This window comes from Mesorhizobium sp. M6A.T.Ce.TU.016.01.1.1 (assembly GCF_003997065.1).
Taxonomy (GTDB): domain Bacteria; phylum Pseudomonadota; class Alphaproteobacteria; order Rhizobiales; family Rhizobiaceae; genus Mesorhizobium; species Mesorhizobium mediterraneum.
Genome location: NZ_RZTJ01000031.1, coordinates 1 through 42,693 on the forward strand (window position 1 = coordinate 1; position 42,693 = coordinate 42,693).

The window sequence follows — 42,693 nt, forward strand, 5'->3', positions numbered from 1 at the left end:
CAAGCACCCCCGCCGCGATCTGCAGCCGGTCGAGCCGTTCGCCGAGCAGCAGCGCGCCGACAACAACGCTGACAAGCGGGTTGATGTAGTAGCCTAGCGCGGTCTCGATGGTACGGTCGACCGCGATAGCCCAGACATAGATGCCCCAGTTGACTGAAATCAGCGCTGCCGTCAGCGCCGCCATCGAAATGATGCGCGGCGAACGGATTGCGGCCTTGAAGTCCGCCGTGCGGCCGGCCCAGATCAAAACGGCCGCAGCGATCGGCACAGACCAGACGATGCGGTGCGCGATGACTTCGGCCAGCGGCAGATGCGCGACCGCCTTCATGTAGAAAGGCAGCAACCCCCACAGGAGATAGGCGCCCAGCGCCAGCAGAAAGCCACGCCGGGCCTTTGAGTCTGCTTCGAGCTGAATTGCTTGCGTGGCCATGGCCCAACGCTATGCGCCAGCCGCCGTGCCAAGACCATCGCAAAGTTCTGATGGATCAATGGACTTTCGCTGATGGTTCAATCTTACTCCGCCGCTACCAGCCCGGCCATCTCGCGGTTCTTCATCAGCTTGTAGACGATCGAATCCATCAGCGCCTGGAACGAGGCGTCGATGATGTTTTCGGAGACGCCGACCGTCCACCAGCGGGCGCCGGTGCCGTCATGCGATTCAACCAGCACGCGGGTGATCGCCTCAGTGCCGCCATTGAGGATACGCACCTTGAAGTCCGCAAGCTCGAGGTCGGCGATCTCGTCCTGGAATTTTCCGAGATCCTTGCGCAGCGCGATATCGAGCGCGTTGACCGGGCCGTGCCCTTCCGCCACCGACATTTTTTCCTCGCCGTCGACCAGCACCTTGACGATCGCCTCGGAGACCGTCTTCAGCTGGCCGTTGGCGTCGAAGCGGCGCTCGACCATGCAGCGGAACGAGGTGACGCTGAAGAATTCCGGCAGGCCGTGCAGCATCTTGCGCGCCAGAAGCTCGAAGCTGGCATCGGCGCCTTCATAGGCATAGCCCTCGGCCTCGCGCTCCTTGACCACTGATATCAGCGCGTCGAGCCGGTGGTCGTCCCGGGGCATGTCGATGCCGCGCCGCTTCAGCTCGGCGAGGAAATTGGCCCTGCCGCCCTGGTCCGAGACCATGACGCGGCGGCGGTTGCCGACCGCTTCCGGAGGCACATGCTCGTAGGTGGCCGGCTCCTTGGCCAGCGCCGAGGCATGGATGCCGGCCTTGGTGGCGAAGGCGGAAGCGCCGACATAGGGCGCCTGCGCTTCCGGCGCGCGGTTCAGCAATTCATCGAAGGCGCGGGAAAGGCGCGATATCCCAGCCAATGCTTCGGCCGAAATGCCTGTCTCGAAGCGGCTGGAAAAGGCTGGCTTCAGCGCCAGGGTCGGCACAATCGAGATCAGATTGGCGTTGCCGCAGCGCTCGCCGATGCCGTTCAGCGTGCCCTGGATCTGGCGCACACCAGCCTCGACGGCAGCCAGCGAATTCGCCACCGCCTGGCCAGTGTCGTCATGGGCATGGATGCCGAGATGATCTCCGGGAATGCCTGAGGCGATGGCCTTCTCGACGATGGCGCGCACTTCCGAGGGCTGCGTGCCGCCATTGGTGTCACACAGCACCACCCAGCGCGCGCCGGCGTCGTAAGCGGTCCTGGCGCAGGCCAGCGCATAATCGGGATTGGCCTTGAAGCCGTCGAAGAAATGCTCGCAGTCGACCAGTGCTTCCTTCCCGGCAGCAACCGCCGCCTCGACCGAGGCCTTGATCGCCTCGAGGTTTTGCTCGTTGGTGCAGCCCAGCGCGACGCGGACATGGTAGTCCCAGCTCTTGGCGACAAAGCAGATTGCGTCCGATTTCGACTGAACAACTGCGGCAAGCCCGGGATCGTTCGAAGCCGACACCCCTGCCCGCTTGGTCATGCCGAAGGCGACGAATTTGGCGCTAGTCGTGCGGTGCTCGGCAAAGAAGGCGGTGTCGGTCGGGTTGGCGCCGGGATAGCCGCCCTCGACATAGTCGATGCCGAACTCGTCGAGCAGCTTGGCGATGGCGATCTTGTCCTCGACGGAAAAGTCGATGCCCGGCGTCTGCTGGCCATCGCGCAGTGTCGTGTCGAAGAGATAGAGGCGTTGTTTTTTCATGGCGATGGCCCGAAAGGCCGCGATCCGTCGCGCCCCCCTCTGTCCTGCCGGACATCTCCCCCACGGGTGGGGAGATTGGCTGTCCCGCCTGCTTTCGCAAACCTTCGAGGTTGCAGGACAAGCGGCAAGGCCGAAGCTGCCGATCTCCCCCCAAGTGGGGGAGATGCCCGGCAGGGCAGAGGGGGGCGCCGTAGCGCACGAATAGCCATCATCATTTCCCCACAAACTTGTCCGTCGCCCGGATCAGCCGGTCGAGGATGCCCGGCTCCGAATATGCATGGCCGGCGCCCTCGATCAGGTGGAAATCCGCCTTCGGCCACGCCTTGTGCAGCGCCCACGCGTAGCGCGCCGGGCACGGCATGTCATAGCGGCCGTGGATGATGGTGCCGGGGATGTCCTTCAGCTTGAACGCATCGCGCAGCAGCTGCCCTTCCTCCAGCCAGCCGGCATGGACGAAATAGTGGTTCTCGATGCGGGCAAAGGCGACTGCGTAGTCGTCTTCGCCAAACGGGGCGCTGGTTTCAGGCTCGGGCAATAGCGTGATCGTCTCGCCTTCCCACAGGCTCCAGGCGCGGGCCGCCTCGACCTGTGCCTTGCGGTCGCTGCCGACCAGCCGCTTGCGATAGGCGGCCATCATGTCGCCGCGCTCGGCCTCGGGGATCGGCGCCAGGAAGCGTTCCCATTTGTCGGGGAACATTTCCGAGACGCCGAACTGGTAATACCATTCGAGCTCCGCGCGTGTCAGCGTGTAAATGCCGCGCACAACCAATTCGCTGACCCGCTCGGGATGTGTCTCGGCATAGGCCAGCGCCAGCGTCGAGCCCCACGAGCCACCGAACACCAGCCATTTGTCGAAGCCGCACATGTCGCGCAGGCGCTCGATGTCGGCGACCAGATGCCAGGTGGTGTTGGCCTCGAGCGAGGCGTTCGGCGTCGATTTTCCGCAGCCGCGCTGGTCGAACAGGATGACGTCGTAAAGCTTAGGATCGAACAGCCGCCGATGCTTCGGCGAAATGGTGCCGCCCGGTCCGCCATGCAGGAACACAGCCGGCTTGGCGCCTCTGGTGCCGGAACGCTCCCAATAGACCTGATGGCCGTCGCCCACATCGAGCATGCCGGACTCGAAGGCCTCGATCTCGGGATAGAGGTTGCGGAGTTCACTGCTCATAATTTCAGGCCCTGCTGCGGCCAGTTGGCCGTCTCGTGATCCGGATGCTGGAAGGAGATGATCGATTCCTGCCGGGTGTAATAGTCAGGATCCTCGTGGACCGGCGCGTCGAAGATCTTCTCCACCCAGGGCAGCCGCGCGGCGTAATTGACCTGGATCTGCGGTGCGAGGTCGGAACGGTCGTCGAAAGCGCCGATAGCGATCTCGAGCCCGCCGGGCTGCCTGTAGGTCAGCGGCGTGCCGCATCGGGCGCAGAAGCCGCGATCGATGTTGACAGACGACTGGAAATAACTCGGCTCCTCACGGACCCATTCGACGCCGTCCTTCGGCACCGTCACCAGCGCGCCGAAGAAGGAACCGAACTGTTTCTGGCACATGCGGCAATGGCAGATGGACGGGCGCCCGAGTGCCCCACGGATACGGAAACGGACGGCGCCGCACTGGCAGCCGCCGGTTCGAACGGTTTCGGTCATGATCTTTCCTCCGGCGGCCATTGTTCGGTGTCGTGGTCGGGATGCTGGTAAGAGACGAGATCGGCAAGATAGGAGGCCGACGAGACGTCGGCCATCGTGTCCTCGCCGGGCAATTCGTGGATGTGATCCACATAGGGGAGTTTTGCTTCGATGCCCCATTGGATGGTCGGCGCGATCTCCTCCGGGTCGTCGAAGGCGGCGATGGCGAGCGCGATGCCGTCGGGCGCCTCGAAGGTCAGCGGCGTGCCGCAATCGGCACAAAAACCGCGCAATGCGGCATTGGACGAGCGGAAGCGTTTGGGCTCACCGCGCGTCCAGTCGAGTTTTGCGTCACGCACGGACACCAGCGGCAGGTAGAAATTGCCGCTCGCCTTCTGGCACATGCGGCAATGGCACACGGAGGCGTCACCCAGAGCGCCTTCGATACGGAAGCGCACGGCGCCGCACTGGCAACCGCCTGTGTAGACCGGTCTGTTGTCGAGGCTCATCATCGATCACTCCGGAACATGGCAGACGGCTTCGACATTGTTGCCGTCGGGATCGAAGACAAAGGCGCCATAATAGTTCGCATGATAGTGCGGACGCAGGCCCGGCGCGCCGTTGTCCTTGCCGCCGGCGGCGATGGCGGCTGAGTGGAAGGCATCGACCTCGGCGCGGCTGCGCGCGGTGAAAGCGACGTGCTGGCGGTCCTTCGGCTTGTCCTTGCCGGCATGCAGCCAGAACACCGGCCGGTCGCGGCCATAGCCCCCGACCTTGGCGCCGCCGGTATATTCCTGCGGCACCATGTAGAGGAGTGACGCACCGAGCGGCGCCATCGCCTTGTCGTAAAAGGCCTTGGAGGTGTCAAAATCGGAAACGGTGATGCCGAGATGATCGATCATGGAACTGCCTCCCTCCTATGTTCGTCGGCCGGCATTTCGGCACGGGCCAGACCGGCCTCGATCACGATGTGCTGGCAGACATTGTCGATATCGCGGATGACGTCGTCGTTCCAGAAGCGCAGGATGGTCCAGCCCAGCGCCTCAAGCTTAGCTGTTCTCGCAGCGTCGGATGCCGAAGCTTCGGCCCGAGCGTGCTGAGAGCCGTCGAGTTCGACGATCAACCTTTTGGTGGGGCAGGCGAAATCGACGATGTAGCCGGCGATAGGCATCTGGCGCCTGAAGTCTAGTCCCATCAGCCTGTGCGCTCTAATCTCATTCCAAAGCTTCAGCTCGGCGTCGGTCATAGCCCTGCGCATCTTGCGCGCATTGCTGCGGTTGTTGGCGGGTACCGGGAAATGCGTCATCGCAGTGCGCCCCCCTCTGGCCTGCCGGCCATCTCCCCCTCAAGGGGGGAGATCGGCGGCTTCGCCGACAGCGCCCAATCATCAACGTAGGCGATTGGCGAAAGCCGAAGTAACGTCCAATCTCCCCCCTTGAGGGGGAGATGGCCGGCAGGCCAGAGGGGGGCGCTTGGCACCATCCTCATCGCTTGACCTCCCACGTCGTTACGCGTTCGCCCGTGGCGGGGTCCTTGCCGTCCTTCAACTGGATGCCTTGCACCAGCAATTCTTCGCGGATGGGGTCGGCCTCGGCCCAGTTTCCGGCGGCGATCAGTGCCAGGCGTTTGGTGATCGCGTTGGCGATGGCGTCTTCATCAACTTTGGCCGGCGCGACGTCGAAGCCGAGGAACGACAGCGCCGCCTTCAGCGAAGCGGCAGCATCGTTGCCCGCTGCGCCAGCGTTGCCGCCAGCAGCAGCATTGAAATCCACAGCCTCGCCGGCCAACTGCGTCAGCACCTGGAACGCAGAATAGGTTGCTAGATCGTCCGACAGGGCTTCCACCACGTCCACCGGCAATTGCTTTGCCGCCGCCGGCGCAAGGTCCGCTGCCCGCTTCCATTTGCGCAGCGTGTTTTCCGCCTCCTCCAGCTTGCGCACGGAAAAGTCGATCGGCTCGCGATAATGCGTCATCAGCATCGCCAGCCGCAGCACCTCGCCCGGCCATTTGCGGCCACCAAAGGTCTCCGTCTCCAGCAACTCGTTGATCGAGTAGAAGTTGCCCAGGCTCTTGGACATCTTCTGCCCTTCGACCTGCAGGAAGCCGTTGTGCATCCACACCTTGGCCATCGTTTCGGTGCCGTGGGCGCAGCGCGACTGGGCGATCTCGTTCTCGTGGTGCGGGAAGATCAGGTCGAGCCCGCCGCCATGGATGTCGAAGACCTCGCCGAGATAGGCGGCCGACATCGCCGAGCACTCGATGTGCCAGCCCGGCCGGCCCCTGCCCCACGGGCTGTCCCAACCCGGTTCTTCCGGCGAGGACAGCTTCCACAGCACGAAATCGCCAGGGTTCTTCTTGTGCGCATCGACGGCGACGCGGGCGCCGGCCTGCTGCTCGTCGAGATTGCGCTTCGACAATTGGCCGTAGTCCGGCATCGAGGCGGTGTCGAACAGAACTTCGCCTGCCGCGACATAGGCATGGCCGCGTTCGATCAAGCGTTGAATCAAGGAGATCATGTCGGCCTTGCCGTCGGCGCGCGGCTCGACGAATTCGGTGGCGCGCGGCTCGACCGTCGGCTCCAGGCAGCCGAGCGTCGCCACATCCTTGTGGAACTGGTCGGCGGTCTTTTCGGTGACCCGACGGATCGCCTCGTTCAGCGACAGCTTTCCCGAGGCAATCTCACCGCCGAAATCACGCAAGGCGCGGGCGTTGATCTTGTCGTCGACATCCGTGATGTTACGCACATAGGTGACATGCGCTTGCCCGTAGAGATGGCGCAGCAGGCGGAACAGCACGTCGAACACGATCACTGGCCGCGCATTGCCGATATGGGCAAAATCGTAGACCGTCGGGCCGCAGACATACATGCGCACATTGCGCGGATCGATCGGAAAGAAATCCTCCTTGGTCCGCGTCAGCGTGTTGTAGAGGCGCAGGCCCTTCGATGCGTCAGACATTCCGTGCCTTCCCGGTCCGATATTCTTGTTCGAGCTGGAGTCTTCCTTGCGCCGAGACGCAAATCAGGCGCCAGCCTGCTGGCCGGGGCGTTTGTCCACTCTAGAAGGAAGATAGGCGAAAACGTCCGGACCAGCGCGAGGCTAGCCAATAATGCAAATGCCACAAATGGCGAAAGACGTTCTCATGAGCGGCTTTATCGCCTCAGCCAGTGTTGCCGTCAAGTCGCAACTTTCGGCAAAAGAGTCGTTGATTCACAGATTATGACGCAGTGAAACATTTTATTAAACATGTCGGCACAGTCATGAAACATTCGCCGGCTAGATCACCAGATGTCACGATTTGGTCGGATTCGACCAGCAAACGCGGACACGAAGACGTTACCAGGGAAGAGAAAAATGCCCCGAACCAAGCAGGACTCCAGCAGCGCCAAGCAACCGGCGCTCGCCAGCCAATACCGGGCGATCGGCCCGGCCGCGATCGTCGCGGCCCTTCTCCATACCGCGAAGAAGAAAAAGCCCGCGCAGAAGATCACATCGCCGCGCGCTGCCTGATGTGACGTCCGCCGGCGCCATGCGCCGGCAAGGCGCCGAAAGGATGCCGGGAAAATAGCAGCTAGAACAAGGTCATCTGACTGTCGTCCGCGCCGGGCTTCTGGTGCCTGGCCTTCTCGGGCTCCGGCCCCACGACGCCCCTTTCCTGAATCTCCGGTCCGGTGTTGGCGACCTTGTTGACGAGGTCGGAAACCGGGACAGCCTCGAAGAAATCGAGCTGTGCCGGTCTGAGCAGCTCGGCGACGTCGCGCGGCTCCAGCGTGCGGCAATCCAGCCAGCGGGCGAAATCCTGCGGATTTATCACCACCGGCATCCGGTCATGGATATTGGCGATGTCGGCGTTGGCGTTGACCGTCAGGATGGCGCCGGTGTCCATTTCCGAACCACCCGGCTCGGCATAGGTCTCGATCAGCCCTGCGAACGCGACAAGCCCGCCATGCTTCGGCCGCACCCAATAGGGCTGTCCCCTCTTGCCGCATGATTGACGCCATTCATAGAAGCCGGAAGCTGGCACCAAAGCGCGGCGATGGCGCATAGCGGTGCGAAACGAGGCCTTTTCCGTTGCTCCCTCCGAGCGGGCGTTGAACAGCAGCGGAAACTCACGCGTGTCCTTCACCCAGGCCGGGATCAGCCCCCAACGCACCAGCATCGGCTGCCGGTCGGGCAGGTTCGAGCCTGGCGCCTGCGGCAAGCCTGCAATCGCCATCAGCACCGGCTGCGTAGGCGCGATGTTGTAGCGGGCCGGAAAATCCTCCAGCTCCGCCAAACCGAGAAAAGCGGCGGTCTGGTCCGGCGTGGCGGTCAAGGCAAAGCGTCCGCACATAAGCTAAAACTCGTCGAGTTGGTCGGATGCGAAGGGTGGCGATGGAACCGGCGTTGCGCAACCGCTAATGCTTCTTCACGCTGACCGGTCCACAACGGACTCGGCAAATGACGATCGGAGATCCATGGACGAGATGCGTAAGATACTCCCGGCTGTCTCGGTCGCCATCGTCCGCGGCGACACGGTGCTGCTGGTCAAGCGGGCGCGGCAGCCTTCGCAGGGGTTTTACGCGTTTCCGGGCGGGAAGGTCGAGGCCGGCGAAACGCTGGAGGAAGCCGCACAACGCGAACTGCTGGAAGAAACCGGATTGCAGGCGCACAACTACCGCCCCCTTCGGGAAATCCATATCGACGGCAACAGCGACGGGCACCCGGTCGACTATCTGCTGACGGTGTTCGGCGCCACCTATGTCGGCGGCGAGCCTGTGGCCAGCGACGACGCCGAGACCGCCGCCTTCTATACGCTCAGCGAAATGACGGCGCTGCCGCTTGCCGGCTCGGTGTTTGCCGTTGCCGATGAATTGCTCAGGAACCGAGGGGCGTAACATCCAAAATCGCCTTGCGAGCGACAAATTATTTGGCCACAAGGACTTATGATCCGTGCCTCGTTTTTCCTTGCAGCTTGCCTCGCCGCCAGCACGGCGATCGGGCCGCAGCCGGCTCTGGCCGCCGAGTCGCCGTTCGAGCCGGGGCTGATGCGGCTGGCGGAGGTTTTGGGGTCGCTGCATTTCCTGCGTAATCTATGCGGTGAGAAGGGCGACCAGTGGCGGGTCGAGATGGAGAAGCTGATTGCTTCGGAAAACCCGGACCCGGAGCGGCGCGCCCGCTTCATTGCCAGCTTCAACCGCGGCTACCGCTCCTTCGGCGGCACCTACACGCAGTGCACCGCCTCAGCGACCGAAGCCATCAGTCGCTACATGAAGGAAGGCGAGACGCTGTCGCGCGACATCGCCTCGCGCTACGGCAACTGACCTTGATGCCTTCCCTGCTTGTGTCTGGTGGCGTATTAGTGCAATCCTTGTGTTGCACTTCTGCAACGGTATTAACGAAACGTTACAGCACGGATGTGGAATTAACTCAAACTGAAGGTTTTCGTCCCGCTCGCCGGCCTAATCGGCTAAGTTTTGAATCGGATCGAACGCAGGTTTGCCGAACGCTATAGACCTTGTCGAAGACGACCCCAGAAATGTCGTATTTACAAGTACTTACTTAACCTGCGTGTAAAAAGGGACAGCCCAAGCCTGATCCGCATCTGTCGGATCGCCGCTTGAAAAGGGTGGACATCGCAATGGAACATGGCGTCAACGATATCGACGCGCTCGTCAGGGAAGAAAAGCGCCTGACCGCCGTGGAAAGCCACAGCGAGGCCTGGGCGGAAGGACTTTCGGCCGGAATCGAGCCGGAAATCATCGCCGAGGCCGCCCTCGAAACCGCGTTCGGCGAAATGCTGCGCGCCAATGGCGAGACCTCGGCCCTTGCCCTGCTCGACCGCATGCGTGAAAAGGTGATAGCCGGGGCCTTCGAACCAGGACGGCTGCGGCACTGAACCGGCATCAGGCTCTTTGACGAGGACGTGCCGCTTGGGCATCATGCCCAGGGGCACCTGCAAGGGCTCGAGCATCTGTAAGAGCCTGGGCGTCTGGACGGGCCTGGCCTGGACGGACCTATTAGGGCCCGGAAATCATGGAGAGGCAGGCGGTGAATTTTTCGATGTCAGGCCAGCCGCGTGGCTTGGCCCTCAGCATCCGGCTCGCTGCTTTTTGCGCCGCGGTTCCGCTCTCGCTTTGCCTCGCAAGCAGCCCCGCCTATACGCTGAGTGAAATTAAGCGCGAGGAGCTTCCTTCGCCGGTCGCGCCGCCTGCCGACGACGACATGTCGCCGCCCGGAACGACGGTGCCGATGCCCGACCCGCTCGGCACGACGCCGCCCGCGGCCAGCCAGCCGCCGACGCCCGACGAGCCGGAACAGGTCGAACCAGAGGGACCAACGAACGATGGTGGCATGGCCAATCCACATGCCGATCCGGATGAACCCTTGCCCGAGGTCGTCTATGATCTCGGCAAGCTGCCGGAGCCGGTCAGGCGCATGCACGATCTGATCGTCGAGGCCTGCAAGAGCGGCGACATCGAAAGGCTCCGGCCACTGATCGGCAAGGGCGACACGATGACTCAATTGTCGCTGAGCGAGATCGAAGGCGACCCGATCACCTTCCTGAAAGGTCTTTCGGGCGACGCGGAAGGCCAAGAGATCCTCGCCATCCTGGAAGAGGTGCTCAATGCCGGCTATGTCCATGTCGATGCCGGCACGCCGCAGGAGCTCTATGTCTGGCCATATTTCTTCGCGCTGCCGCTGGACAAGCTCGACGCCAGGCAGCGGGTCGAGCTTTTCAAGATCGTCACCGCTGGCGACTATGACAGCATGAAGCAGTTCGGCGCCTACATTTTCTACCGCGTCGGCATCACGCCCGCCGGACAGTGGACGTTCTTCGTCGCAGGGGATTGAGCGGCATCACCCTCCCTGCCCACAAGCCCGCCTAGACCGCCAGCGCCTCCGAAAACTCCACCGCTCTGCCCTGGCTGGGGGTGACGATCTCGCCTTCCCACATCACGCGCCGGCCGCGCACGACTGTGCCGACCGGCCAGCCAGTCACTTTCCTTCCGTCATAAGGCGTCCAGCCGGCCTTGGAGCCGGCCTGGGCATTGGTGATGGTTTCGCGGCGCTTCAGATCGACAATCGTGAAATCGGCGTCATAGCCGGCGGCGATGCGGCCTTTCCTGGCCATGCCGAAGATGCGCTGCGGACCGTGGCTGGAGAGGTCGACGAAACGTTGCAACGTCAGCCGGCCGGCATTGACGTGATCCAGCATGATCGGCACTAGTGTCTGCACGCCAGTCATGCCCGACGGCGAGGCCGGATAGGGTTTTGCCTTCTCGGCCAGCGTGTGCGGGGCGTGGTCGGAACCCAGCACATCGACGATACCTTGCGCAACGCCGTGCCAGATGCCGTCGCGGTGGCGCACTGCCCGTACCGGTGGGTTCATCTGGATCAGCGTGCCAAGCCGAGCGTAATCATCCGCGCTCAGCGTCAGATGATGCGGCGTCGCCTCGCAGGTCGCGACATCCTTATGCTGTTCGAGGAAGGCAATCTCCTCCGTGGTCGAGATATGCAGCACATGGATGCGGGCGCGGGCCTGTCGCGCGATGCGCACCAGGCGCTCGGTGCAGCGCAGAGCCGCGATCTCGTCGCGCCACACCGGATGCGAGGACGGATCGCCCTCGATGCGCTCGCCAAGCCGCTCGCGCAGCCGGAATTCGTCCTCGGAATGGAAAGCGGCGCGACGGCGCGTGTTCCTCAGGATCGAGGCGACGCCCTCATCGTCCTCGACCAAGAGGTCGCCCGTGGACGAGCCCATGAAAACTTTTATCCCGGCCGCGCCCGGCAGCCGCTCGAGCTCGCCGGCATCCCTCGCATTCTCGCGGGTGCCGCCGACCCAGAAGGCAAAGTCGCAATGCATGCGGCCGGTGGCGCGCCGCACCTTGTCGGCAAGGGCTGCCTCGCTGGTGGTCAGCGGGTTGGTGTTGGGCATCTCGAACACAGCAGTGACGCCGCCGAGCACCGCCGCGCGCGAGCCGCTCTCCAGGTCCTCCTTGTGCTCCAGCCCCGGTTCGCGAAAATGTACCTGGCTGTCGATGACGCCCGGCAGGACGTGCAGGCCGCGGCAGTCGATGGTCTCGCCTGCCGACGCCTGGCCGAGATTGCCCATTGCCGCGATGCGCCCGCCGTTGATGCCGATGTCGCGCCGACCCTCGCCATCGTGGTTGACCACGATACCGCCTGTCAGGATGAGGTCGTAGGTCGTGGCCATGCCGATCCGGTCTCTTGCGGGGGGAGTGTCGCCGGCTTACGTAAAGGCCGACCGTTTTGCAAGATCAGGTTTTTTCCAGCCCATGCCCTTTGCCCAGTTGAAAGACCGCGCACTCGTTTCCGTGTCAGGCCCGGATGCCGAGCATTTCCTGCAGAACATCCTCACCACTGACCTCGACACACTGGCTGCTGGCGAGGCAAGGCCGGGGGCACTTCTAACGCCGCAAGGCAAGATACTGTTCGACTTCCTGATCTCGCGGGCCGGCGAGAATACCTTCCGCCTCGAATGCCGATCTGACATCGCCGACGATTTCATGCGCCGGCTGATGCTCTACAAGTTGCGCGCCAAGGTCGAGATTGCCAAGACCGATCAGGCACTTGTCACTGTTGCGTGGGGAGATGATTCAACCGCTTCACAACTTGATTCAACGCCGATTGCCGATGCACGGTTCCTCGATGTGGCGGTCAGCCGCTTCCATGGCGGCGGTGCAGACGATGGCGACCTTCCCGGATGGCAGGCCTTGCGTATCGCCCATGGCATTGCCGAGAGCGGCAGCGACTACCAGCTCGGCGACGCCTTTCCGCATGATGTGCTGCTCGACGAAACCGGCGGCGTCGGCCTCAGGAAGGGCTGCTATGTCGGCCAAGAGGTGGTCTCGCGCATGCAGCATCGCGGCACCGCCAGACGGCGGGTGTTGATCGTTTCGGCCGAACGCCCCCTGCCCGCTCCTGGCACCGAACTGACCGTTGCCGGGCGACCGGTCGGCACGCTTGGCACCACCGCCGGCAAGACAGGCCTCGCCGTAGCCCGTATCGACCGCGTCAAGGCAGCGCTCGACGCCGGCCAGCCGATCATGGCGGATGATGTCCCTGTGTCGCTCACCATCCCCGCCTGGGCGAAGTTCACTTTTCCGCCGGAAACTGCTGGCCCGCAGGAACCCGTCGGCACGGAGGGGGCCTGATGGCGGCCGATCGTCCCGGCGCGCCGCCGCGCGCCTGGCAGCGCATGCTGTCGGGCCGGCGGCTCGATCTGCTCGACCCCTCGCCGCTCGACATCGAGATTTCGGACATCGCCCATGGGCTTGCGCGCGTCGCCCGCTGGAACGGCCAGACCAGCGGCGACCACGCCTTTTCCGTCGCCCAGCATTCGCTGCTGGTCGAGGCGCTTTTCAGCGAGCTGGTGCCGGACGCTCCGCCCGATGCGCGGCTGGCGGCTTTGCTGCACGACGCGCCGGAATATGTCATCGGCGACATGATCTCACCGTTCAAATCGGTGATGGGCGGCAGCTACAAGGAGTGCGAACTGAGGCTGCAGCGCGCCATCCACCTGCGCTTTTCGCTGCCGGTCGAACCAGATGCAGAGCTGCGCAAGGAGATCAAGCGCGCCGACCAGATCGCCGCCTATTTCGAGGCGACAATGCTTGCCGGCTTTTCGACCGCCGAGGCGACCGAATTCTTCGGCCGGCCGCGCGGGTTCAATGCCGACCGCTTCGATTTCACCCCGCGTTCGGTGACCTGGGCGCAAGACGCGTTCCTCAAACGGTATGCGACCATCGAGAAATCACGGCGCCAAACGGTGCAGCCCGCCGACTGAAAAACGGTAAATTAACCGGAAGGGATAACAGTGCCTTGTTCGATCACGGTCTGCAGGCACGCCTCATGTCCGTCGCTCATGTCAAGGCTGGTTCGCCCGTCCGCGGACGGAGGGCCGAAGGCGTAGGCCTGCCGCGGATAGAGGACGAACTGCGTAAGCAGAATGATCGTTTTTCGGCCGCCGTCGAGAACATGTCGCATGGCTTGTGCATGTTCGATGCCGACGAGCGCATGATCATCTGCAACGGCAATTATATCAGCATCTTCTGCCTCAACGCCGAGATCGTGCAGCCCGGCATCCGGTTTTTCGACATCCTTCAGCACAGCGTCGACATCGGTGTCGCCTCGCACAGCGCCGAAGAACTCTACGCCATCCGCAAGCCCTACATCGACCGGGCGAAACCCTCGACCTACGAAGAAACGCTGTCGGATGGCCGCATTATCAACATCTCGCACCGGCCGCTGGCTTCGGGTGGCTGGGTGTCGATCTATGAGGACATTACCGAGCAACGGCGTGCCGAGCAGGAGCTGAAGGAGCAGCACCGCCGCTTCGACGCAGCACTGGCCAACATGTCGCAAGGCCTTTTGATGTATGATGCCGACGGCAGGCTGATCGTCCGCAACGAACGTTTCCTGGAACTCTACCACGTGACGCCGGCCGATTTTCCGCTTGGCATGAGCCACCGCGACGCGCTCGAGCAGCTCGCCCGCCTGGGTATCTATGCAGAAATCGATATCGACGGCGAAATCTCGAAAACCGCAGCCTGCCTTCAAGCCGGGGAAATGCGGTCGACCTACCGCCATCTTGCCGATGGCAGGACCCTTTTGGTGGTACGGCAGCCGATGAGTGGCGGCGGCTGGGTCGCAACATTCGACGACGTCACCGAGCGCAGGCGCGTCGAAGAGCGTATGACCCACCTTGCGCATCACGACACCCTGACCAACCTGCCCAATCGCTCGATGTTCCGCGAACGGCTCGACCAGGCCTTGGGCGAGGCCACGGACCTGGCGATATTCTCTCTGGACCTCGACCGCTTCAAGGCCGTCAACGACACCTGGGGGCACCCGGCGGGCGACTGGCTGCTGAAATGCGTGGCCGAGCGGCTGCAACGTTGCCTACGCAACGAAACGGATGTGGTCGCTCGTTTCGGAGGCGACGAGTTCGTCATCATCCAGTTCAATCCCAAAGGTGCTGGCGATGCGGAAAAACTGGCAAAACGCATCGTCGACATCATCGGAAAACCCTTTCGCGACAAAAGCCGCGACATGCATGTCGGCATCAGCGTGGGCATCGCCCTTTCCCCCGATGACGGCAGGGATGCGGACACGCTGCTGAAAAACGCCGACATGGCCCTCTACAGGGCGAAGAGCGAAGGACGCAACGTCTATCGTTTCTTCGAGCCCGGCATGGATGCGATGGTGCGGGCACGACGCGCGCTCGAAACCGATCTGGAGGCAGCGCTGCGACGGCGGGAATTCGAGCTCGATTTCCAACCCATCATGAACATCGCCTCCGGCGAAATCGTCGGCGCCGAAGCCCTGATGCGGTGGCACTCGCCGGCACGCGGCTTGGTGCCGCCAGACGACTTCATTCCGGTCGCCGAAGAGATTGGGCTGATCGTGCCGCTGGGAGAATGGGCGCTGAGGAAAGCCTGCACGGTTGCGGCGGGCTGGCCGCATGGGCTGCGTATCGCGGTCAATGTCTCGGCTGTGCAGATCAAAAGCGGCACCTTTGCCCGCAGCGTCATCTCCGCGCTGGCATTTTCCGGCGTGCCGGCCAATCGGCTTGAACTGGAAATCACCGAAACAGTGCTGATGGACGAGAGCGATACAGTGCTCAAGACGCTCAGGCAGTTGCGCGATCTCGGCGTCCGTATCGCGCTGGACGATTTCGGCATCGGGTATTCGTCGCTCGGCTATCTCCGCCGCTTCCCGGTCGACAAGATCAAGATCGACCGCTCCTTTATCCGCGACATCGACAACCGCGACACGGCCGCGATCGTGCGCACGGTCATCGGGCTCGGTGCGCAGCTTGGAACGACCGTCACCGCCGAAGGCGTCGAAACCGAAGCGCAACTTGAGTTCCTGAGAAAGGAAGGCTGCGTCGAGGCCCAAGGTTACCTGATAGGCATACCGTCGAAGGCGGCGGATTTCGCTCGCTTGCTGGAGTCGCGCGCAGGGATCAGGCAATCAGGCTGAGTGCGACAGGCCGGACGTAAATTGTAATCTAAAATAGAAAAATTAGCACGTAGAGCACAGTCGAAAGGAACGCAGTTATCAACGGGTGAAATACCAAAACTCTAGTTTTTTATTTCCAATTCTGTGAAATGGATCTTTTCCTTCTCCCCAATAAAATTCGTTACTTTCCTTAAGCGGGTTATCCCGACCAAAATCCCAACCTATGCGCGAATAGAAAATAACATCCGAAATCACTACCCTAACATATAGCATCAGGACAGTCGACCAAACTATCAGGTAAATATATCTGAACAAACCGCCCCCCTCATTTGCGCCCGTGAACGGTGCGAGCGGTAAGTCTACCGCCCCGGCCGGTCGAGTCGCTCCAGGAACCACTGCGTCAGCCGCACCCAGACCTCATCTTTTTCGCCGGAATCCTCCCAGCCATGGTCAAGGTTGGGATTGTCATTGACCTCGATGACGAAGACACCGTCTTTGGTCTCCTTGAGGTCGACGCCGTAGAGGCCATCGCCAATGCAGCGCGCCGCCTTCACCGCCGTCTCCACGACATGGGCCGGCGCTTCCTTCAGAGTGAAGGTCTTGATGCCGCCTTGGTCGGGCTTGCCATTGGCCTTGTGGTTGACAATCTGCCAGTGCTTCTTGGCCATCAGATAGTGCACGGCAAACAGCGGCTGGCCGCCGAGCACGCCGACGCGCCAGTCATATTCAGTCGGAATGAATTTCTGTGCGATCAGAAGGTCAGAATCCTCCAGCCATTCGGTGGCAAGCGTCTTCAGCTCCTCGAAGGTGGCGCATTTCTTGACGCCGCGCGAAAACGACGAGTCCGGGATCTTCAGCACCAGCGGGAAACCCAGCGTCTGCGCCGCCACCTCAAGGTCGGACGTGCCGGCGATCATCACCGTCGGCGGCACCGGCACCTTGTTGTAGGTCATCAACTCGTTGAGATAGACCTTGTTGGTGCAGCGGATCATCGACAGCGGATCGTCGATGACCGGCATACCCTCCTGCTGGGCGCGGCGGGCGAAACGGTAGGTATGGTTGGAGATCGAGGTGGTCTCGCGGATGAACAGTGCGTCGTAATTGGCGAGCTTGGCCAGATCCTTCTTGGTAATCGGCTCGATTTCGACGCCCATCTTTTCGGCGATCCTGGCCCAATAGCGCAGCGACGAAATCTCCGACGGCGGCAGTTCCTCATGCGGATCGACCAGCGTGGCGAAGGTGTAGCGCGCCGGCGTGCGGCCCTTGGTGTCGCGCCATTCGCGGTTGGTGTAGGTCTCGAGGCACTGAAGGAAGCGCTTTTCTTCCTCCTCGGTCATCCTGGCCAGCGGATGGAAGCCGATCTTGCGGATCGACGCCCATTCGGCGCTGTCGGTGATGTGGACTTCCAGCGCCGGCGCTCGGAACCAGTCGAACAGAAGCTTGGCGAAGCGATCCCATATCCTCGACGGGCCGATGCCGAAGAAGATGCAGACTTTTTGCGGAAAGGCGCCGCCCAGATCCTTGCGGCATTTGTTCAGCGCCAACTCCAGCTCCGGTAGCGCATGCTCGTAGAGCTTGCGCTCGGACAGGTCGATCATCGTCTCGACCGTCGGGATCACCTTGTGGCCGCGCGAGCCGGCGAGCAGCGAGGCATAGTAGCCGCGGCTCTGGTAGCCGTAATTGTTCGACAGGTTGATGACCTTCGGCCGCTGGCCGCGAAACAGCGCCGGATGCGCAAGATAATCGCGGTTGGTGATGATCTTGTGCGGTGTCGCCACCTGATCGAGATCGTTCTGCCTGCCGGTAAGGATGACCCAGGTCATTGTCTGTCGCGCTTTCCGAGGGTGATGGCGGCACGCAATCCGTCGCGGCCGAACTGCGCCATGTTCATGAAGATGCCGTAAGGCACGGGAATGTTGGCGGCATCAAGGATGGTCTCCTGTCTCTCGTCCTCGACCCAGGGATCGTGGATCAGGATATGGTCGCCGTCGTCGCCGATGGCCAGCACCCAGTGCGGAACCTTCTTGCCGAACATCAGGAAGCCGCTGATCAGGACCAACACCAGTTTTCCTTCTGCGATCGCGGTGCGGATATCGTCGATGGCGAATGGACGGTAATTCACCGGGATGCCGTAACGTTCCGCGCGCCGGCGAAAGTCGACCTGCGCCAGTTCCATGACCCGGCGCTTTTCTTGGCTGCGCACCGACTGCAGGAACAGCGCGCCATGGAAGGATACATATATCTCGGCAGAGAGCCCGCTTTCGTGACCGGCAACGGCGAGACCGAACGGCTCGCAGCCGCCCGGCCCCGACATCATGAAAACAGTGGTCGCCTCGCGCCACAAGCGGATCTCCATGACCGGATCGGGCACGAAGCCGGGATCGAAATTGGCCATCGCCATCATCAGGCAGCATGGGCCGCAGGTGAATTCGCAGGTCTGCTGATAGAACGGCACCTTGGTGGCGACCGGAATGTCGCCACGCAAGGTCTTTTCGTAGCGCAGCGCCGTGGCGCCGTCCTCGTAATAGCCCGGTTCGCGGCCGATCTTGCGGTAGCCGCTCTGCTCATAGATGCGGATGGCTCGGCCGTTGTCCTCGCGCACCTCGAGGCGCAGCATCATGCGGTCGTGCTTGAAGGCGGTCTCTTCCGCCGATGCCAACAGCATGCGGCCAATGCCGAGCCCGCCGAAAAAAGGGCCGATGGCGATGGAATATAGCCGCGCGACGCCGCTGCCTTTGCGGAACAGCACGACCGCATAGCCGGCGACGCGGCCGTCGTTTTCGGCGACCAGCAGCTCGGCGCTTTCGCGTTCGATCAACTGGCGAAAGGAGCGGCGGGAAATGCGGTCGGTCGCAAAAACAGCCTTCTCGATGACGGCGAGGTCATCGACGTCGGACGCGCGGGCCGTGCGAATCTCGGCAGGCATGCGGGCTCGGAAAACCTCGATTGGGTTGTGGAGAAGGCCCTGGTCGAAACGTTGATAACACCAGCCGAAGCGCCAGCATCCGTCAAGCGCTATCGCACCTCGATTCGGGCCGAATTGTGACAGTTTCAGCCCGGCGCATGAGGGCACGTGGCCCTGTAGATCAGTGCAAAGGCTTGAAGAGGATCTCTGTTTTGACCGTGGCGTCAGCTTCGGAAAACAGGCGCGGTTCAGCTGGCCAGCCCGGCCAGAAGCTGGCTGTAGGCGCTCTTCGCCACCGCAGTCATCTGCGCGCGCGGCAGCGAGCCGACGACGGCGCAGCCATAGCCCTTGTCCAGCCAGTAAATCGCCTCGGGGCCGCCTTCTTCCGACCCATAAGTGCCCTTGGCCTTCTCGGCCGATTCAGCCGTGACGAACAGCGAGATGCGCTCGCCCTTCTCGTCTTCATAAAGCAGCATCGCGGCCTTGTTCTCGCCTGCAGGCAGCAGCCGGCCACCGACGAGCTGGAATCCTTCCGCCGCCAGATCCGGTGCGACCAGCTTCAGGCCGACCCTATTGGACAACCAGGTCTGCAGATGATCCTTGTCGCTGGCGGGCACTTCCACCGCATGCCGTTTTTCGGCGGCATAGATGACATGGGCTGCGATCGCCTGCTCTGCGAGTTGGTCCTTGGCCGGGTCTTCCAGACCAAAATGGCCGATGCCTGCGACGTAACCGCCAACACCGCCAATGGCCAGCACCGCGGCTGCGGCGGCCGCAAGCCACCAGCGCGAGCGCGATACTGCCGCCTTGACCGGCGCCTCACCGAACACGACCTTCTGCAACCGCGCCGGCACCGGCTCGTCGAGCACGCCGGCGAAGGCGGCGCGCAGCGCTGCGCGGTCGGCGACATAGCGGGCGCCCCTCGCCTTCATTTCGGGATTGGCATCGAGCCAAGCATCATAAGCCACGTGCTCGTCAACCGGCAACTCGCCGTCGAGGGCCATGTGGATGTCGCGTTCGGAGAAATCGCGCCGGGTCATTTCTCGACGATCCTTATCGCCCGGCGACGCGCGGCGTCATCCAACAGCCCGCGCAACTCATCACGGCCGCGCGCGATGCGCGACATCAGCGTGCCGGCCGGCACGCCGAGGATGTTGGCGGCCTCGGCATAGGAAAAGCCTTCGATGGCGACCATGACGAGTGCTGCGCGCCGGTCGGGGCTGATCGCCTGCAATGCGTCGATAATCTCGCGTGACGCGATGCTCTCCACCTGCTCGGCAGGCGCTGCCTGCGCCTCGCCCGCTTCCAGCGGCAGCATCGCTCCCTCGCCGCGCCGGTTCACCTTACGCATCTGGTCGATGAACAAATGATGCATGATCGTAAACAGCCACCTCCTGGGGCTTTCTCCAGTCTGCCAATTGTCGAGCCGCACAAGCGCCCGTTCGAGACAGTCCTGAACCAGGTCGTCGGCGGAATCGCGGTCGCGCAACAGAGAGCGCGCATAACGGCGCAGACGCGGTATTTCGCCAAGGATTGCTGCCTTCTTTGCGTCCATGACCGCTGGTTCTGAGGTGCCTTGTTCATCCCGATTGAACGCGCCTTCACGGCGCGGCGCAAGTGGCCGGCGCGAAGCGGTCCGCCGCCCCGGTCACCCAAGCAATGCAATAACGCTGGCGCGGACCGGTTTATTCCCGGCCGGGCTAGGCCAACCTGTCAAGGCGCCGCACGCCATGAATGAGAAGCCTGAGATTGAAAACGCATCCTAAAGGATGTATATTCAAAGTCATATATTTGGTATATTCGACTTGGAATATACGTTCGGGGAAATTGATATGTCTCTGTACATCCGCGATAATGAGGTCGACGCCCTGGCTCGTCAGTTACAGTCCGCCATCAAGGCCCCCACGAAGACTGAAGCAGTGCGGATCGCTCTCAAGCGCGAGCTTGAACGAGCGAACTCTGTCCTTCCGCTGAGAGAGCGTATCAAAAAATATCAGGATGCCGCGAGCGCACTTGGTCCCGATGACCCCACCTTCGATATGAAGAAATTCATGGACGAGGCCTGGGGGGAACCCGATGTTTCTTGATGCTTCCGCCATTATTGCGCTGATTTTGAGAGAGGCAGATGCGGATCGTCTGCTGAGAAGGATTGAAACTGCCGAGACGCTTTATTTCTCGCCGAGTTCCGCGTTTGAAGCGATCCTGGGGATAGCCCGCAGAAAATCTGTAGCTGAAAGCGGCGATCAAGCCGCGACACCGCCTGCTTTGATCGATCAATGCCAAACGATTGTCATTGGCTTCCTGGCCGAACTCAAGGCCGTGGAAGTTCCGCTGGATACCGCCATTCGCGAACTCGCAGTCAAAGCCGCCCGCGACTACGGTCGATATGTCGGCCATCCCGCCAAGCTGAACTTCGGCGACTGCTTCAGCTATGCATGTGCCAAGGCCTACCGGGTACCCCTGCTCTACAAGGGCAATGATTTTTTGCAAACCGATCTGGCCTGAATACTATCCGGGCTCGGATTTGGCCGCGCGCGTCAGCAGCCGCTGGTAGAACAGGCCGATACCGATCAGCACCGCGCCGAGGCCGATAAAGGACAGCGCCCTCAGCACGCCTTCGAGCTCCGACATGTCGAAGAGGAAGACTTTCAGCACGGCGACCGAGATCAGCGCGGCCGACGCGACGCGCAGCACCTGCGACTTCAGCCAGACGCCGGCGGTGAGCAGCGCCACGCCGATGATCAGCCACAGTGCGGAATAGGTGTAGGTTTCGAGCTGGCCGAGGCCGCTCCACAGGCCGATGAATTCGCCCTTGAACAGTCGCCTCACCGACAGCGTCGCATAGACGAAGGCAAGCAGTGCCGCCACCAGCGCCAGCATCGCGGCGTACCATTTTGGCCGCTTGTCTCTGCCATAGAGCGCGAGCCCCCCGGCGGCGACGGCCGGCAAGACATAGGCAAGGAACAGCAGGTTGAACACCGGGATCCGGCCGGTTGATTCGTCCGTGAACAGTGGGTTCAGCGCCAGGAAATGCTGGACGACGATGAAGGCGACCGAGACCACGCCCGCGGCAAGCGAACCATAGCGCAGCACCGAGCTTGGCGAGCGCATGTCGATGGCGACCAGGATGGCGCCGGCGCCGATGGCGATCAACGTGTAGATCGCCTGTTCGGCGAGCGTCGCAGCCCCTGTGTCGATGACGCCGCCATGCATGGCATGGCGCACCAGAATGGCAACTGTGAGCAGCGCAAACAGCGCGGCGCCCGCTTCCATGGCGAGGCGCGGCCGGCCATTGGTGGTGCGAGCGAGTTGCCAGGCGGCAAAGCCGAAGGCGAGCGCCGGCACGCCGTATCCCGGCAGCAGCCAGTTGAACACCGGCGTCGTCGACAGGAATTCGGCGCCGACGATTGTCGGATCGAAGGCGACACGGCCGAGCACCGCGATGACCGCGCCAACCGAAATCCAGCCGAGCACCGGATAGGCGCGCCAGCGGGTGGCCAGTGCCGGCAAGATGGCCGCGGCACCCAGAAGGATGGTGGTCCAGCCGGATCCAAAGGCCATGTAGAGCATCAGCAAGGCGGCGACTGCTGCTCCGCCAAGCGCGAACGAGACGGCCGCCCCGCCCTGCAGCGGCGGCTCTTCACCGCGCGCGATCCACTCGCCGCCGACGGCGAAGACCACGACCAGAAGGGCTGCTACCGCCGCGTAGGCAAGATCGCGGTCGAGATTGCCGAAAGTGAACCAGAGCGCCAACAAAATGACCAGCGGTGCGATAACGCCCCATGCCGCCCATGAGGCGGCGCGGATGTGAGCCGATGCTGCAAATCTGCGCGCCGCCCAGAAGCCGGCACCGATGAAGACAAGCCCGAGTGCGATGCCGATCCTGAGCATCAGCGTATCGGATATTGCCGCCGTCAGACCATCGACACCCAGGCCGCCGGAAAGGTCTGAAGCAATCGAGGTTGGCGGAATGATGCCGAGATAGACCAGCACCGTCGCCAGCCCTGCGGCATGCAGAAGCGCCAGCGCCAGCGGCCTATAGAGCGCCACCGCGACCAGGGCTGTGATAAGGGCTGCTCCCGGCAGAGCATCGCTGGCAGCGTATGCCGGGTCGACGAACAGCGCCATCGCCGAAAGGCCGACGAAGAAGCCCGGTGCAATCGACGGCCAGTCGAAGCCCCCGGCGGGTTCAGCTTCGCCACCGCGACGGCCGAGCCAGACGAAGGCAAGCACGGCCAGGGTCACCGCATTGATAAAGAGGATGACAGGCAGGTTAGTGCCCGGCGCATCGGTCATGTAAAGAACGGTCCAGAGGCCGGTGCCGACGAACGCTGCCGCCATCAGCAATTTCCAGTCGCGCAGGCGTGCGATGACGCCGGTGGCGGCCAGCACGATCGCGAGATAGCCGAACAGCGCCCAGGGATTGGGCGCCTGCGAGGCGACCAGCATCGGCGTCACCACCGCGCCGAGCAGGCCGATGCCGGCCAGCGCCTGGCCGTGGATGAGGGCGGCTGCGATGGTCGCCACACCGATGGCGCCGAGTAGCGTGAAAGCAAGCGCCGGCCCGATGAAGCCGTAAACGCCATGCGCGGCATAAACCGTGCCGAACAGGATGAAAGCACCGGCCGCCGTCAGGATCGCCGGAATGTAGGCGCCGGCGACGCCCTGCACCGGCACCCTGAAGCCGGTACGGCGGATGAACTCGCCGACGGCAACCAGCACCAGCCCGAGCATTGCTGCCATGCTCAGCCGCACGCCGGGACCGAAGATACCCGCCTCAATGGTGTAGCGGATCAGGAACAAGCCACCCAGCGCCAGCGCGATGCCGCCGACCCAGACTGCCCAGCGGGTGCCGAGCGCCGTTTCAATGTCGGGATTTTGAGCCGCTTTCGCCGTCGCTGCGGCCGGTTGCGCAGGTGCAGATCCAGACGGCGCCGCTTCGCCCGCAGCCCACGGTCCGGATGCAGTCTCGCCGGCTTCAACCTCTGTGGACGGCTTTCCCTCAGCCTCGCCCGCCGATGGCGGGGCAATTTCGGTCACTGCCGCAACTGCCGCGCCCGCTGGCTTGCTGTCGTTTGCGGCCGGTTCTACCGGCTTGGGCTGCGGCGGGGCCACATGCGCGCCCGAAAGCACGAGGCTGCGCAGCGCACCAAGCTCGCGCTCGATCAGGCCGATGCGGCTCTGCTGGCGCGAGATAATGACGAACAGCGCGATGATCGCGACTAGGCCGATCAGGCTTTCGAACATGGCGGTTCCCCCAAACCAGGCCAGTAATTACTGACAAATGCGGCGGCCAGACGGCCGGCCGGGTCAGCGCGCCGCCAGATTGGCGGCCGGAAAGATCGAGCATGTTTCGGTGCCGAAAGCCAGCAGCTTGCCGTTGGCATCCTTCAGCGTCGCTTCCGAGACCGCTAGGGTGCGGCCCTTGTGCACCACCCTGCCCTCGCACACCACTTCGCCGGTCCTCGGCGTGATCGGCCGTGTCAGGTTCACCTTGAACTCCGCCGTCGTATAGGCCTCGCCCTTGTCGAGCAGCGTTTGCACCGCACAGGCAAGAGCCGAATCCAGCAGCGTCGCGGCCCAGCCGCCATGCACCCCACCCAGCGGGTTGAGATAGCGCTCGTTCGGCATGCCGCGGAACACCGCACGTCCTTCCGACACTTCGGTCAGGTCGAAACTGAGCTGGAAGGAAATCGGCGGCGCCGGGTATTTGTTGTCGATGATGCGCTGGAGCAATTCCAGGCCGGTATACTCGAGAATGTCGCCGTGCGGAATGGTGCCGAGGCCGAGCGGCGAGACCCGGCCGGGATAGAGCTCCACTTCGCTCATCTGGTGATTTCTCCGGCGGCGGGTTCTTCGATCAGGGTCTTGCCGGGCGCGTGGTGCTTGCGCAAGGCGGCGAGGAAGCCGGCGCGGGCGCCGGGAGCCTCTATGCCGCGCGGCTCGTAGACATGGCGGGTAAAAAAGAAGCCGGTCAGTCGGAAGGCGTCCTCGATCGCCGCCGGATCGGCGCGCAGGCCGGAGCCGCGCTGCAGGAAGGCGGGGAGCACCAGCATCTTATCGCGCCATGGCGCGCCTGCCGCGCGCGACACGGCACGCCCGGATTTCGGCGAGACATAGGCAAGGTTCTGCCTGGTGCCGGTCGCGGCACACTGGCTGAGATCGAGGCCGAAACCGAGCTCGTCGAGAACCAGCAGCTCGAAGCGCGCCACCAGCTCGCCGGCGACATCCGCATCGTCGAGGTGGGCGATCATCACGGCCAGCGTCTCGTAGAGGCCGCCATGGGCGTCGCGCTCGGGCAATAGGCGCAGATGCGCGGCCATGGTCTGCAGCCCATAGATGGCGACGGCGCTGTCGATGAGACGGGCGGCATTCATCTCGATGGCCTCGGCCTGGAAGGTGCCGAGATGCTCGTCAAGCCGCGCCCGCCACAAAAGGTCGACACGGTTGCCGGGCTGCAGAACGGGCTGTTGCTTGCGCGAGCGGCCACCGCGCACGAGGCCGAGGTGGCGGCCATGCGCACGCGTCATGACCTCAAGAATGGCACTGGTTTCGCCATGCTTGCGGGTGCCGAGAATGATTCCCTCGTCGCGCCATTCCATGAACGGAGCTTGTCACCGCTTCGGTGGCGAAATCAAGATTAGGCTTTCAGCCGTCCGCGCGCTGGTGGTCGGCAAGCACTTCATCGATCACGCGTCGCGACTTTTCAACCTCGACTGGATTGATGTCTATATGTCCAGCGACCGTGATCAGCGCTTTCCATAGCGCCCAACCACGGCCTCGCGCCCAGGTTGCCTCATCGGCCTGAAGACCCGCGCGAAACACCTCTCGGCTTTTCCCTTCGAAGAGTGTCCACGCAATCGCCAAATCGCACGAGGGATCGCCCACGCCGGAAGTCCCGAAGTCGATCACGGCGCTCAAGCTGCCTTGCCTGACCAACAGGTTTCCCCAACTGACGTCACCGTGGAACCAGACGGGCGCGCCGTGCCAAGTCGCGGCAAGCGCCGCTTCCCACACCGTGCTCGCGGCACGTATGTCAATCTTGCCGCCGAGGGCTGCAATGGCTTGCCGGGTTTCACCGTCATAGACGCTCAGTGGTCCGCCTCGAAAAAAGTTGTGCTGCCCTGGCGCCGGTCCGCCGGCGGGATCGATCCGTTGCAGGGCGACCAGGAACTGGGCCAGGCTGGCCGCGAATTGCGGCCTTCGATCCAGCGGTAGACGGACCAATGCCAGGGATAGTTGTCGGCCGGGGTTCCCATCGCCAGGGGAACCGGGATAGGCAGCGGCAGAAGAGGCGCAAGCCGTGGCAACCAGCGATGTTCCTTTTCCACTTGCAAGGAATAGGCCGCCGCGCTCGGCAGCCTCACGAGCATATCGTCTCCGAGATGAAAGGTCCTGTTGTCCCATCCGCCTGATGCAACCGGCCTGACGGCAAGATCCTTCCAGCGGGGAAATTGGGTGGCGACCAGCCGGCTCACCAGAGCTGTGTCGATAGTGACTTCTTGCTTGAGCATGATCTTTTTCGAAAACCGGTTCCCACTTTTCGGGAACATGCTCTAATGCGGAAACTCCAGCCCCATTTCGCGGTAGCGCTCGGGGTCGTCGCCCCAGTTCTCGCGCACCTTGACGAACAGGAAAAGGTGCACCTTCTGTTCGAGGATACCTGATATCTCCATGCGTGCCGCCTGGCCGATGGCACGGATCGTCTCGCCCTTGTGGCCGAGGACGATCTTCTTCTGGCTGTCACGCTCGACATAGATGGTCTGGTCGATGCGCACCGAGCCGTCCTTCTTCTCTTCCCATTTCTCGGTTTCGATGTGGGAAGAATAGGGCAGTTCCTGATGCAGCCTGAGATAGAGCTTTTCGCGGGTGATCTCGGCCGCCAGCTGTCGCATCGGCAGATCGGAGATCTGGTCTTCCGGGTAATACCAGGGGCCGGCAGGCAGGGTTTCCGAGAGATAGTCGAGCAGGTCCTTGCAGCCCGACCCAGTTAGCGCCGAGACCATGAAGGTGCGCTTGAAGGGCACCTTTTCGTTGGCTGCCGCGGACAGGGCCAGCAGCGCCTCGGGCTTGACCCGGTCGACCTTGTTGAGGATCAGCACCATCGGCTGGCGGACATCCTTCAGCCGTTCGAGGATGGCGTCGGCGTCGCCCCTGATGCCGCGCTCGGCGTCGATCAGCAACAGCACGATATCGGCGTCCTTGGCGCCGCCCCAGGCGGTCGTCACCATTGCCGTGTCCAATCGCCGCTTCGGCTTGAAAATGCCCGGCGTGTCGACGAAAACTATCTGTGCGTTGTTGTGGATGGCGATGCCGCGCACGATGGCGCGCGTCGTCTGCACCTTGTGGGTGACGATCGACACCTTGGCGCCGACCAGCTGGTTGACCAGCGTCGATTTTCCCGCATTGGGCGCGCCGATCAGCGCGACGAAGCCGGAGTGTGTGACGGCGGCTTCTGTTGCCGGCGGGACGTCGTCGGTGGCGGTCATGCCGCGCTCCCCTTATTTAGCCAGATGCCTTCGCGCAACAGCAGTGCGGTGGCGGCGGCCTGCTCGGCCTCGCGCTTGGAGCGCCCACTGCCGGTCGCCGGCGGATAGGCGCCGACCTTGACGCTGATGGTGAACAGCGGATCGTGGTCCGGTCCCTCGCGGCTGTCAATTATGTAGACCGGCACGGCGCCTGCCGCCTGATGCGCCCATTCCTGCAGTTCGGTCTTGGCATCGCGGCGGGCGGCACCTATGGCCTGCGAGCGCGGCCGCCAGTATTTGTGGATGAAGGCGCTGGCTGCCTCCAGCCCGCCGTCGAGATAGAGCACGGCGATCAGCGATTCCAGCGCATCGGCGCGTAGATTGACGCGCTTGCGTCCGTCGAGGCCGCGCACGTCCGAGCCGGCACGGATCAGCTCCGGCAGGCCGATCTCCTCGGCGATCTCCGCCAGCGCCTCGGCATTGACCAGCGCATTGAGCCTGAGCGAAAGCTCACCCTCGGCAGCGTCCGGATACGCCGCCAGCAGCATGTCGGCGACGACCAGGCCGAGGACGCGGTCACCCAGGAATTCGAAACGCTCATAGTCGATGCCGGCATGGCTGCTGCGGGCGCTGGCATGGGTCAGCGCACGCTGCAAGCGCTGGTGGTCGGCAAAGGCGTGGCCTGTGCGCTCCATGAGCGCTTTGGCGAGCGCGTCCGCGGTCAACCGTTTTGTCGCGGCCATGATCCTAATTGACGAAATGGAGCAGGCGCGACGCGCGCATCAGCGACGGCCATTTCCAGATTTCGAGCGGGCTGGCGCTGCCACCGATCGAGAAGAAGATGAGGTTGGCGCGGCCGACCAGGTTCTCGTCGGGCACAAAACCGACGGTGAAGCGGCTGTCCGAGGAATTGTCCCTGTTGTCGCCCATCATAAAATAGTGGCCGGGCGGCACGTCGAATTCGCGGGTGTTGTCGCCGATCGAGTTCGGCGTCAGGTCGAGCGTGTCATAGCTGACGCCGTTCGGCAAAGTCTCACGATAGACGTCGACCGGCCCGCTCTCCTCGGTGATGTCGCGATTGTCGATCTGCCCGACCTTCTGGCGCGGCACGCCGACGCCGTTGATGAAGAGCTGGCCATCCCTGACCTGGATCTTGTCCCCCGGCAGGCCAATGACGCGCTTGATGTAGTCGACGGAGGGGTCCGGCGGGAACTTGAACACCGCCACGTCGCCGCGCTTCGGCTCGGCGCCCCAGATGCGGCCCGAAAAGAGATCCGGCCCGAACGGCAGCGAATAGCGGGAAAAGCCATAGGACCATTTGGTGACGAAGAGATAGTCGCCTTCGAGCAAGGTCGGCCGCATCGATCCGGACGGAATCGAAAATGGCTGAAAAAGGAGCGTGCGGATGACCAGAGCGAGCAAAAGCGCCTGGACGATGACGCTGACGGTTTCGCCAAGCCCGCCGGATTTCTTCTGGGATTTTTCAGCCACGCTCATGTCGTCCTCGATTATGCGTTGGTTGGTATAGAGTCTCGGCGCGCGCTGGGCAACGTCATGCCGGTGGTCAGATGCAATCAATATGGCGCTTCTTCGACGGGCAACGCCTCGATGATCACAAAGGCTTGAGCAAGCGGAAAGTCGTCGGTGATGGTGAGGTGGATTGCCGCTCTGTGCCCTTCAGGCAGGATTTTGTCCAGTTGCGCCGCCGCCCCGCCAGTCAACGCTATGGTCGGCTTGCCGCTGGCGAGATTGACGACGCCCATGTCGCGCCAGAACACCCCTTGCGCCATACCGGTGCCCAGCGCCTTGGCGCAGGCTTCCTTGGCGGCGAAGCGCTTGGCATAGGAGGCGGCGCGGGCGCCGCGATTTTCGGAGCGGGCCTGTTCGACCTCGGTGTAGATGCGCTGGATAAAGCGCTGGCCATGACGCTCCAGCGATTTTTCGATGCGTCTAATATCGATCAGGTCGCTGCCGATGCCAATGATCATTCGGCCGGAACTTCCCGTCCGGCCGTTCCAGCTCTGTCCGCCAGGCGCAAGCGCCGCTGTTCGCGGAAGGTGGCCATGCCCCAGCGCGTGATGCCGTAGAACAAGAGGCCGAAGATCAGGCCAAGCGGCACGGCGCCGACGGTCATCGGTTTCAGCACCGGTCCCCACAATTGCGAAAACGAAAGATTGTGCAGCATCTCGCCGAGATGCGCGGGCGGCCCATGCGCCGGCAGGCGCTCGTGCAGGACCAGCTTGCCGGTCTCCCAGGACGCGCCCCACAGCAGCGGGAAGGTCAGCGGATTGCCGACAGCCGTGCCGAGCGCTGCCGCGACCAGATTCCCGGCGATCAGCCAAGAGACGGCGAAGGCGATGATGAAGTGAAAGCCGAGCGGAAAGAACGATGCGAACACGCCCGCCGCGACACCGGCGGCCACGGCGTGCGGGGTAGCCTTCAGCCGCAGGATGCGCTTGGAAAAATACCGCAGCGAACGCGAGAAAGAGCGGCGTGGCCACAGATAGGTACGCATCCGCTCGAGAAAACCATCAGGCTTGCGGCGTCGAAAAAGCACTCTGTTCCTGTTCCTGATATCCAAAGCTGCCGCTCTGACCATCCCGGGCCGGGCGTGACAGCCACATCTTGCGCTTTGCGGCCGTCGAAAGGCAACAACGACCTTGATATAGCGATACGCCGGCCGCAGAACAACCGGAGCTCGTCGGGCGCCCGCTTGCAGCGACCTTGCGGCGCCGGCGTTTCGCCGTTTCGAACACAGTACAATCGCGGCGGATTTGAGGAGGCGAGTTCGGCGCGGAGATCAGCAGCAACCCGCAAGCTATCTACAGCCCATAGTCGCTGACCTCGACGAGGTTGCCGTCCGGGTCGCGGAAATAGACCGACATCATCGGGCCGCGAGCGCCGATCCGCTCGACCGGCCCGACTTCAATGGCAATGCCATTGGCCTGCAGACTGGCGCAGATCTCGGAGAGCGGGCGGGCGGCGACCAAGCAGAAATCCGCCGAGCCCGGAGTCGGCGCCTTGGCCTTCGGCTCGAATGTGCGGCCTGCCTCATGCACGTTGATCTTCTGCGTTCCGAAAAGCAGTGCCGTCGGCAGGTTCGGTGTGTCGAGACGCCTGAACCCGAGCACGCGCTGATAAAAGGCGCAGGTGTCATCGACGGAGCGAACCGTCAGCACGAAATGATCGATGCCGGCGATCACGGCAGCGCCTCCGTTATATGTTGCGGCTGCCCGGCTTGATCGCCGGAATGGCGGCGAGCTCGGGCGGCAGGCTGTCGGCTGGATAGGCCGGAACCTCATATTCGGCGAGCGCAATCAACGGCACGCCGACATCGGTCTTGCCGGCCGAGCGGTCGATGATGCAGGCGGCGGCAACGACCTCGGCGCCAAGCGCGCGCAGGCAATCGATGGTCTCGCGGATCGACAGTCCGGTGGTGACGATGTCCTCGACGATGACGACGCGCGAACCGTTGGCGATCTCGAAGCGGCGGAGCCTGAACTGGCCCCCTTCCCGCTCGACCCAGATCGCCGGTGCGCCAAGATGGCGCGAAGTCTCGTAGGCCGGGATCAGCCCGCCGATCGCCGGGCCGACGACATAGTCGATCTTGCCGGACACAGCTGCGCGGATCTTTTCGGCCAGCGCCTTGCACAGGCGCTCGGTCTTGTCGGCATGCATGAAGACCCGTGCCTTCTGCAGGAAGACCGGGCTTCGCAAACCCGACGTCAGGATGAAATGCCCTTCTAAAACGGCACCGGCTTCACGGAAAATGCCCAGCACTTCGTCGGTGTTCATCTCTGCCCTGTCTCCAACACGCTTGTCTCCAGCACGCTAGTGATTTTTAGCCGTTCACGCGCCTTGCATCGCTGACGCTCGAATTGTCCTTGAGCTGCGACAGCAGCCGGTTCAGGTGCTTCAGATCCCAGACTTCGAGATCAATCAGCATTTCAGTGAAATCAGGCGCGGTGCGCACCATCGACAATGTATGGATGTTGGCATCGTTGGATGCAACGACCTGCGCGATGTCGGCCAGCGAGCCCGGCGCGTTGATGGCGGTGACCGAGACTCGCGCCGGAAACCGCTCCTTGGTGCGCTCGTCTATGTCCCAGCGCACGTCGATCCATCGTTCGGGCTGGTCGTCGAAAGCCTGCAGCGCCGGCGACTGGATCGGATAGATCGTGATGCCGGTTCCCGGCTGCACGATGCCGACGATGCGGTCGCCGGGCACAGCACCTTCCGGCGCGAAGCGCACCGGCAGGTCGCCGCGCACGCCACGGATCGGCACGGCGCCGTCCCTTGGCTGGTCCTTATCCTTGCGTGCCGCGCGTCCCGGAATCTGGAACAGCATTCCGGCGGCGTTGCGGATCTTCGACCAGCCCTCCTCGCGCTGCTTGGGCGCGGCCAGCGTGACGCGCTCGTCCTTGTAGTCGGGAAACACCGCTTTCATGACATCGGTGGAAGCAAGTTCGCCGCGGCCGACCGAAGCCAGCACATCCTCGATGTCCTTGCGCGCCAGCCGATGCAGCACCGACTTCAGGCTCTCCTTGGTAAAGGTCTTCCCGGACCGCTCGAAGGCGCGTTCCAGTATGCGGATGCCGAGACCCGAATACTGCTTGCGGATGGCATTCTTGGTGGCGCGGCGGATCGCCGAGCGCGCCTTGCCGGTGACGACGACCGATTCCCACGCCGCCGGCGGCACCTGCGCCTTGGAGCGGATGATCTCGACTTCATCGCCATTCTTCAGCTCGGTCATCAGCGGCATGATGCGGCCATTGACCTTGGCGCCAACGCAGGTGTCGCCGACATCGGTGTGCACGGCGTAGGCGAAATCGATCGGCGTGGCGCCGCGCGGCAGCGCGATCAGCATGCCCTTGGGCGTGAAGCAGAAAACCTGGTCCTGGAACAGCTCCAGCTTGGTGTTTTCGAGGAAGTCTTCGGGATTGTCGCCCTCGGCAAGCTGCTCGATGGTGCGCCGCAGCCAGGCATAGGCGTTGGTCTCCTTCGAGATCGCATGGGCGGTGCCGTTCACCTTGCCGCCGCTGTCCTTGTAGATCGAATGTGCGGCAACGCCATATTCGGCGATCTTGTTCATCTGGTAGGTGCGGATCTGCAGTTCGACACGCTGGCGCGACGGTCCGACGATTGTGGTGTGAATTGAACGGTAGTCGTTCTGCTTCGGCGTCGAGATGTAGTCCTTGAAGCGGCCGGGCACCATCGACCATGTCGTGTGAATAGCGCCGAGCGCCCGGTAGCAGTCCTCGACGGTATCGACGACGACGCGAAAGCCGAAAATGTCGGACAGCTGCTCGAAGGACAGCGCCTTGGCCTCCATCTTGCGGAACACCGACCACGGCTTCTTCTGGCGACTCTTGACCTCGGCCTTGATGGCATATTTCTCGAACAGCGTGGACAGCGCCTTCTCGATCTCGGACAGCACATCCTTGTTGCGCTCGAAGATCTCGGCGAGCCGCGCGGTGACAGCGCGGTAGGCTTCCGGATTGATGAAGCGGAAGGCGATCTCCTCGAGCTCCTCGCGCATGCCTTGCATGCCCATGCGCCCGGCCAGCGGCGCATAGATATCCATCGTTTCCTCGGCGATGCGCAGGCGCTTGGCTTCAGGCACATGGTCGAGCGTGCGCATGTTGTGCAAGCGGTCGGCAAGCTTGACCAGCAGCACGCGAACGTCTTCCGAGATCGCCAGCAAGAGCTTACGCAGGTTTTCCGCCTGCTCGGCCTTCTTGGAGACGAGGTCGAGTTTCTTCAGCTTGGTCAGGCCTTCGACCAGCTTGCCCATTTCCGGACCGAACAGCTCGTCGATCTCGGCCCTGGTCGCCGTGGTGTCCTCGATCGTGTCGTGCAGCAGGGCAACCGCGATGGTCGCCTCATCCATGTGCATTTCGGTGAGGATGGCGGCGACTTCGAGCGGATGCGAGAAATAAGGGTCGCCGGAGGCACGCTTCTGGTGGCCATGCTTCTGCATGGCGTAGACATAGGCCTTGTTGAGCAGCGCCTCGTTGACGTCAGGCTTGTAGCGCTGGACGCGCTCGACAAGCTCATACTGACGCATCATGGGCGGGATCTCGCAGTGCTGAAATGAATCATGCGCCGCACTGGCGTACGGCGCATGTCATAGATAACCACGAAACCGCCGACGCGAAAGTGTCGGCAGTCGTTGCGACGATTAATAATCGTCGCTTTTTTCCGGCGGTACCAGACCTTCGATGCCGGCCAGGAGGTCTTCCTCGGTCATGCGGTCGAAGGTGATGTTGTCCTCGGTGTCGTCGGCATCGGTAGCCACAGCGGCGGCACCGGTCTGGTCGGCGATCGCCTCGCCATCGGCTTCCGGCTCATCGACCTCGACATGCTTCTGCAGCGAGTGGATCAGGTCTTCCTTGAGATCGTCGGGCGACAGCGTCTCTTCGGCGATCTCGCGCAGCGCGATGACCGGATTCTTGTCGTTGTCGCGAGGAACGGTGATCTGCGCGCCCTGGCTGATCTGACGGGCACGGTGGCCGGCCAGGAGCACGAGCTCGAAGCGGTTGTCGACCTTGTCGATGCAATCTTCAACGGTTACGCGGGCCATGAGCTGCCCCTTTCATGCCTGGATTTAATGGAAAACAGGCGCGGTCCATAACCTGAACGCCGCCAAAATACAAGCTTTTTGGCAATATCAGTCCGGGGCCAAGTCCGGGGCCGGCCAAGGCGAGGTCTGGCCGCACGCAGCCTGCGACGATACGGCACCGATCACAATTGCTTGCTATGCAGCATCATACCCTTGGATTGCCGTAAAACCGGCGTTATCTCGAATGACGAAGGTCAGCCGGTTATTTTCAAGCCGACCGATAGTCACGCGCATTTAGACGGCCGCTTATTTTCGAAAAGGAATATTTTCCATGTTCGACCCTCGTGAAAAAATCGCTCTTTTCATCGACGGTGCCAATCTTTACGCCACGTCGCGCGCGCTCGGCTTCGACATCGACTACCGCAAGCTTTTGTCGAGCTTCCAGAAGCGCGGCTACCTGCTGCGTGCTTACTACTACACCGCGCTGGTCGAGGATCAGGAATATTCCTCGATCCGGCCGCTGATCGACTGGCTCGACTATAACGGCTTCAAGGTGGTGACCAAGCCGGCCAAGGAGTTCACCGACTCGACCGGCCGCCGCAAGATCAAGGGCAATATGGACATCGAGCTGACGGTCGATGCGCTGGAACTTGCCGATGTCGTCGACCACTATGTCATCTTTTCCGGCGACGGCGATTTCCGCACGCTGGTCGAGGCGCTGCAGCGGCGCGGGCGCAAGGTCTCGATCGTCTCCACCATGGCTTCACAGCCGCCGATGATTTCCGACGATCTGCGCCGCCAGGCGGACCATTTCATCGACCTGATGACGCTGAAGAGCGAGGTCGGCCGCGATCCGTCCGAGCGGCCGGTGCGCCGGCCCGAGCCGGCCGAAGTCGACGAGGACGACTATTGACGGCGGCGGTCTTGACCGCTCCCTTGGTCGCATCCCCCGAGCCTGATCGCGACTGCCCGCTCTGCCCGCGGCTGCATGATTTTATCGCGCAATGGCGGCAGCGCGAGCCGTCCTGGTTCAATGCGCCGGTGCCGACCTTCCTGCCGCCCGAGGGCGAGGATGCCGTTAAACTGTTGATCGTCGGGCTGGCGCCAGGCCTGCGTGGGGCGAACAGGACGGGGCGTCCCTTCACCGGCGACTACGCCGGCGACCTGCTCTACAACACGCTGATCGCGCACGGCTTTGCGCGCGGCCAATTCAAGGCGCGGCCCGATGACGGGCTGGAGCTTGTCGGCACGGCGATCACCAATGCGGTGCGCTGCGTGCCACCGGACAACAAGCCGGTCGGCGCCGAGATTGCCACCTGCCGGACGTTCCTGGTGCCGACTATCGCGCGGTTTAAAAACCTGCGCGCCGTGCTGGCGCTGGGCTCGATCGCTCACCAGTCGACCGTGCGGGCGCTGGGTGGGCGTGTTGCCGCTTATCCCTTCCGCCACGGCGGACAGCAGCAACCCAATGGCGTCACGCTGTTCTCCAGCTATCATTGCTCGCGCTACAACACCAACACCGGCGTGCTGACGGAAACGATGTTCGTCAACGTGTTCAGGGATATAGCCGCGTTTCTGGAGAGATAGATTCGGGCGGTGGCGCAAACAGCTCGGCCAATTTCTCCTGCCCGCCCTGAAGGACATTCAGATCGACATCGCCACTGATGCCGTCGACGCGACCCCTGTCGTGGTACTGCCAATAGATCCAGTCGTCATGACCTGGCCACAGCGCCAGCGAACGAACCCAGTGCGGGCGGCCGACGATCTGACCGGCATAGACCCGCGCAGCCTCGTCGGTCACATAGAGGATCGCTGTCTTGCCGAAAGCTGCCTCGACAGGGCGCAGGAAAGCCGAGAGTTCGACATTCAATTCTTCGGGCGATGGCCGCCGCGGACAATTGCCGACAAATTCTATGTCCACCACCGGCGGCAGCAGCGATTGATCGCGCGGCACGACGGAGATGAAATTGCGCGCCTGATCGGCGCCAGGCCTGCAGAAGGTGAAGAAATGGTAGGCACCGACCGCCAGCCCGGCCGCACGCGCCTCACGCAGATTGGCGGCGAAGGCGTCGTCGACATGGTCGCCGCCCTCGGTCGCCTTGATGACGGCGAAGGCGACATCGTCGGCGGCAACACGGCGCCAGTCGATCTGCCGCTGATGATGGGAAACGTCGATACCTCTGACCGGATATTTGCTTCGGTCCGGAGAAAACGTCTGGAAGTAGAAATAGCCGACGGCCGCGACGACGCACACGAGGATCAGGCTGGCCGCACCCCAAAGAACGATCCGGTTCTTCAAAAGAGTGGTTCCCAGCCTACCCACGCTCCTTCAGCAACCGGCCTTTCTCGCGCGACCAGTCGCGCTGCTTTTCGGTCTCGCGCTTGTCGTGCAGTTTCTTGCCGCGACCAACGGCGAGCAGCACTTTGGCCCGGCCCTGGTCGTTGAAGTAGATTTTTAGCGGCACCAGCGTCATGCCCTCGCGATCAACGCTCTGCGACAGCTTGGCCATCTCGCGTTTGTTGAGCAGCAGCTTGCGGCGCCGGCGTGGCTCGTGGTTGAAGCGGTTGGCCTGCAGATATTCTGGCAAATAGGAGTTGATCAGCCAGATCTCACCGCCCTCGACCGAGGCGTAACTGTCCTGGATGTTGGCCTGGCCCTGGCGCAGCGACTTCACCTCGGTGCCGGTCAGCACCAGACCGGCCTCGATCGTGTCGAGCACCTCATAGGAAAACCGCGCCTTGCGGTTTTCCGCAACGGTCTTGTTGTTGGGATCGGCTTTTCTGACTTGATTCATGACGTCTAGAGTCCGTTTCGAAACTCGCTCCTGCGAGTCAGATGATGGTGGCACCGAGAACCGGAGCGGAGCGTACATATAGTACGTGAGCACCGGAAGCGCAGGTGACGCCTTCAGATGGCCGCAGGAGTAGAGTTTCCAAACGGGCTCGCTAGTTAATCAAGCCGGCGTGCTTCATGGCCGCATCGATCTTTTCGGCGGTCGACTGCTCGACGGTCACCAGCGGCGAGCGCAGCACGTTCTCGACCTTGCCAAGCTTCGACAGTGCATATTTCGCGCCGGACACGCCCGGTTCAATGAAGATCGCCTTGTGCAGCGGCAGCAGGCGGTCCTGCAAATCCAGCGCCTTGGCGCTGTCGCCGGAAAGCGTCGCCTCCTGGAATTCGGCGCACAGCCTAGGTGCGACATTCGACGTCACTGAGATGCAGCCGACGCCGCCATGGGCGTTGAAGCCGAGCGCCGAGGCATCCTCGCCCGAAAGCTGGATGAAATCCTTGCCACAGGTCGCGCGCTGCTCGGAAACCCGCTCGACCTTGCCGGTGGCGTCCTTGACGCCGACGATATTCTTGAAGTCGTGAGCCAACCGGCCCATCGTCTCAGGCATCATGTCGATCACCGAGCGCGGCGGGATGTTGTAGATGATGATCGGCAGACTGGTCGCCCTGGCGACGGCGGCGAAATGTTCATAGAGGCCGCGCTGCGTCGGCCTGTTGTAATAAGGCGTGACGACCAGTGCCGCGTCGGCGCCAGCCTTCTCGGCATATTGCACCAGGCCCACCGCCTCCTCGGTGTTGTTGGAGCCGGCGCCGGCGACGACCGGAGCGCGGCCCTTGGCCACCTCGATGCACACCTTGACGACGTGGCGGTGCTCATCATGCGATAGGGTCGGCGACTCGCCTGTCGTGCCGACCGGAACCAAACCGGTCGTGCCTTCGGCGATCTGCCAGGCAACGAGGGCGCGAAAGGCTTTCTCGTCGAAACGGCCGCTCTTTTCGAACGGTGTCACGAGCGCGGTAAGCGAGCCTCTCAGCATGTCGTCCAACTCCTTGGGACTTCTCGGGTTTTGACTTCTCGGGTTTGTCGTGCGCGCCTTCTAGCCGAAAGCGAAGCGGCGCACCATAGTCTCGACACCGTTGCGCGGCAAGCATGGCAGTAGTGCCAGCAAGCGCAATTTGAACGACCTTGTTAGCGCTTTGTTTACGGCCTCTTCATAGCAGCCAACTAGGCTTCAGTTGATCTGTGCCTGTTGGTAATGTGTAGACAGGAAATGATGAAGACCATGCCGACCAGGCAGCCTCATTTTTTTGCGCTGCTTGGCGCAATCCTCCTGCTGATGCCGAGCGGCGTGGCCGCCGGCAAGATCGATGTGCAGGTCACGTCGGCCATTCCGATGCCCCACCTGCAGGGTACGGGCCTGCAGGATACGAGATCCCCATCCGCCAGCGTCGCCAGGCTGAAGAGCGGCCTTGACGCGCTGGCGGCAAACGACGTTGCCGGAGCGCGTCAAGTGCGCGAGGCTCTGCCGGTCAAGTCGCTCGACCGGCACATCCTTGCCTGGGCGATCGCGCTCTATGGCGGCGACAAGGTGCCAAGCGGCGACATCGCCGATGCTGCGAAGATGTTGCCGAACTGGCCGGGCATGATCGCCTTGCGCAAGAACAGCGAGCGCGCGCTCTATCGCGAGAACCCCGCGCCTGAGATCGTGGTGCAGGCATTCGGCGGCAGCCAGCCGCAAACAGTCGAGGGCGTGGTGATCCTCGCCCGCTCGTATGTGTCGCGGGGCGACGTCAAGGCGGCGCGCTCGGTGCTGTCGCCTTTCTGGCGCACCGAGAAACTGGAAGCCAAGGACGAAGCTGACATCATCCAGGAATTCGGCAAGCTGATCCCCGCAGCCGACCACCGCTTCCGCATGGAGCGCATGTTCTATGCCGACCGGGTCAATTCCGCGCTGCGCGTCGCCGGCTTTGCCGGCGCCCAGCAACTGGCCGACGCCTGGGCGGCGGCGGCCAGGGGCGACAAGAAAGCGGCCAAACTGCTGAAGGCCGTGCCCGCCGCGCAGCGTTCGGCCGGCTATTTCTTTGCGCAAGCCCAATATCTGCGCAAGCAAGACAAGCTTTCCGACGCCGTCGCGGTGATGATGAAGGCGCCGAGCGACCGCAGCGCGCTGGTCGACCCGGATGCCTGGTGGGCCGAGCGTCGAGTATTGTCGCGCGAACTGGTCGACCAGGGCGACATGAAGACCGCCTACAGGATCGTCGCAGCACATGCCGCCGAAAGTGCCGCCAATGCGGCGGATGCGGAGTTCCATGCCGGCTGGTACGCGCTGCGCGGCCTCAACGACCCCAATACCGCTGCCAAGCATTTCGCGCGCATCGCCGATCTCACTCAGGGGCCGATATCGCTGTCGCGCGCCTATTATTGGCTCGGCCGTGCAGCCGAAGTCGGTGGTCCCGGCAATGCGAAGGATCATTTCACCCGTGCCGCCGCCTATGGCACGACGTTCTACGGCCAGCTCGCCGGCGAGCGCGTCGGCCGGCGGGTGCTCAACATCGCCTATCCCTCGCCTGATACCACCGACCGCCGCAATTTCGCCGGCCGCGAAGCTGTCAGCGCCATCAAACGGCTGCAGGAGGCGGGCTATGAGCGCTATGCCGACACGCTTTACCGCGACCTCGCCGGGCAGTTAAGCAGTCCCGGAGAGCTGGCGCTGCTGGCCATGATGGCGGAAAAGCAGGGCAATCATTTCCTGGCACTGAAAGTCGGCAAGATCGCCGGCGCGAGCGGCATCGATGTCGGCGCGCTGTCGCATCCGCTCGGCGTCATTCCCGACACCGCCAACATTTCCGGCTCGGGCAAGGCGCTGGCCTATGCGATCGCCCGCCAGGAAAGCGAGTTCAACATCGGCGCCGTCTCCAGCGCCGGCGCGCGCGGGCTGCTGCAGCTGATGCCGGGGACCGCCAAGCAATTGGCAAAGAAGGCCGGAATGATTTTCTCGCAAGCGCGGCTGACCACCGACGCCGGCTATAATGCGACGCTTGGCGCCGCCTTCCTCGGCGAGCAGCTCGGCCGCTTCGACGGCTCCTACGTGCTGACCTTTGCCGGCTACAATGCCGGCCCCAACCGCGCCGCCCAGTGGGTGGCGAAATACGGCGACCCACGCGGCAAGGACATCGACGCTATCGTCGACTGGATCGAACGGATTCCCTACACGGAAACAAGAAGTTACGTCCAGCGCGTGATGGAGAATTACGAAGTCTACAAGATGCGTATTTCGGGTAAGTACGACATCGTGGGCGATCTGGTGAACGGGCGGGGTTGAACCGTCTAGCGTTCGAGCGAAGCACCCCCCTCTACCCTGCCGGGCATCTCCCCCTCAAGGGGGGAGATTAGCAGTTTCGCCGACGGCGCCTTTTCTTCCGCGTTGGAGATTGGCGAAAACCGAAGTGACATCCAATCTCCCCCCGTGAGGGGGAGATGTCCGGCAGGACAGAGGGGGGCGCTGTCCCGCCGACGGCTAAGTCGATTTGACCGTACCCGCCCTCGCCTGTAGCAGTCGGGACGATCCAGCAACGGCGAGGAATCAGTCCAAATGTCGAGCGGTTTTTCCGACTTCTTCTACGCCTCGCCGGACGGGCTGCAACTCCACGCCCGTATCTACGGCGAAGCGAACTCCGCCCATTGGCCGGTCGTCTGCCTGCCCGGCCTGACCCGCAATAGCCGCGACTTTCATGAGTTGGCACTGCACCTGTCGCGACGAGCGAAAAATCCGCGCAAAATCGTCGCCTTCGATTATCGCGGGCGCGGGCAGTCCGCCTACGACCCCGATATCGGCCACTACAATGTCGGCGTCGAGGCCGGTGATATTCTCGCCGGGCTGGCGGCGCTTGATATCGAGGAGGCGGGCTTCATCGGCACGTCACGCGGCGGGCTGATCATCCATGTGCTCGGCGCGATGCGGCCGGCCGTCCTGAGGGCCATCGTTCTCAATGACATCGGCCCGGTGGTCGAGGCCGGCGGCCTCGCCCATATCCGCTCCTATCTCGAGCGCGCGCCAAAGCCGAAAACCCATGCCGAGGCGGTCGGCGCCCTGCGCGGCGCGCACGGCAGCGACTTTCCAGCCCTGACTGAGGTGGATTGGGACCGGATGGTATCGGCCCTTTACCGAGAGACGGATGACGGGCTGGTGCCGGATTTCGACGCGAAGCTGGTCGACACGCTGGCGAGTCTCGACCTCACCCAGCCGTTGCCGGCACTATGGCCGCAGTTCGAGGCACTGACGGCCATGCCGATGCTCACTATCCGCGGCGCCAATTCGAAGCTGCTGTCCACTGAGACGCTCGAACAGATGCGAAAGCGTCACCCTTGTTTCGAGACGATCACGGTCGAGGGCCAGGGCCATGCGCCTTTTCTCGAGACCGGCGGCCTGCCCGGCGCTATCGCCGCTTTTCTGGATACGGCCGAACAGCAGATCGGCTCGAAGTAAAACCTCCACGATCGACTTCGATCCTGGAGGTTTTTACTTGAATTTGGCTTACGCGGACTTCGAATTTTTCCGGGGCGCCTTGGATGAGGCTTTCGCCGCGACCGGCTCGCTCCTTGGTTCCGCAGAAGACAGAGGGCGTTCCGCGTCCGATCCATTGCACCGAGGGGTTTCCAGCACGACGACGCAGCCGTCGAGGTCGTTCGTGGCAAGATGCGCGTAACGCATGGTCATCGATAGCGTCTGATGGCCGAGCCACATCTGCACACGCCTGATGTCGATGCCGCCTTGGACAAGACGCGAGGCGCAGGTGTGGCGCAATATGTGCGGCACGACCTGTTCGTCGGCGCCAAGACCGACCTCGGCCTTCGCATCGTTCCAGATGGCGCGAAACTGCGCCTGGCTGAGCTTGGTGAAAGGACCTTTGGGCCGACGGCCTTCGGTGACCGGCAGCTTGATCACCTCCTTGGTCCGGGCGGTGAGTGGAATGGTGCGGCTGCGGCCGGATTTGGTGATCCAGAAGCTGACGCGATGCTCCTGGATATCATTCCAGATCAAGCCCAGCGCCTCGCCGAGGCGACAGCCGGTGTCGACGAGAAAGACCGAAAGCCGGTAAGCGTCCTCGCTGCGCCTCTTTATGGCGGCGAACAGCTGGGCTTCCTCATCCCTCTCGATGAAGCGAATCCGTCCCGCCCGCTCCTTCTGGCGGCGGAACTCGGGCAGGCTGTGGATATCCCCATCTTGTGAGCCTTGCGCAGCAGTTTGCTGAGAGCAGCCATCTTCCGATTGATGGTTGCGTTGCTGTTGCCGCGCTGGCGCAAGGTGCCGATAAGGTTGTCCAGGGTACTCTGGTCAAAGGCGCTGAAACGCTCCCCAAGGAGAATCTCGTCTATTTCGCCGATGAAGGAGCTGACATTGTATTTATGTCGCCCATCATCCCAAAGTATGTCTCGGTATGCTGAAAACAGCTCCCCGACCTTGTACGACTTTACTTCTCTGATCTTGTTATAACTGTATTTTATTTTTGCGTTTTGAGAAGAAAACATCGAAAAATGGTCAGAGGGAGCACCCTCTTGAATCGCTTCGTTTGTCATCATTCGCCACACCCCCGGAGGGGATAGGTCAGCCCTATCCGCTTGGAAGCGTCCTTTCAAGAGTTTTGATCACGCAGTTGTGATTTCATCCGCCATCAACGGATCCCACGAAATCTTCCCGCGGACCTTATTCAGCTACCGTTACCCCCTGTTCCTTCTGTTTGCCTTGATCCAGTCACGAAACAAAACAGCCCGGGCGTTGAAGCGCCCGGGCTGGATTTTCATTTGTATAGAACCAGCCCTTAGAACGAGCGCTGGAAGCGGAGCTGGCCGCCAAAGTTGTCTTCGTCGTCCGCACCGGTCCAGTTGGAGACAGTGTCCTCGCCTACGTGCAAGTAGGAGGCTTCCGCCGTGATCGTCAGGCCGGGGACGATGTCATAGGCGATGTTCGCCACGATGCCGAGGTTCTCGCCTTCGTCATACGAGATCTGGGTGTTGAACGAGGTCTTCTCGTTGATGGTGTAGGTGCCACCGCCCCAGACTGCCCAGTTACCGCTCCACAGCTTGTACATGCCGCGACCGTTGGCGTCGAATACATATGACGTATCCGTGTAGTTGTCGTCGGTGCCGTAGCCGGCCATGATGAACAGCGACAGGTTCTCCATCGGCGTGATGTCGAGGCGAACCTTGCCGGCCACTTCTTCATAGTTGCTGTCGTAGGCGACGACGCCGG

At 62.7% G+C, this 42,693-nt stretch carries 44 protein-coding genes and 2 pseudogenes; 14 read left to right on the forward strand and 32 right to left on the reverse strand.

Annotation, left to right across the window (positions count from 1 at the left end):
• The 8 genes from EOC94_RS30590 to cysS form a co-directional block, all read right to left on the reverse strand.
• A partial coding sequence (locus tag EOC94_RS30590; RefSeq protein ID WP_148128443.1) for an EamA family transporter occupies nt 1–430 on the reverse strand: 430 nt, incomplete at its 3' end.
• Nucleotides 431–513: 83 nt separating this feature from the next.
• On the reverse strand, nt 514–2,130 hold the full coding sequence (cimA, locus tag EOC94_RS30595) for a citramalate synthase (protein WP_127295243.1): 1,617 nt from the start codon (nt 2,128–2,130) through the stop codon (nt 514–516).
• 211 nt (nt 2,131–2,341) lie between these two features.
• Nucleotides 2,342–3,298 carry a prolyl aminopeptidase gene (gene pip, locus EOC94_RS30605; RefSeq protein ID WP_127295245.1) on the reverse strand — a complete coding sequence of 319 codons (957 nt, stop codon included), beginning with the start codon at nt 3,296–3,298 and terminating at the stop codon, nt 2,342–2,344.
• Nucleotides 3,295–3,771, reverse strand: coding sequence for a GFA family protein (locus tag EOC94_RS30610; protein ID WP_126107160.1), 477 nt, complete (start codon nt 3,769–3,771; stop codon nt 3,295–3,297). Before EOC94_RS30610 ends, pip begins: the two co-directional genes overlap by 4 nt.
• Nucleotides 3,768–4,259, reverse strand: coding sequence for a GFA family protein (locus EOC94_RS30615; protein WP_095483293.1), 492 nt, complete (start codon nt 4,257–4,259; stop codon nt 3,768–3,770). Before EOC94_RS30615 ends, EOC94_RS30610 begins: the two co-directional genes overlap by 4 nt.
• 6 nt (nt 4,260–4,265) lie before the next feature.
• A complete protein-coding gene (locus EOC94_RS30620; RefSeq protein ID WP_095483162.1) occupies nt 4,266–4,652 on the reverse strand; it encodes a VOC family protein in 387 nt (128 codons plus the stop codon).
• The gene (locus EOC94_RS30625) at nt 4,649–5,056 is read right to left on the reverse strand and encodes an endonuclease domain-containing protein (RefSeq protein WP_127295247.1); all 408 of its coding nucleotides are present in this window, start codon (nt 5,054–5,056) and stop codon (nt 4,649–4,651) included. Before EOC94_RS30625 ends, EOC94_RS30620 begins: the two co-directional genes overlap by 4 nt.
• Nucleotides 5,057–5,234: 178 nt before the next feature.
• A complete protein-coding gene (gene cysS, locus EOC94_RS30635) occupies nt 5,235–6,707 on the reverse strand; it encodes a cysteine--tRNA ligase (protein WP_127295251.1) in 1,473 nt (490 codons plus the stop codon).
• A 396-nt stretch (nt 6,708–7,103) separates the two neighbouring features.
• On the opposite strand from cysS, the gene EOC94_RS30640 reads away from it, so the two are divergent.
• On the forward strand, nt 7,104–7,259 hold the full coding sequence (locus tag EOC94_RS30640) for a hypothetical protein (protein WP_082982528.1): 156 nt from the start codon (nt 7,104–7,106) through the stop codon (nt 7,257–7,259).
• A gap of 61 nt (nt 7,260–7,320) precedes the next feature.
• On the opposite strand, the gene EOC94_RS30645 is transcribed toward EOC94_RS30640, so the two are convergent.
• The gene (locus EOC94_RS30645; RefSeq protein ID WP_127295253.1) at nt 7,321–8,082 is read right to left on the reverse strand and encodes an SOS response-associated peptidase; all 762 of its coding nucleotides are present in this window, start codon (nt 8,080–8,082) and stop codon (nt 7,321–7,323) included.
• A gap of 124 nt (nt 8,083–8,206) precedes the next feature.
• On the opposite strand from EOC94_RS30645, the gene EOC94_RS30650 reads away from it, so the two are divergent.
• The 4 genes from EOC94_RS30650 (at nt 8,207) to EOC94_RS30665 (ending at nt 10,583) form a co-directional block, all read left to right on the forward strand.
• Nucleotides 8,207–8,626 carry an NUDIX hydrolase gene (locus EOC94_RS30650; RefSeq protein ID WP_127295255.1) on the forward strand — a complete coding sequence of 140 codons (420 nt, stop codon included), beginning with the start codon at nt 8,207–8,209 and terminating at the stop codon, nt 8,624–8,626.
• Nucleotides 8,627–8,674: 48 nt separating this feature from the next.
• A complete protein-coding gene (locus EOC94_RS30655) occupies nt 8,675–9,052 on the forward strand; it encodes a TIGR02301 family protein (protein WP_127295257.1) in 378 nt (125 codons plus the stop codon).
• 317 nt (nt 9,053–9,369) lie between these two features.
• Complete coding sequence (locus EOC94_RS30660) at nt 9,370–9,627, forward strand: hypothetical protein (protein WP_077381793.1); 258 nt, start codon at nt 9,370–9,372, stop codon at nt 9,625–9,627.
• Nucleotides 9,628–9,779: 152 nt separating this feature from the next.
• Nucleotides 9,780–10,583, forward strand: coding sequence for a hypothetical protein (locus tag EOC94_RS30665; RefSeq protein WP_185928360.1), 804 nt, complete (start codon nt 9,780–9,782; stop codon nt 10,581–10,583).
• 31 nt (nt 10,584–10,614) lie between these two features.
• Here the strand turns inward: EOC94_RS30665 and EOC94_RS30670 are convergent, their stop codons facing one another.
• Complete coding sequence (locus tag EOC94_RS30670) at nt 10,615–11,946, reverse strand: dihydroorotase (RefSeq protein ID WP_095483154.1); 1,332 nt, start codon at nt 11,944–11,946, stop codon at nt 10,615–10,617.
• A gap of 82 nt (nt 11,947–12,028) precedes the next feature.
• Between EOC94_RS30670 and EOC94_RS30675 the strand changes: the two genes are divergently transcribed.
• The 3 genes from EOC94_RS30675 (at nt 12,029) to EOC94_RS30685 (ending at nt 15,737) form a co-directional block, all read left to right on the forward strand.
• A complete protein-coding gene (locus EOC94_RS30675; RefSeq protein WP_127295259.1) occupies nt 12,029–12,907 on the forward strand; it encodes a folate-binding protein YgfZ in 879 nt (292 codons plus the stop codon).
• The gene (locus EOC94_RS30680) at nt 12,907–13,539 is read left to right on the forward strand and encodes an HD family hydrolase (protein WP_095483152.1); all 633 of its coding nucleotides are present in this window, start codon (nt 12,907–12,909) and stop codon (nt 13,537–13,539) included. Before EOC94_RS30675 ends, EOC94_RS30680 begins: the two co-directional genes overlap by 1 nt.
• Before the next feature lie 65 nt (nt 13,540–13,604).
• On the forward strand, nt 13,605–15,737 hold the full coding sequence (locus tag EOC94_RS30685; RefSeq protein ID WP_127295261.1) for an EAL domain-containing protein: 2,133 nt from the start codon (nt 13,605–13,607) through the stop codon (nt 15,735–15,737).
• Nucleotides 15,738–16,075: 338 nt separating this feature from the next.
• On the opposite strand, the gene EOC94_RS30690 is transcribed toward EOC94_RS30685, so the two are convergent.
• From EOC94_RS30690 to EOC94_RS30705, 4 genes are all read right to left on the reverse strand, one after another.
• A complete protein-coding gene (locus tag EOC94_RS30690) occupies nt 16,076–17,539 on the reverse strand; it encodes a RimK family protein (protein WP_127295263.1) in 1,464 nt (487 codons plus the stop codon).
• Nucleotides 17,536–18,642 (reverse strand): peptidase C39 family protein, encoded by a 1,107-nt coding sequence (locus tag EOC94_RS30695; RefSeq protein WP_127295265.1) that lies wholly within the window; start codon nt 18,640–18,642, stop codon nt 17,536–17,538. The genes EOC94_RS30690 and EOC94_RS30695 overlap by 4 nt, the downstream gene beginning before the upstream one ends.
• A 227-nt stretch (nt 18,643–18,869) precedes the next feature.
• A complete protein-coding gene (locus EOC94_RS30700; protein WP_127295267.1) occupies nt 18,870–19,661 on the reverse strand; it encodes an anti-sigma factor in 792 nt (263 codons plus the stop codon).
• The gene (locus EOC94_RS30705) at nt 19,658–20,176 is read right to left on the reverse strand and encodes an RNA polymerase sigma factor (RefSeq protein ID WP_095483148.1); all 519 of its coding nucleotides are present in this window, start codon (nt 20,174–20,176) and stop codon (nt 19,658–19,660) included. The genes EOC94_RS30700 and EOC94_RS30705 overlap by 4 nt, the downstream gene beginning before the upstream one ends.
• Before the next feature lie 277 nt (nt 20,177–20,453).
• Between EOC94_RS30705 and EOC94_RS30710 the strand changes: the two genes are divergently transcribed.
• Nucleotides 20,454–20,708 carry a type II toxin-antitoxin system VapB family antitoxin gene (locus EOC94_RS30710; RefSeq protein ID WP_127295269.1) on the forward strand — a complete coding sequence of 85 codons (255 nt, stop codon included), beginning with the start codon at nt 20,454–20,456 and terminating at the stop codon, nt 20,706–20,708.
• Nucleotides 20,698–21,126 carry a type II toxin-antitoxin system VapC family toxin gene (locus tag EOC94_RS30715; RefSeq protein WP_127295271.1) on the forward strand — a complete coding sequence of 143 codons (429 nt, stop codon included), beginning with the start codon at nt 20,698–20,700 and terminating at the stop codon, nt 21,124–21,126. The genes EOC94_RS30710 and EOC94_RS30715 overlap by 11 nt, the downstream gene beginning before the upstream one ends.
• A 3-nt stretch (nt 21,127–21,129) precedes the next feature.
• Here the strand turns inward: EOC94_RS30715 and EOC94_RS30720 are convergent, their stop codons facing one another.
• From EOC94_RS30720 to rpoZ, 13 genes and pseudogenes are all read right to left on the reverse strand, one after another.
• Nucleotides 21,130–23,868 carry a DUF2339 domain-containing protein gene (locus EOC94_RS30720; RefSeq protein ID WP_127295273.1) on the reverse strand — a complete coding sequence of 913 codons (2,739 nt, stop codon included), beginning with the start codon at nt 23,866–23,868 and terminating at the stop codon, nt 21,130–21,132.
• 63 nt (nt 23,869–23,931) lie between these two features.
• Nucleotides 23,932–24,450, reverse strand: coding sequence for a PaaI family thioesterase (locus EOC94_RS30725; RefSeq protein WP_095483144.1), 519 nt, complete (start codon nt 24,448–24,450; stop codon nt 23,932–23,934).
• A complete protein-coding gene (gene recO / locus EOC94_RS30730) occupies nt 24,447–25,223 on the reverse strand; it encodes a DNA repair protein RecO (RefSeq protein ID WP_126107169.1) in 777 nt (258 codons plus the stop codon). The genes EOC94_RS30725 and recO overlap by 4 nt, the downstream gene beginning before the upstream one ends.
• A 46-nt stretch (nt 25,224–25,269) precedes the next feature.
• Nucleotides 25,270–26,135: pseudogene (locus EOC94_RS30735) on the reverse strand (aminoglycoside phosphotransferase family protein).
• 42 nt (nt 26,136–26,177) lie between these two features.
• The gene (gene era / locus EOC94_RS30740; RefSeq protein WP_095483142.1) at nt 26,178–27,110 is read right to left on the reverse strand and encodes a GTPase Era; all 933 of its coding nucleotides are present in this window, start codon (nt 27,108–27,110) and stop codon (nt 26,178–26,180) included.
• Nucleotides 27,107–27,832 (reverse strand): ribonuclease III, encoded by a 726-nt coding sequence (gene rnc / locus EOC94_RS30745; RefSeq protein WP_095483141.1) that lies wholly within the window; start codon nt 27,830–27,832, stop codon nt 27,107–27,109. The genes era and rnc overlap by 4 nt, the downstream gene beginning before the upstream one ends.
• 4 nt (nt 27,833–27,836) lie before the next feature.
• Nucleotides 27,837–28,586, reverse strand: a complete 750-nt coding sequence (gene lepB / locus EOC94_RS30750; RefSeq protein WP_126107172.1) for a signal peptidase I — start codon at nt 28,584–28,586, stop codon at nt 27,837–27,839.
• Nucleotides 28,587–28,663: 77 nt separating this feature from the next.
• Nucleotides 28,664–29,077: a holo-ACP synthase gene (gene acpS / locus EOC94_RS30755; RefSeq protein ID WP_029354476.1), complete on the reverse strand. Its 414-nt coding sequence runs from the start codon at nt 29,075–29,077 to the stop codon at nt 28,664–28,666.
• Entirely contained in the window at nt 29,074–29,646 is a 573-nt protein-coding gene (locus EOC94_RS30760; protein WP_127295274.1) for a DUF2062 domain-containing protein, read from the reverse strand. The genes acpS and EOC94_RS30760 overlap by 4 nt, the downstream gene beginning before the upstream one ends.
• A gap of 265 nt (nt 29,647–29,911) precedes the next feature.
• On the reverse strand, nt 29,912–30,292 hold the full coding sequence (locus EOC94_RS30765) for a VOC family protein (RefSeq protein ID WP_245465692.1): 381 nt from the start codon (nt 30,290–30,292) through the stop codon (nt 29,912–29,914).
• A gap of 13 nt (nt 30,293–30,305) precedes the next feature.
• On the reverse strand, nt 30,306–30,884 hold the full coding sequence (gene pyrE, locus EOC94_RS30770; protein ID WP_126107175.1) for an orotate phosphoribosyltransferase: 579 nt from the start codon (nt 30,882–30,884) through the stop codon (nt 30,306–30,308).
• A gap of 46 nt (nt 30,885–30,930) precedes the next feature.
• Entirely contained in the window at nt 30,931–33,159 is a 2,229-nt protein-coding gene (locus EOC94_RS30775) for a bifunctional (p)ppGpp synthetase/guanosine-3',5'-bis(diphosphate) 3'-pyrophosphohydrolase (RefSeq protein ID WP_127295276.1), read from the reverse strand.
• A gap of 111 nt (nt 33,160–33,270) precedes the next feature.
• A complete protein-coding gene (gene rpoZ / locus EOC94_RS30780) occupies nt 33,271–33,672 on the reverse strand; it encodes a DNA-directed RNA polymerase subunit omega (RefSeq protein WP_095483135.1) in 402 nt (133 codons plus the stop codon).
• A gap of 310 nt (nt 33,673–33,982) precedes the next feature.
• Here rpoZ and EOC94_RS30785 point away from each other — a divergent pair, with 310 nt between their 5' ends.
• Both EOC94_RS30785 and EOC94_RS30790 read left to right on the forward strand, forming a co-directional pair.
• Nucleotides 33,983–34,564 (forward strand): NYN domain-containing protein, encoded by a 582-nt coding sequence (locus EOC94_RS30785; RefSeq protein ID WP_095483134.1) that lies wholly within the window; start codon nt 33,983–33,985, stop codon nt 34,562–34,564.
• Nucleotides 34,565–34,575: 11 nt separating this feature from the next.
• A complete protein-coding gene (locus EOC94_RS30790) occupies nt 34,576–35,238 on the forward strand; it encodes a uracil-DNA glycosylase (RefSeq protein WP_185928361.1) in 663 nt (220 codons plus the stop codon).
• Here EOC94_RS30790 and EOC94_RS30795 read toward each other — a convergent pair.
• From EOC94_RS30795 to dapA, 3 genes are all read right to left on the reverse strand, one after another.
• Nucleotides 35,207–35,950, reverse strand: coding sequence for a GH25 family lysozyme (locus tag EOC94_RS30795; RefSeq protein ID WP_126107178.1), 744 nt, complete (start codon nt 35,948–35,950; stop codon nt 35,207–35,209). The genes EOC94_RS30790 and EOC94_RS30795 overlap by 32 nt on opposite strands.
• A 16-nt stretch (nt 35,951–35,966) precedes the next feature.
• Nucleotides 35,967–36,446 (reverse strand): SsrA-binding protein SmpB, encoded by a 480-nt coding sequence (smpB, locus tag EOC94_RS30800; RefSeq protein ID WP_023719895.1) that lies wholly within the window; start codon nt 36,444–36,446, stop codon nt 35,967–35,969.
• Between the two features lie 151 nt (nt 36,447–36,597).
• The gene (gene dapA, locus EOC94_RS30805) at nt 36,598–37,479 is read right to left on the reverse strand and encodes a 4-hydroxy-tetrahydrodipicolinate synthase (RefSeq protein ID WP_127295277.1); all 882 of its coding nucleotides are present in this window, start codon (nt 37,477–37,479) and stop codon (nt 36,598–36,600) included.
• Between the two features lie 246 nt (nt 37,480–37,725).
• Between dapA and EOC94_RS30810 the strand changes: the two genes are divergently transcribed.
• Both EOC94_RS30810 and EOC94_RS30820 read left to right on the forward strand, forming a co-directional pair.
• Nucleotides 37,726–39,765 carry a lytic transglycosylase domain-containing protein gene (locus tag EOC94_RS30810; RefSeq protein ID WP_126107180.1) on the forward strand — a complete coding sequence of 680 codons (2,040 nt, stop codon included), beginning with the start codon at nt 37,726–37,728 and terminating at the stop codon, nt 39,763–39,765.
• A 270-nt stretch (nt 39,766–40,035) separates the two neighbouring features.
• Complete coding sequence (locus EOC94_RS30820; protein WP_127295278.1) at nt 40,036–40,929, forward strand: alpha/beta hydrolase; 894 nt, start codon at nt 40,036–40,038, stop codon at nt 40,927–40,929.
• A 48-nt stretch (nt 40,930–40,977) separates the two neighbouring features.
• Here the strand turns inward: EOC94_RS30820 and EOC94_RS30825 are convergent.
• Nucleotides 40,978–41,972, reverse strand: a pseudogene (locus EOC94_RS30825) (site-specific integrase).
• Nucleotides 41,973–42,262: 290 nt separating this feature from the next.
• Nucleotides 42,263–42,693, reverse strand: a 431-nt coding sequence (locus tag EOC94_RS30830; RefSeq protein WP_185928362.1) for a porin, incomplete at its 5' end; no start/stop codon positions are given.

Excerpts from the sequence above, each read along its gene's own strand:
- cimA (WP_127295243.1), bottom strand. The coding sequence starts at position 2,130 with ATGAAAAAACAACGCCTCTATCTCTTCGACACGACACTGCGCGATGGC.
- pip (WP_127295245.1), bottom strand. The coding sequence starts at position 3,298 with ATGAGCAGTGAACTCCGCAACCTCTATCCCGAGATCGAGGCCTTCGAG.
- EOC94_RS30610 (WP_126107160.1), bottom strand. The coding sequence starts at position 3,771 with ATGACCGAAACCGTTCGAACCGGCGGCTGCCAGTGCGGCGCCGTCCGT.
- EOC94_RS30615 (WP_095483293.1), bottom strand. The coding sequence starts at position 4,259 with ATGAGCCTCGACAACAGACCGGTCTACACAGGCGGTTGCCAGTGCGGC.
- EOC94_RS30620 (WP_095483162.1), bottom strand. The coding sequence starts at position 4,652 with ATGATCGATCATCTCGGCATCACCGTTTCCGATTTTGACACCTCCAAG.
- EOC94_RS30625 (WP_127295247.1), bottom strand. The coding sequence starts at position 5,056 with ATGACGCATTTCCCGGTACCCGCCAACAACCGCAGCAATGCGCGCAAG.
- cysS (WP_127295251.1), bottom strand. The coding sequence starts at position 6,707 with ATGTCTGACGCATCGAAGGGCCTGCGCCTCTACAACACGCTGACGCGG.
- EOC94_RS30640 (WP_082982528.1), top strand. The coding sequence starts at position 7,104 with ATGCCCCGAACCAAGCAGGACTCCAGCAGCGCCAAGCAACCGGCGCTC.
- EOC94_RS30645 (WP_127295253.1), bottom strand. The coding sequence starts at position 8,082 with ATGTGCGGACGCTTTGCCTTGACCGCCACGCCGGACCAGACCGCCGCT.
- EOC94_RS30650 (WP_127295255.1), top strand. The coding sequence starts at position 8,207 with ATGGACGAGATGCGTAAGATACTCCCGGCTGTCTCGGTCGCCATCGTC.
- EOC94_RS30655 (WP_127295257.1), top strand. The coding sequence starts at position 8,675 with ATGATCCGTGCCTCGTTTTTCCTTGCAGCTTGCCTCGCCGCCAGCACG.
- EOC94_RS30660 (WP_077381793.1), top strand. The coding sequence starts at position 9,370 with ATGGAACATGGCGTCAACGATATCGACGCGCTCGTCAGGGAAGAAAAG.
- EOC94_RS30670 (WP_095483154.1), bottom strand. The coding sequence starts at position 11,946 with ATGGCCACGACCTACGACCTCATCCTGACAGGCGGTATCGTGGTCAAC.
- EOC94_RS30675 (WP_127295259.1), top strand. The coding sequence starts at position 12,029 with ATGCCCTTTGCCCAGTTGAAAGACCGCGCACTCGTTTCCGTGTCAGGC.
- EOC94_RS30680 (WP_095483152.1), top strand. The coding sequence starts at position 12,907 with ATGGCGGCCGATCGTCCCGGCGCGCCGCCGCGCGCCTGGCAGCGCATG.
- EOC94_RS30685 (WP_127295261.1), top strand. The coding sequence starts at position 13,605 with ATGTCCGTCGCTCATGTCAAGGCTGGTTCGCCCGTCCGCGGACGGAGG.
- EOC94_RS30690 (WP_127295263.1), bottom strand. The coding sequence starts at position 17,539 with ATGACCTGGGTCATCCTTACCGGCAGGCAGAACGATCTCGATCAGGTG.
- EOC94_RS30695 (WP_127295265.1), bottom strand. The coding sequence starts at position 18,642 with ATGCCTGCCGAGATTCGCACGGCCCGCGCGTCCGACGTCGATGACCTC.
- EOC94_RS30700 (WP_127295267.1), bottom strand. The coding sequence starts at position 19,661 with ATGACCCGGCGCGATTTCTCCGAACGCGACATCCACATGGCCCTCGAC.
- EOC94_RS30705 (WP_095483148.1), bottom strand. The coding sequence starts at position 20,176 with ATGGACGCAAAGAAGGCAGCAATCCTTGGCGAAATACCGCGTCTGCGC.
- EOC94_RS30710 (WP_127295269.1), top strand. The coding sequence starts at position 20,454 with ATGTCTCTGTACATCCGCGATAATGAGGTCGACGCCCTGGCTCGTCAG.
- EOC94_RS30715 (WP_127295271.1), top strand. The coding sequence starts at position 20,698 with ATGTTTCTTGATGCTTCCGCCATTATTGCGCTGATTTTGAGAGAGGCA.
- EOC94_RS30720 (WP_127295273.1), bottom strand. The coding sequence starts at position 23,868 with ATGTTCGAAAGCCTGATCGGCCTAGTCGCGATCATCGCGCTGTTCGTC.
- EOC94_RS30725 (WP_095483144.1), bottom strand. The coding sequence starts at position 24,450 with ATGAGCGAAGTGGAGCTCTATCCCGGCCGGGTCTCGCCGCTCGGCCTC.
- recO (WP_126107169.1), bottom strand. The coding sequence starts at position 25,223 with ATGGAATGGCGCGACGAGGGAATCATTCTCGGCACCCGCAAGCATGGC.
- era (WP_095483142.1), bottom strand. The coding sequence starts at position 27,110 with ATGACCGCCACCGACGACGTCCCGCCGGCAACAGAAGCCGCCGTCACA.
- rnc (WP_095483141.1), bottom strand. The coding sequence starts at position 27,832 with ATGGCCGCGACAAAACGGTTGACCGCGGACGCGCTCGCCAAAGCGCTC.
- lepB (WP_126107172.1), bottom strand. The coding sequence starts at position 28,586 with ATGAGCGTGGCTGAAAAATCCCAGAAGAAATCCGGCGGGCTTGGCGAA.
- acpS (WP_029354476.1), bottom strand. The coding sequence starts at position 29,077 with ATGATCATTGGCATCGGCAGCGACCTGATCGATATTAGACGCATCGAA.
- pyrE (WP_126107175.1), bottom strand. The coding sequence starts at position 30,884 with ATGAACACCGACGAAGTGCTGGGCATTTTCCGTGAAGCCGGTGCCGTT.
- EOC94_RS30775 (WP_127295276.1), bottom strand. The coding sequence starts at position 33,159 with ATGATGCGTCAGTATGAGCTTGTCGAGCGCGTCCAGCGCTACAAGCCT.
- rpoZ (WP_095483135.1), bottom strand. The coding sequence starts at position 33,672 with ATGGCCCGCGTAACCGTTGAAGATTGCATCGACAAGGTCGACAACCGC.
- EOC94_RS30785 (WP_095483134.1), top strand. The coding sequence starts at position 33,983 with ATGTTCGACCCTCGTGAAAAAATCGCTCTTTTCATCGACGGTGCCAAT.
- smpB (WP_023719895.1), bottom strand. The coding sequence starts at position 36,446 with ATGAATCAAGTCAGAAAAGCCGATCCCAACAACAAGACCGTTGCGGAA.
- dapA (WP_127295277.1), bottom strand. The coding sequence starts at position 37,479 with ATGCTGAGAGGCTCGCTTACCGCGCTCGTGACACCGTTCGAAAAGAGC.
- EOC94_RS30810 (WP_126107180.1), top strand. The coding sequence starts at position 37,726 with ATGCCGACCAGGCAGCCTCATTTTTTTGCGCTGCTTGGCGCAATCCTC.
- EOC94_RS30820 (WP_127295278.1), top strand. The coding sequence starts at position 40,036 with ATGTCGAGCGGTTTTTCCGACTTCTTCTACGCCTCGCCGGACGGGCTG.